This is a genomic window from Streptomyces sp. NPDC111656, from assembly GCF_055656965.1.
The window spans coordinates 985,196-1,041,321 of record NZ_JBVKCA010000001.1 but is presented as its reverse complement, the minus strand read 5'-3'; the positions used below and the strand labels follow the sequence as shown (position 1 = coordinate 1,041,321).

General features: G+C 69.5%; 50 protein-coding genes and 5 pseudogenes (2 of these 55 running past the window's edge). 32 read left to right on the top strand and 23 right to left on the bottom strand.

Annotated features, from left to right (window positions below):
* The 5 genes from ACZ7M3_RS04815 to ACZ7M3_RS04795 all read left to right on the top strand — a co-directional run.
* A protein-coding gene (locus tag ACZ7M3_RS04815) for a LacI family DNA-binding transcriptional regulator (protein ID WP_472060734.1) crosses the window boundary here: on the top strand, nt 1-978 show its 3' portion. It extends 21 nt beyond the left edge of the window; the window shows 978 of its 999 coding nt (coding positions 22-999); its start codon lies off the left edge, out of view; its stop codon occupies nt 976-978.
* 212 nt (nt 979-1,190) lie between these two features.
* Entirely contained in the window at nt 1,191-2,489 is a 1,299-nt protein-coding gene (locus ACZ7M3_RS04810; protein ID WP_472060733.1) for an ABC transporter substrate-binding protein, read from the top strand.
* Between the two features lie 53 nt (nt 2,490-2,542).
* Nucleotides 2,543-3,427, top strand: coding sequence for a carbohydrate ABC transporter permease (locus ACZ7M3_RS04805; protein ID WP_472060731.1), 885 nt, complete (start codon nt 2,543-2,545; stop codon nt 3,425-3,427).
* A gap of 6 nt (nt 3,428-3,433) precedes the next feature.
* Nucleotides 3,434-4,330 carry a carbohydrate ABC transporter permease gene (locus ACZ7M3_RS04800; RefSeq protein WP_472060729.1) on the top strand — a complete coding sequence of 299 codons (897 nt, stop codon included), beginning with the start codon at nt 3,434-3,436 and terminating at the stop codon, nt 4,328-4,330.
* Nucleotides 4,327-6,942, top strand: a complete 2,616-nt coding sequence (locus ACZ7M3_RS04795) for a family 78 glycoside hydrolase catalytic domain (protein WP_472060727.1) — start codon at nt 4,327-4,329, stop codon at nt 6,940-6,942. The genes ACZ7M3_RS04800 and ACZ7M3_RS04795 overlap by 4 nt, the downstream gene beginning before the upstream one ends.
* A 364-nt stretch (nt 6,943-7,306) precedes the next feature.
* On the opposite strand, the gene ACZ7M3_RS04790 is transcribed toward ACZ7M3_RS04795, so the two are convergent.
* Nucleotides 7,307-8,158: an alpha/beta fold hydrolase gene (locus tag ACZ7M3_RS04790; RefSeq protein WP_472060725.1), complete on the bottom strand. Its 852-nt coding sequence runs from the start codon at nt 8,156-8,158 to the stop codon at nt 7,307-7,309.
* Nucleotides 8,159-8,729: 571 nt separating this feature from the next.
* Here ACZ7M3_RS04790 and ACZ7M3_RS04785 point away from each other — a divergent pair.
* The 3 genes from ACZ7M3_RS04785 to ACZ7M3_RS04775 all read left to right on the top strand — a co-directional run bounded on the left by ACZ7M3_RS04785 (nt 8,730) and on the right by ACZ7M3_RS04775 (nt 11,732).
* The gene (locus ACZ7M3_RS04785; RefSeq protein ID WP_472060723.1) at nt 8,730-9,332 is read left to right on the top strand and encodes a TetR family transcriptional regulator; all 603 of its coding nucleotides are present in this window, start codon (nt 8,730-8,732) and stop codon (nt 9,330-9,332) included.
* A gap of 403 nt (nt 9,333-9,735) precedes the next feature.
* Nucleotides 9,736-10,740: an NADP-dependent oxidoreductase gene (locus tag ACZ7M3_RS04780; protein ID WP_472060721.1), complete on the top strand. Its 1,005-nt coding sequence runs from the start codon at nt 9,736-9,738 to the stop codon at nt 10,738-10,740.
* A 119-nt stretch (nt 10,741-10,859) separates the two neighbouring features.
* Complete coding sequence (locus ACZ7M3_RS04775; RefSeq protein WP_472060719.1) at nt 10,860-11,732, top strand: alpha/beta fold hydrolase; 873 nt, start codon at nt 10,860-10,862, stop codon at nt 11,730-11,732.
* A 580-nt stretch (nt 11,733-12,312) separates the two neighbouring features.
* Here ACZ7M3_RS04775 and ACZ7M3_RS04770 read toward each other — a convergent pair.
* From ACZ7M3_RS04770 to ACZ7M3_RS04750, 5 genes and pseudogenes are all read right to left on the bottom strand, one after another.
* Nucleotides 12,313-12,881, bottom strand: a pseudogene (locus ACZ7M3_RS04770) (TetR/AcrR family transcriptional regulator).
* A gap of 805 nt (nt 12,882-13,686) precedes the next feature.
* Entirely contained in the window at nt 13,687-14,091 is a 405-nt protein-coding gene (locus ACZ7M3_RS04765) for a hypothetical protein (RefSeq protein ID WP_472060717.1), read from the bottom strand.
* 135 nt (nt 14,092-14,226) lie between these two features.
* Nucleotides 14,227-14,457, bottom strand: a complete 231-nt coding sequence (locus ACZ7M3_RS04760; RefSeq protein ID WP_472060715.1) for a carboxymuconolactone decarboxylase family protein — start codon at nt 14,455-14,457, stop codon at nt 14,227-14,229.
* 146 nt (nt 14,458-14,603) lie between these two features.
* Complete coding sequence (locus ACZ7M3_RS04755; protein WP_472060713.1) at nt 14,604-15,407, bottom strand: ABC transporter permease; 804 nt, start codon at nt 15,405-15,407, stop codon at nt 14,604-14,606.
* A complete protein-coding gene (locus ACZ7M3_RS04750) occupies nt 15,404-16,009 on the bottom strand; it encodes an ABC transporter ATP-binding protein (protein WP_472060711.1) in 606 nt (201 codons plus the stop codon). The genes ACZ7M3_RS04755 and ACZ7M3_RS04750 overlap by 4 nt, the downstream gene beginning before the upstream one ends.
* A 431-nt stretch (nt 16,010-16,440) precedes the next feature.
* Between ACZ7M3_RS04750 and ACZ7M3_RS04745 the strand changes: the two genes are divergently transcribed.
* From ACZ7M3_RS04745 to ACZ7M3_RS04725, 5 genes are read left to right on the top strand one after another with little or no spacing between them, the layout of a single operon-like run.
* A complete protein-coding gene (locus ACZ7M3_RS04745; protein WP_472060709.1) occupies nt 16,441-17,511 on the top strand; it encodes a polyprenyl synthetase family protein in 1,071 nt (356 codons plus the stop codon).
* 29 nt (nt 17,512-17,540) lie between these two features.
* Nucleotides 17,541-18,020 (top strand): NUDIX hydrolase, encoded by a 480-nt coding sequence (locus ACZ7M3_RS04740; protein WP_472060707.1) that lies wholly within the window; start codon nt 17,541-17,543, stop codon nt 18,018-18,020.
* A complete protein-coding gene (locus ACZ7M3_RS04735; protein WP_472060705.1) occupies nt 18,020-18,421 on the top strand; it encodes a hypothetical protein in 402 nt (133 codons plus the stop codon). Before ACZ7M3_RS04740 ends, ACZ7M3_RS04735 begins: the two co-directional genes overlap by 1 nt.
* Before the next feature lie 2 nt (nt 18,422-18,423).
* Complete coding sequence (locus tag ACZ7M3_RS04730) at nt 18,424-19,533, top strand: NAD(P)-dependent alcohol dehydrogenase (RefSeq protein WP_472060703.1); 1,110 nt, start codon at nt 18,424-18,426, stop codon at nt 19,531-19,533.
* A gap of 53 nt (nt 19,534-19,586) precedes the next feature.
* Nucleotides 19,587-21,098 carry an aldehyde dehydrogenase family protein gene (locus ACZ7M3_RS04725; RefSeq protein ID WP_472060701.1) on the top strand — a complete coding sequence of 504 codons (1,512 nt, stop codon included), beginning with the start codon at nt 19,587-19,589 and terminating at the stop codon, nt 21,096-21,098.
* Here the strand turns inward: ACZ7M3_RS04725 and ACZ7M3_RS04720 are convergent.
* The gene (locus ACZ7M3_RS04720) at nt 21,065-21,985 is read right to left on the bottom strand and encodes a terpene synthase family protein (RefSeq protein ID WP_472060699.1); all 921 of its coding nucleotides are present in this window, start codon (nt 21,983-21,985) and stop codon (nt 21,065-21,067) included. The genes ACZ7M3_RS04725 and ACZ7M3_RS04720 overlap by 34 nt on opposite strands.
* A 538-nt stretch (nt 21,986-22,523) precedes the next feature.
* Here ACZ7M3_RS04720 and ACZ7M3_RS04715 point away from each other — a divergent pair.
* Together ACZ7M3_RS04715 and ACZ7M3_RS04710 are read left to right on the top strand one after the other, a co-directional pair.
* A pseudogene (locus ACZ7M3_RS04715) lies at nt 22,524-22,985 on the top strand (transposase); the annotation flags it as partial.
* A 68-nt stretch (nt 22,986-23,053) separates the two neighbouring features.
* A pseudogene (locus tag ACZ7M3_RS04710) lies at nt 23,054-24,116 on the top strand (IS630 family transposase).
* 56 nt (nt 24,117-24,172) lie between these two features.
* On the opposite strand, the gene ACZ7M3_RS04705 reads toward ACZ7M3_RS04710, so the two are convergent.
* Both ACZ7M3_RS04705 and ACZ7M3_RS04700 read right to left on the bottom strand, forming a co-directional pair.
* Complete coding sequence (locus ACZ7M3_RS04705) at nt 24,173-24,766, bottom strand: short chain dehydrogenase (protein WP_472061037.1); 594 nt, start codon at nt 24,764-24,766, stop codon at nt 24,173-24,175.
* 14 nt (nt 24,767-24,780) lie between these two features.
* Complete coding sequence (locus ACZ7M3_RS04700) at nt 24,781-25,224, bottom strand: nuclear transport factor 2 family protein (RefSeq protein WP_472060697.1); 444 nt, start codon at nt 25,222-25,224, stop codon at nt 24,781-24,783.
* 106 nt (nt 25,225-25,330) lie between these two features.
* On the opposite strand from ACZ7M3_RS04700, the gene ACZ7M3_RS04695 reads away from it, so the two are divergent.
* The 4 genes and pseudogenes from ACZ7M3_RS04695 to ACZ7M3_RS04680 all read left to right on the top strand — a co-directional run bounded on the left by ACZ7M3_RS04695 (nt 25,331) and on the right by ACZ7M3_RS04680 (nt 29,370).
* Nucleotides 25,331-26,245 (top strand): LysR family transcriptional regulator, encoded by a 915-nt coding sequence (locus ACZ7M3_RS04695; RefSeq protein WP_472060696.1) that lies wholly within the window; start codon nt 25,331-25,333, stop codon nt 26,243-26,245.
* Between the two features lie 355 nt (nt 26,246-26,600).
* Nucleotides 26,601-26,798: pseudogene (locus ACZ7M3_RS04690) on the top strand (IS110 family transposase); the annotation flags it as partial.
* A gap of 196 nt (nt 26,799-26,994) precedes the next feature.
* Nucleotides 26,995-27,138 carry a DUF4240 domain-containing protein gene (locus tag ACZ7M3_RS04685; RefSeq protein WP_472060694.1) on the top strand — a complete coding sequence of 48 codons (144 nt, stop codon included), beginning with the start codon at nt 26,995-26,997 and terminating at the stop codon, nt 27,136-27,138.
* 1,068 nt (nt 27,139-28,206) lie between these two features.
* Nucleotides 28,207-29,370 carry a glycoside hydrolase family 64 protein gene (locus ACZ7M3_RS04680; RefSeq protein WP_472061035.1) on the top strand — a complete coding sequence of 388 codons (1,164 nt, stop codon included), beginning with the start codon at nt 28,207-28,209 and terminating at the stop codon, nt 29,368-29,370.
* 13 nt (nt 29,371-29,383) lie between these two features.
* Here ACZ7M3_RS04680 and ACZ7M3_RS04675 read toward each other — a convergent pair whose 3' ends face one another.
* Nucleotides 29,384-30,043 (bottom strand): TetR/AcrR family transcriptional regulator, encoded by a 660-nt coding sequence (locus ACZ7M3_RS04675; RefSeq protein ID WP_472060692.1) that lies wholly within the window; start codon nt 30,041-30,043, stop codon nt 29,384-29,386.
* Nucleotides 30,044-30,171: 128 nt separating this feature from the next.
* On the opposite strand from ACZ7M3_RS04675, the gene ACZ7M3_RS04670 reads away from it, so the two are divergent.
* The gene (locus ACZ7M3_RS04670; RefSeq protein ID WP_472060690.1) at nt 30,172-30,735 is read left to right on the top strand and encodes an NAD(P)H-dependent oxidoreductase; all 564 of its coding nucleotides are present in this window, start codon (nt 30,172-30,174) and stop codon (nt 30,733-30,735) included.
* A 134-nt stretch (nt 30,736-30,869) separates the two neighbouring features.
* Nucleotides 30,870-31,547, top strand: coding sequence for an AIM24 family protein (locus ACZ7M3_RS04665; RefSeq protein ID WP_095856519.1), 678 nt, complete (start codon nt 30,870-30,872; stop codon nt 31,545-31,547).
* Between the two features lie 99 nt (nt 31,548-31,646).
* On the opposite strand, the gene ACZ7M3_RS04660 is transcribed toward ACZ7M3_RS04665, so the two are convergent.
* The 3 genes from ACZ7M3_RS04660 to ACZ7M3_RS04650 all read right to left on the bottom strand — a co-directional run bounded on the left by ACZ7M3_RS04660 (nt 31,647) and on the right by ACZ7M3_RS04650 (nt 35,735).
* Nucleotides 31,647-33,422 carry a M4 family metallopeptidase gene (locus tag ACZ7M3_RS04660; RefSeq protein ID WP_472060688.1) on the bottom strand — a complete coding sequence of 592 codons (1,776 nt, stop codon included), beginning with the start codon at nt 33,420-33,422 and terminating at the stop codon, nt 31,647-31,649.
* 202 nt (nt 33,423-33,624) lie between these two features.
* Nucleotides 33,625-34,680 (bottom strand): polyprenyl synthetase family protein, encoded by a 1,056-nt coding sequence (locus tag ACZ7M3_RS04655; protein ID WP_472060686.1) that lies wholly within the window; start codon nt 34,678-34,680, stop codon nt 33,625-33,627.
* Nucleotides 34,677-35,735, bottom strand: a complete 1,059-nt coding sequence (locus tag ACZ7M3_RS04650; protein ID WP_472060684.1) for a tetratricopeptide repeat protein — start codon at nt 35,733-35,735, stop codon at nt 34,677-34,679. Before ACZ7M3_RS04650 ends, ACZ7M3_RS04655 begins: the two co-directional genes overlap by 4 nt.
* 286 nt (nt 35,736-36,021) lie before the next feature.
* Here ACZ7M3_RS04650 and ACZ7M3_RS04645 point away from each other — a divergent pair, with 286 nt between their 5' ends.
* On the top strand, nt 36,022-36,909 hold the full coding sequence (locus ACZ7M3_RS04645) for an aminoglycoside phosphotransferase family protein (protein ID WP_472060682.1): 888 nt from the start codon (nt 36,022-36,024) through the stop codon (nt 36,907-36,909).
* Nucleotides 36,910-36,953: 44 nt separating this feature from the next.
* Entirely contained in the window at nt 36,954-37,580 is a 627-nt protein-coding gene (locus ACZ7M3_RS04640) for an alpha-ketoglutarate-dependent dioxygenase AlkB (protein ID WP_472060680.1), read from the top strand.
* Nucleotides 37,581-37,619: 39 nt separating this feature from the next.
* Here the strand turns inward: ACZ7M3_RS04640 and ACZ7M3_RS04635 are convergent, their stop codons facing one another.
* The 3 genes from ACZ7M3_RS04635 to ACZ7M3_RS04625 are packed head-to-tail and all read right to left on the bottom strand — an operon-like array spanning nt 37,620 to nt 40,127.
* A complete protein-coding gene (locus ACZ7M3_RS04635) occupies nt 37,620-38,219 on the bottom strand; it encodes a TetR/AcrR family transcriptional regulator (protein ID WP_472061033.1) in 600 nt (199 codons plus the stop codon).
* Nucleotides 38,216-39,661 (bottom strand): MFS transporter, encoded by a 1,446-nt coding sequence (locus tag ACZ7M3_RS04630; protein ID WP_472060678.1) that lies wholly within the window; start codon nt 39,659-39,661, stop codon nt 38,216-38,218. Before ACZ7M3_RS04630 ends, ACZ7M3_RS04635 begins: the two co-directional genes overlap by 4 nt.
* Nucleotides 39,645-40,127 (bottom strand): hypothetical protein, encoded by a 483-nt coding sequence (locus ACZ7M3_RS04625; RefSeq protein WP_472060677.1) that lies wholly within the window; start codon nt 40,125-40,127, stop codon nt 39,645-39,647. The genes ACZ7M3_RS04630 and ACZ7M3_RS04625 overlap by 17 nt, the downstream gene beginning before the upstream one ends.
* A 30-nt stretch (nt 40,128-40,157) precedes the next feature.
* Here ACZ7M3_RS04625 and melC1 point away from each other — a divergent pair, with 30 nt between their 5' ends.
* Nucleotides 40,158-40,541: an apotyrosinase chaperone MelC1 gene (gene melC1, locus ACZ7M3_RS04620; protein WP_095856511.1), complete on the top strand. Its 384-nt coding sequence runs from the start codon at nt 40,158-40,160 to the stop codon at nt 40,539-40,541.
* 34 nt (nt 40,542-40,575) lie between these two features.
* A complete protein-coding gene (melC2, locus tag ACZ7M3_RS04615) occupies nt 40,576-41,400 on the top strand; it encodes a tyrosinase MelC2 (protein WP_388532492.1) in 825 nt (274 codons plus the stop codon).
* A 73-nt stretch (nt 41,401-41,473) separates the two neighbouring features.
* Here the strand turns inward: melC2 and ACZ7M3_RS04610 are convergent, their stop codons facing one another.
* The 5 genes from ACZ7M3_RS04610 to ACZ7M3_RS04590 all read right to left on the bottom strand — a co-directional run bounded on the left by ACZ7M3_RS04610 (nt 41,474) and on the right by ACZ7M3_RS04590 (nt 47,449).
* A complete protein-coding gene (locus ACZ7M3_RS04610) occupies nt 41,474-42,436 on the bottom strand; it encodes a hypothetical protein (RefSeq protein ID WP_472060675.1) in 963 nt (320 codons plus the stop codon).
* Between the two features lie 51 nt (nt 42,437-42,487).
* A complete protein-coding gene (locus ACZ7M3_RS04605; protein WP_472060673.1) occupies nt 42,488-44,560 on the bottom strand; it encodes an outer membrane protein assembly factor BamB family protein in 2,073 nt (690 codons plus the stop codon).
* Between the two features lie 159 nt (nt 44,561-44,719).
* Nucleotides 44,720-45,439 (bottom strand): ribonuclease H family protein, encoded by a 720-nt coding sequence (locus ACZ7M3_RS04600; protein WP_351311624.1) that lies wholly within the window; start codon nt 45,437-45,439, stop codon nt 44,720-44,722.
* Nucleotides 45,420-46,475: an ArsR/SmtB family transcription factor gene (locus tag ACZ7M3_RS04595; protein WP_472060671.1), complete on the bottom strand. Its 1,056-nt coding sequence runs from the start codon at nt 46,473-46,475 to the stop codon at nt 45,420-45,422. Before ACZ7M3_RS04595 ends, ACZ7M3_RS04600 begins: the two co-directional genes overlap by 20 nt.
* 176 nt (nt 46,476-46,651) lie before the next feature.
* On the bottom strand, nt 46,652-47,449 hold the full coding sequence (locus ACZ7M3_RS04590) for a VOC family protein (RefSeq protein ID WP_097226789.1): 798 nt from the start codon (nt 47,447-47,449) through the stop codon (nt 46,652-46,654).
* 160 nt (nt 47,450-47,609) lie between these two features.
* On the opposite strand from ACZ7M3_RS04590, the gene ACZ7M3_RS04585 reads away from it, so the two are divergent.
* From ACZ7M3_RS04585 to ACZ7M3_RS04575, 3 genes are all read left to right on the top strand, one after another.
* Entirely contained in the window at nt 47,610-48,626 is a 1,017-nt protein-coding gene (locus tag ACZ7M3_RS04585; RefSeq protein ID WP_472061031.1) for a zinc-binding alcohol dehydrogenase family protein, read from the top strand.
* A 64-nt stretch (nt 48,627-48,690) separates the two neighbouring features.
* Complete coding sequence (locus ACZ7M3_RS04580) at nt 48,691-49,917, top strand: PP2C family protein-serine/threonine phosphatase (RefSeq protein WP_472060669.1); 1,227 nt, start codon at nt 48,691-48,693, stop codon at nt 49,915-49,917.
* Nucleotides 49,918-50,013: 96 nt separating this feature from the next.
* Nucleotides 50,014-50,937, top strand: a complete 924-nt coding sequence (locus ACZ7M3_RS04575) for an SGNH/GDSL hydrolase family protein (RefSeq protein WP_472060667.1) — start codon at nt 50,014-50,016, stop codon at nt 50,935-50,937.
* Between the two features lie 155 nt (nt 50,938-51,092).
* On the opposite strand, the gene ACZ7M3_RS04570 is transcribed toward ACZ7M3_RS04575, so the two are convergent.
* Nucleotides 51,093-52,607 (bottom strand): MFS transporter, encoded by a 1,515-nt coding sequence (locus ACZ7M3_RS04570; protein WP_472060666.1) that lies wholly within the window; start codon nt 52,605-52,607, stop codon nt 51,093-51,095.
* A 384-nt stretch (nt 52,608-52,991) separates the two neighbouring features.
* Complete coding sequence (locus ACZ7M3_RS04565; RefSeq protein WP_075025909.1) at nt 52,992-53,387, bottom strand: nitroreductase/quinone reductase family protein; 396 nt, start codon at nt 53,385-53,387, stop codon at nt 52,992-52,994.
* On the opposite strand from ACZ7M3_RS04565, the pseudogene ACZ7M3_RS04560 reads away from it, so the two are divergent.
* The 4 genes and pseudogenes from ACZ7M3_RS04560 to ACZ7M3_RS04545 all read left to right on the top strand — a co-directional run.
* Nucleotides 53,388-53,917: pseudogene (locus tag ACZ7M3_RS04560) on the top strand (lantibiotic dehydratase). It abuts the gene before it with no gap.
* Between the two features lie 29 nt (nt 53,918-53,946).
* Nucleotides 53,947-54,126, top strand: coding sequence for a hypothetical protein (locus ACZ7M3_RS04555; protein ID WP_472060663.1), 180 nt, complete (start codon nt 53,947-53,949; stop codon nt 54,124-54,126).
* Nucleotides 54,127-54,543: 417 nt separating this feature from the next.
* Nucleotides 54,544-55,014, top strand: a complete 471-nt coding sequence (locus ACZ7M3_RS04550) for an NUDIX domain-containing protein (protein ID WP_472060662.1) — start codon at nt 54,544-54,546, stop codon at nt 55,012-55,014.
* Nucleotides 55,011-56,126: the 5' portion of an ABC transporter ATP-binding protein gene (locus tag ACZ7M3_RS04545; protein WP_472060660.1), read on the top strand. Its footprint extends 876 nt past the window's final position; the window shows 1,116 of its 1,992 coding nt (coding positions 1-1,116); it begins with the start codon at nt 55,011-55,013; its stop codon lies beyond the right edge, outside the window. Before ACZ7M3_RS04550 ends, ACZ7M3_RS04545 begins: the two co-directional genes overlap by 4 nt.

The following is a 56,126-nucleotide window of genomic DNA, read 5'->3' as shown; positions in this document are numbered from 1 at the left end:
GCGGGCGTCTCGCTCGGCACCGTTTCCAACGTGCTGAACCATCCGGCCAAGGTCAGTCCCGTGACGGCGCAACGTGTCCGCGAAGCCATCGCACGGCTGGGTTTCGTGCGCAACGACGCCGCCCGGTCGCTGGCTTCCGGATCGAACGACAGTGTCGGCATGGTGCTCGCGGACATCGAGAACTCGCTGTTCATCGACATGGCGCACGGCGCTCAGGAAGCAGCCCGGGCGGCCGGCCTCAACCTGCTGCTCGCGAACACCACGTGCGACATGGGGCTCCAGGACGAGTATCTGGACCTTTTCGACCAGGCCCGGGTGACCGGCGTTCTGCTGGCCCCGATGGAGGACTCCACCGCAGGCATCGCCCGGATGCGCTCGCACGGACGCCAGATCGTGCTCCTCAACTTCTCGCCGAAACCGGGCACGTGCTGCTCGGTGCTCACCAACAACGAGCACGTGGGGTATCTCGCGACCCGCCACCTCATCGACACCGGACGCACCAGGCTCGCGTACGTCGTCGCGCACGACGACTACCAGCCCGTGCGCGACCGGCGCAGAGGAGTGCGCGCGGCGGTCGAGGAGGCCGGCGCCGGCGTGACGCTGGAGGAGATCGACAGCGTCGGCCTCACCACGGCGCACGGGCACCTGGTCGGGAAGGACCTCGCCGGACGGGGGCCCGGGGACCTGCCCGACGGCCTCGTCGTCGTCGCGGACGAGCTGGCCAACGGCATCATCCACGAACTGCACACGGTGGCGGGAATCGGCGTACCCGACCAGGTCGCGGTCGTCGGGTGCGAGAACAACCGCACGGCCGGTTCGGCGGCGGTGCCCCTGACCGCGGTGGACCTGCCCGGGCGGGCCATGGGGCAGGAAGCGATGCGACTGCTGATGGACGAGGTGGCCTCGGGCGAGCAGCACCGCCATGCCACCGTCGTGCTTGAGCCCGAGCTGGTCATCCGCGCCAGCGCGCCGCGCTGAAGACGTAGCCCGCACCGGTCTCCACACGCGTGGCCCACACCGGTCTCCAAGTCAGGGGCCCGGTCTCCCGCATGCCCGATTGCTGTCGTGGTGCACACATTGCGGTTCGGAAATATCGACGAATCATCCTTGACATGGCCGCGTAGTGGCCCGTAGGTTCCGGGGCAACATTGAAGCGCTTCAATGCGCTGTGCACCGCGAGGAGCAACCCCGTGCACCAGACCCTCAGGCCCCGCAGCCTCGCCATCCTGGCGACCGCTGCCACCGCCGGCCTTGTGCTGAGCGGCTGCGGAGGTACGAACGCGTCGAGCGGCGGCGCCAAGGACTACTCCCTCACCATCAACGACGACAACCACATCGTGCAGCAGGAACTCAAGTCCCTGAGCACCGACGCGTGCAAGACGCAGAACGCGGCTCTGCCGCTGAAGATCCAGACGCTGCCGATCAGCAACGTCGACCAGAAGGTGCAGCTTCTCGCCGGGCAGGACGCGCTGCCGGTGCAGTTCGCCGCGGGAGGCACTCCGGCGCTCACCAAGACGCTGGACAAGGCCGGGCAGGTCCTCGACCTGGAAAAGACGCTGAAGGACCTCGGGGTGTGGGACGACATCCAGCCGGCCGCGGTCAAGACCGTGCAGAACCTGTACGGCAAGTTCAACGTGATGCCCTACCAGTTCAACATCGAGGGCATCTGGTACAACAAGCAGCTCTTCGCCGCCCACCACATCGCCGTTCCGACGACGTACGACGAACTGGTCGCGGCAGCGGCGAAGTTGAAGGGCGCGGGGGTCATCCCCTTCTCCGCGGCGGGCAAGGAGGGGTGGCCCCTCACCCGTCTCGTCAGCGGTTACCTCTACCGGGAGCTGGGTCCGGACGCACTGCGGGCAGTCGCGGACGGCAAGGCGAAGCTGACCGACCCCGCGTACGTCAAGGCGGCGCAGGCCATCGCCGAGCTGGGCACGGCGGGTTACTTCGGCAAGGGTGTCGGATCGATCGACTACGACACCGGGGTACAGCAGTTCCTGACCGGCAAGGCCGCGATGTTCTACATGGGCAGCTGGGAGCTGGGCGACTTCAACGACAAGACCAAGAACAAGGTAGGCGCATCCAACATCGGCTTCATGCCCTTCCCGACCGTGCCCGGTGGCAAGGGGTCCGCCGACCAGATTCCGGCCAACGTCGGTCTCCCGGTCGCCGTCTCCGCGAAGGCGTACGACTCCAAGGTCGGCGACTGGCTCTCCTGCACCGCCAAGAACTACGGTGCCGCCTCACTGAAGGACCAGGGCACGATCTCCGGGTTCAAGCCCAAGGGCGACACGGGCACGCTGCCGCCGCTCACGCAGCAGGTGCAGGACACCATCTCCAAGACCACGACCAGCACCCTGTGGTTCGAGGCGCTGTTCAACACGAAGGCGACCGAGACCAGTCAGACGAACGCCGCGCCGCTGGTCACCGGATCCCTCTCCGCGCAGGACTTCATGAAGAAGATCCAGGCGGACCTGGACAACGGCTGACCCGTCCGCCGCCACCCGCGAACCGCTTTCGAACCCTTCGTGAAAGAGCCGACATGCGTTCAGTTCTGGGAGACCGCCGTGCCCTCGCCATCCTGCTGGGTCCGGCACTGCTCGTGTACACACTGGTGATGCTGGTGCCGATGGGCTGGTCCCTGGGGTACACCTTCTTCAAGGGGAACGTCATCGAGGGGTTCACCTTCGACGGGTTCGGCAACTTCGAAAAGCTGTGGCATGACCCGCAGGCGCATGCGGCGCTGTGGTTCACCTTCAAGTACGGGGTCGTCGTCAGCGTCGGGCAGGTGCTCTGCGGGTACCTGCTCGCGCTGCTCTACGTGTTCGTACTGCGCAAGTCGTCCGCGCTCATCCGTACGCTGGTGTTCTTCCCGGTGATCCTTCCGACGGTCGCCGTGGCCCTGATGTTCCAGAAACTCTTCGCTGTCGCGCCGCAGAACGGCCTGGCCAACACCGCCATCGAAGCGCTGGGCATCCACCACGGGGACTGGTTCGCCAGCGGCGGCGGGGCCTTCCTCGTCCTGGTCGTGATGGATGTGTGGCGCTCCATGGGCTTCTACGGCGTGCTCATCTACGCGGGACTGCTCGACATCCCCGAGGAGACGATCGAGTCGGCGCGGATGGACGGCGCGACGGGACTGCGACTGGTCCGGCACATCGTCCTGCCGCTGTCCTGGCCGGTGGTGCTGTCGTCGGCCGTGTTCAGCATCAACGGCACGCTCAAGGTGTTCGACTCGGTCCTGGCCCTGACCAACGGCGGCCCGGGCAGCGACACAACTCCCCTGACGCTGTACATGTTCCGCACCGCGTTCTCCTACGGTGACTACGGCTACGGCAGCACCATCGCATCGCTGCTCACCGTCGTCTGCCTGGGTGTCTCCCTCATCATCTTCCGCTTCTCGCGACGCGACCTCACCAAGGGCTGAACTCCCATGACCGACACCCTCACGGCACCACCGCGGGAACCCCTCACCCACCCGCCGACGGCGGCCCCTCGACCGGGCCGGTCCGCCCGGCGTCTGATGCGGAACGCACTCGTCGCCCTGCTGCTGGTGATCGAGGTGGCACCGCTGCTGTGGCTACTGCTGAGCTCCTTCAAGACCCAGTCCGAGTTCGTCAACGACCCCGCCTGGTCGCTTCCGAAGAACTGGGGCTTCCACAACTACACCGAAGCCTGGACGACGGGGCACGTCGCGCAGTACATCCGCAACAGCCTCCTGGCCACCGCACCTTCGCTCGCACTCATCATCTTGCTCGGCGTCGCCGCGGGCTTCGCCCTGGAGGTGATGGTCTGGCGCGGACGCCACAAGGTCCTGCTCGTCTTCCTCGTCGGCATCATGGTGCCGAGCCAGATGATCCTGCTGCCGCTGTTCCGGGTGTACTTCCAGGCCGGGCTGTCGGGGACACTGTGGCCACTGATCATCACCTACACCGCGGCCGGTCTCCCGTTGACCGTCTTCATGATGGCCACCTTCTTCCGCTCGATCCCGCGCGAGGTGTTCGAAGCCGCCACCCTCGACGGGGCGAGCATCCTCGTCGCCTTCTGGCGGATCGCGTTCCCCATGGTCCGCAACGCCGTCTTCACCGTGGGGCTGGTGCAGTTCTTCTTCATCTGGAACGACCTGCTCATCTCACTCACCTTCACCACCGACGACGACCTGCGCACCATCCAGGTGGGACTGCTCAACTTCACCGGGCAGTACGGCGAGACAACCTACGGTCCGCTGTTCGCCGCGATCAGCATCAACGTGGTCGGCGCCCTGGTCCTGTACCTCCTCATCAACCAGCGCATCATCAAGGGCCTGACCGCCGGCGCGGTGAAGGGATGACCCACCAGCCCATGGCAGCGGTCGCCACGCCGACCGCGGAACATCACCGGGAGCCGTTCGGCATCGGTGAGTCAGAGCCCCGGATCTCCTGGAAGACGACGGCACCGGCCGGCTGGACGCAGCAGGCGTACCAGATCGAGATCACCCGCGCCGACGGGACGCACCGCACGGACTGGGTGGTCTCAGAGGACTCCGTGCTCGTCGACTGGCCGCTGCGGCCACTGGGGTCACGGGAGCGCTCCGGGATACGCGTCCGGGTCCGCGGTGCCGACGGAACGGCCAGCCGCTGGAGCCCGGCCCTGCGACTGGAGACGGGGCTGCTGGAGTCGGCTGACTGGACGGCGCGCGCGATCTCGCCGCGGTCGCAGGACAGCGGCCGACGTCCACCGCTGCTGCGCAAGGAGTTCCACATCGGCGCAGACGTGGAGAGAGCGCGGTTGTACGTCACCGCCCACGGACTGTACGAAGTCGAGATCAACGGTCGAAGGGTCGGCGACCACGCTCTCGCGCCCGGCTGGACCAGCTACGACCACCGACTGCGCTACCAGACCCACGACGTCACGGAACATCTGCGCGCCGGCGGCAACACGGTCGGCGCATGGCTGGCCGACGGCTGGTACCGCGGGCGGCTGGGCTTCCACGGCGGCCACGCCAACCTCTACGGCGACCGGCTCGCCCTCATCGCCCAACTCGAAATCGTCCACCGCGACGGAACCCGCACCACCATCGGCACAGACGCCTCCTGGCGAGCCGCCCACGGCCCGATCGTGTCCTCGGGCCTGCTCGACGGCGAGACCTACGACGCCCGGGACGAACGGCCGGGCTGGTCCAGTCCCGGATTCGACGACAGCGGCTGGTCACCGGTCGACATCGTCACCCGGGATCCGGCGACACAGGTCGCCCCCACCGGACCACCGGTGCGCTGCACCGAGGAGATCACCCCGGCCCGGGTAACCACTCTCGGCGCCGGCCGTCTCCTGGTGGACTTCGGGCAGAACCTCGTCGGCAGAGTCCGCATCACCATGACCGGCCCGGCCGGACACACGGTCGTCATCCGTCACGCCGAGGTGCTCCAGGACGGAGAACTGTGCGTCCGTCCCCTGCGCGAGGCCATCTCCACCGACCGGTACGTGCTGCGCGGCGGCGCCCCCGAGACCTGGGAGCCACGCTTCACCATCCACGGATTCCGGTACGCCGAGATCACCGGCTGGCGCGGCGGCGATCCCCACACCCACATCACCGCCCGCGTCCACCACACCGACATGGCTCGGACCGGCTGGTTCGAATGCTCCGACGAGCAGGTGAACCGTCTGCATCAGAACGTCGTGTGGAGCCTGCGCGGCAACTTCGTCGACCTGCCCACCGACTGCCCGCAGCGCGACGAACGGCTCGGCTGGACCGGCGACATCCAGGTCTTCGCGCCCACCGCCGCCTTCCTGTACGACTGCCACGGCATGCTCGCGTCCTGGCTGAGGGACGTCGCCGTCGAGCAGCACGCCGACGGAACGGTGCCCTGGTACGTGCCCACTATTCCCGGCGGCCCGCAGTGGACACCGGCCAGACCCGGTGCAGGCTGGGGCGACGTCGTGACGCTGACCCCGTGGGCGCTGTACCAGGATTCCGGTGACACCGGACTGCTGGCGGCCCAGTACGACAGCGCACGCCGCTGGGTCGACCTCATCACCGCGCTCGCGGACCCGTCCGGCCTGTGGAACCACGGCTACCAGCTCGGCGACTGGCTCGACCCGTCCGCACCTCCGGAGGACCCCGGTGCCGGCCGCACCGACCGCCACCTCATCGCCACCGCCTACTACGCCTGGTCCGCGCGGCACGTGGCGTGGACCGCCGGCGTCCTGGGGCTCGACAAGGACCGGGCAACGTACGAGGAGCTCGCGCACCGGGTACGCCAGGCGTTCATCGACGCCTACGTGCGCCCTTCCGGGCTGATGACCAGCGACACCCAGACCGCGTACGCCGTCGCCCTCCAGTTCGACCTGCTTCCCGACCCGGCATCCCGGACCACCGCGGGAGACCGTCTGGCCGAACTGGTCGCCTCGGGCGGGCACACCATCCAGACCGGCTTCATCGGCACACCGCTCGTGACACCCGCGCTCAGCGCCACCCACCACGTCGACACCGCGTACGCCCTGCTCCTCCAACAGGAGTGCCCCTCCTGGCTGTACGCGCTGAAGCACGACGCCACCACCCTCTGGGAACGCTGGGACAGCATGCTGCCCGACGGCACCGTGAACCCGGGCGAGATGACCTCCTTCAACCACTACGCCCTCGGCGCGGTCGCGCAGTGGCTGCACACCACCGTCGCGGGGCTGACCGCGGCCTCACCCGGCTACCGCGACATCGTCTTCCGCCCACGACCGGGCGGCGGCATCACCTGGGCCGGCGCCGCCCACGATTCACCGTACGGCCGCGTGGCAATCAGGTGGGAGCTGCATGCCTCGGGCATCGAGGTGCACACGACGGTGCCCACCGGCACAAACGCGCGGATCGAGTGGCCCGATGGAAGCGTGACCACCCTGGCGGCCGGTACCACCACGACATGGCGATCAGAGCGCCACACCGAACGGCCACCACTGCCCACTCGCCCTGACTGAGCCGGGTCAGTGCGGGGAGGGAACTTGCCGCAGCCGTGGCCGTGTTCACGGCCCGAGGGCACGACGGCAGCCGCCCGGCCCGCTGGGCAACACCGCCCGGTGTCCGCCTGGGCCCGGTCCCCGCTGACACCTGGTCATCCCGCCGATGGTGAACCCGCCATGTGCGCCGCCGGCGGAGAGGAGGGAACACTCGATGCCCTGTCTGCCCGTGCACAGCACTCGGCAACGGGACCAAACCCTCGTGGTGGTGACGTTCCACCATCGTGTCGGCGCCGCCTCACACTGCTGTGAGGCGGCGCCGACCTCACCGCCGCCCCCGCCCGACGCCCTGGTTCCCGTGGGGGCGGCGGTGGGGTCGGCGTGGTCAGGCTGCGAGGAAGTCGGCCACCTGCTTGGTGAAGGCCTTGGCGTACTGGAAGAGGAAGGCATGGCCGGCGCCGGTGTAGAGCACGAGGGTGGCGTTGTCGAGGTGCTGGACCGCGACGTAGGAGTTGTGGGCGGGGATCATCACATCGTTCAGGCCGTTGGCGTAGAGGACGGGCTGCTTGATGGCCTCCAGCTCCGCCTGCACCTCATCGAAGGGGGCCACCAGGAGAGCGCCCGCCGCAGCGAGCATGCCCTGCGCCGCCTCCTCGGAGACAGGGGGGCCACCTGCGGCGAGCCGGGTCGAGACATGGTCGAAGTGCTCGTGCCCAGCGGCGCGGGCCGTGTCCGTCTCGGGGTAGAACAGGTACAGCATGTCCTCCAGGTCGGCATCGGGCTTGGCCATGATGCCCAGGACCTTCTCGCTGAAGTCCGGAGCGCCCGGCACCCAGCCGGCCGGTCCGCTGCCCGCCACGACGAGCTTGCGTACCAGCTCGGGGCGTCGCAGAGCCACACGCTGGGCCACGATGCCACCCAGGGACCAGCCGAGCAGGTCGGCCTGCGTGAGGCCGAGTGCGTCGATGAACTCGATGGCTCCCTGGGCGAATCCTTCGAGGGAGTCGCGCGGCTCGCCGTCGGTGTAGCCGACGCCGACGTTGTCGAACACGATCACGTCGTGGTCGGCGGCCAGGTAGTCCAGGAACTCCGGGTCCCACCAGTCGATGGTGCCGCGGAAGCGGTTCAGCAGGACGAGCGGAACGCCGCCCTTCGAACCCATCCGCCGGTAGGTGAACCGCGCGGAGGGACCCTCGACGGTGAGGTCCTCGGCCTTGTCTGCCAGATACGTGCTCATGTTGTCCTTCTCTTGTTGGCGGGTGTTCGTGACATCTCGCGGGTCTGCTTACGCAACGCACCGGAGACACACTGGGCGACGCGACGGAGTTCTCTTCGCCAGGCGTCCGACGCGCTGAGCCGGCGGCGGCCAGGTCATGGATGCACCCCGAGTTGACCGATCATCTGCTCGACCACGTTGCTGACGTGCGAGTCTGTCGCAACGAGCGCGATCGAGGCGGATCAGCCGCCGCTATGAGTCCCCCCATGCCTTCCGACTCGTCCCGATCACTACGGATCCGCCTTGCCGAGCGCAAGGGCGGCACCGTCCGGGCGGAGCAATTAAATTACGCTCATAATGCTAAGCATGGGAGGCGACGGAACGCAAGCGGGTCCTCGCGATCACAGCACTCCGCAGGGCGCCACAGAACGAGCCCGAGCAGGTAATGGCACAAGGGTCACCCGACATGACACCCCCATCGCCGACGGGGCGGCCTGTGACTACCCGAAACCATTGAATTACGTTCACACTACAATGTAGCGAGGGCCCCATGAAGGACAGGCCGCCCCTCGGACGAACGAAGGAGAGTGCCGTGCGATACAGGAAAGAGCACAAGCAGGCGACGAGGCAGCGGATCATCGAGGCGGCCGGCCGCCGGTTCAAGCGGGACGGCATCGACAGCTCGGGCATCACGACACTCATGAAGGACGCGGGGCTGACCAACGGCGCGTTCTACACTCACTTCACGTCAAAGGACGAGCTCGTGGCCACCGCGGTCGCCGACCAGCTGCAGACACAGAATGCGAACATCGTCGCGCAGGCGGCACCCGGCCGCGCCGGACTTGAGCAGATCGTGCGGTGGTACCTGTCCGCCCAGCACCGCGACAGCCCGGACGACGGCTGCCCCTCCGCCGCCCTGCTCGACGAAATCCGACGCTGCGCAGACCCGACCAAGCAGGCTTACACCGACGGCGTACTGGTTGTCATTGACGGCATCGCCGCCCGCCTGGAACCCGACGACCCACTCTCGGTCCGCACCAAGGCGCTCAGCGCCTACGCCATGATGGCCGGGACGCTACAGCTGGCCCGAGCCCTCGCCGACAGGCAACTCGCCGACGAACTCCTCGAGCAAGGCATCCACAACGCCCTCGCCCTACTGGGCTTCGAGCATCAGCACGCCAGGACCTTGAACTGAAGCACCCGCACAACGCCCGTCCGCACCACACGTCACCCGCTCACATCTGGACGGCGCGGCACGGCGACACCGAGAGCAACGGGCCCACTTGCGATTCACTGACCGGCCACATACAATTACGGTCGTAATTTAACGACTCTGACCCGCACCCGCCACGCGGACCGGCGGCAGCGCCCTTCCCCCTCGACAGGGCACCCCGGAAAGCTCTGGCGAACGAGGTGAACGTCGGGCACGACACCCGGCATGCCCCACACGCGCCCATCACCGCGGGCGTTCAGCTCTCCACCGACAGCCCTGGCCATAGTCCCCGCCTCGCACCACACCCTTTACATCTGCCACCACCCGGGGAAGCCCGGACTGAACAGCACCCCCGTCCGCACGCGGACGAGACATGGAGACAACGATGAGGGCCTTCACGGTAGAGCGCTACGGCGACAAGGCCGGTGTGCGTGCCGGCGAGGTGCCGGACCCGGAGGTGGGCGCGGACGATGTGCTGGTCCGGATCCAGGCAGCGAGCGTCAATCCCCTCGACCGCATGATCCGGGACGGGGAGATGAAGGCGATCCTGCCGTACCGGGTCCCGTTCGTCCTGGGCAACGACCTGGCCGGAGTAGTGGTCGAAGTCGGTACGGCCGTCACGCAGTACGCGGTGGGCGACGAGGTCTTCGCGCGGCCCGACAAGGACCGGATCGGTACGTTCGCCGAACTCATCGCGGTGCACCAGGACGACGTGGCGATCAAGCCGGCCACGCTCACCATGGAGGAGGCGGCGTCTCTGCCCCTGGTCGCCCTGACCTCGTGGCAGGCGCTGGTCGAGCGGGCACGCATTCAGCCGGGCCAGAAGGTCCTCATCCACGCGGGCTCCGGCGGCCTGGGCACCATCGCCATCCAGCTGGCGAAGCAGCTGGGCGCGCACGTGGCGACCACCACGAGCACGGCCAACGTCGACCTGGTGAGGCGTCTGGGCGCGGACGTCGTCGTCGACTACAAGAAGCAGGCGTTCGAGACAGTGCTGCACGACTATGACTTCGTCCTGGACTCACTCGGTGGCGAGACACTCAAGAAGTCCCTGGACGTGCTCAAGCCCGGCGGCCAAGTCATCAGTGTCGCGGGCCCTCCCGACGCCGCATTCGCCCGGGAACTGGGAGCCAATCCGCTCATCCGGCTGGTGATGTCCGCGCTGAGTTTCCGGATCCGACGACGCGCCCGGCGCCGTAACGTGACGTACTCGTTCCTGTTCATGAAGGCCAGCGGGGACCAACTGCGCGAGCTCACCCCCCTCATCGAGGCCGGCAGGATCCGACCCGTCGTCGACACCGTCTTCCCGTTCGAGTCGGCGCGGGAAGCACTGGAGTACCTCGAAGCGGGGCGCGCGAAGGCCGGCAAGGTCGTCGTCAAGATGACCTGAGGAATCAGTTCCGCCGGTCGATCAGGCCCTCCGCGAGAGCCAACGACACCGCCCGCGGCAACGAGAAGTGCGCTGAACCCGCTGATGTGCCCTCAAACCCACTGCAGAAGGAACCGGACATGACCACCGCGCCGCGGAACTCCCCGTCCCCCTCGACATCGTCGTACGAGAACGCGCCGACGCGTACCGTGTCCGTTCGCGGCGAGGACTTCGCCTATCGAGAACTCGGCCCGGAGGACGGCGTGCCGCTGATCCTCTTGATTCACCTGGCCGGTGTCCTGGACAACTGGGACCCGCGCGTCGTCGACGGACTCGCCGCACGACGTCGGGTCATCGCCTTCGACAACCGCGGAGTGGGCGGATCGAGCGGCTCCACACCGGACACGATCGAGGCGATGGCTCGCGACGCGGTGCTGTTCGTCCGAGCCCTCGGGTTCGACCAGGTCGATCTGCTCGGCCTGTCGATGGGCGGCTTCATCGCACAGGTCATCGCGGAACAGGAACCGCGCCTCGTCCGCAAGGTCATCCTCGCGGGCACGGGCCCCGCCGGGGGCCCCGGCATCGACAAGGTCCCGGCACTCACCATCCAGGCCACACTCAAAGGCGCCCTGACCCGCCAGGACCCCAAACTCTCCCTCTTCTTCACCGAGACTCGCGGCGGCCGACGGGCCGGACGCGCTTTCCTGGAACGGCTGAAGGAGCGCACGCACAACCGGGACAAGGACATTTCGCTGCCGTCGTTCCGCGCCCAGCTGAAGGCCATCAAACGATGGGGCCGCCAGGCGCCGTCGGACCTGTCGAACATCCGCCAACCCGTCCTCGTGGCAAACGGTGAGAGCGACCGGATGGTCCCCAGCCAGAACACCCTCGACCTGGCCGCCCGCCTACCCCGGAGCGAGCTCGTCCCCCTCTACCCGGATGCCGGACACGGGGGAATCTTCCAGCACCATGACGAATTCGTGAGCAGGGCGCTCGCATTCCTCGAGTCCTGAGCCCGAGCGACCGTCGTTGGACCGGGTCTCTCGGCTGCCGAGCCGATGCCTGGGGACCGGCAATGCGAGGGGCCCTCCGGCGCGCCGGATGCCCTGCCGTCATGCCTACCTCCAGCACATGCTCGCGCCCGCCGGCCTGCCTCTCGCGCCTGCCGCAGAGTCCGACGTGGTCAAAGAGCGTTGGAGTACAACCGCTGGCCGGAGTACGAGTTGTGCATGGCCGCCGGCCCGGTGGGCCCGCCAGGAAGACGGGGAACTCGACATTCTCGCCTACGTCACGCGCAACCACCATCACGACACCGCCGACTTCCGCTCCCGCGTCGCCGACGCGGAGAACGCCACGATGTGTCAGAGCCAGGCCCTCAAGCCGAAGTGCAAGATCCGGCCACTGCCTGGCCACCTGCCCCGCCGCGGATGACGCCCTCAGCCTCTGCCGCGACGACCGCAGACAGTTCATGACCACGGTGCTGCGCCTCTGCGGGACAAGGCCAAGAGCAAGTAAGTCCTCCCGGACACGGACGCTCAGCGCTGTACCGCCCGACGGCAGTCAAGCCGTCGGGTGCGGACAGGGCACGTCGCGTCAGTGCAGACCCGCCGCGTAGAGCAGCGTGTTGAGGGTGGGCGCGACGGGCCCCGTCAGATCGTCGGCTTTGGTGCCCGCGCGGGCGCTGGCGCCGTCGAATACCAGACTCAACTGCCTGGCCAGCAGGCCGGGGTCGTTCGCCCCGCCTCGTGCGGCTTCGGAGTAGAAGAAGGCCATCAGGTTCTCCTTCACCCGTCGCGCGACCCGGCGTGCCGGATGCCCCTCGTCCTTGACTCAATCTGGGCAGCGAGGTACGGACAGCCGCGGTACTCGGGCAGAGCCGCCTGCGACTCGACCTGCTCGAAGACGTACAGGATCCGCTGGCGCGGCGAACGCTCGTCGTCCGGCCCGGGCAGGAAAGGGGCCGCGAAGTCTGCGGTGCGCTGCTCCAGGCCCGCCGCCAGCAGTTCGTCCTTGCTCTCGAAGAGCTGGTACATGGAGTGCTTGGACACGCCCGCCGCCTTGCACAGTGCTTCGACACCGAAGCTCACTCCGTGGCGAAAGGCCAGCGTGGCCGCCGCGTCCAGCAGCCGCTCTCGAGGGCTTGGCCGCACCTGTGTGGTCATACGCAGAGGTTAACGCCGTTCCCACCGAATGAAAACCGATCGGTTTCCCCTGTTGGGGACCGATCGGTTTACCAGCGGGGCGGGCAAAGGCGAACACGGCCGGACGAAGAGCTTGACGCCGCCGTCCGCTCGGGAGAGACCCGCCGAGCCCTCAACGGCATACATCTCCCGCCCATACGGGGTGACGCACACGGGGGCCACGAGGGGGGTGCCCGTGCCCAGCCGAAGTATTCAGGCGGCCCGCGTCCTGCAGCGGTTGGACGCCCAAGGACGGTCCACGAAGCAGTAGCGGACATGGCCGTCACTCCTTCGTGACCAGCCCCTCCCTCGACGCCGATCAGCGCGCCGAACCCACACCGGCTGCGCCGTCCGTCCAGACTGTCCCGCCTGTGTCGCCGATCATGGTGACCACGACGCCATCCTCCACGAATTCCTCGCCGCACACAGCGACTGGGCCAGGTGGCCGGCCTTCGCCGATGGCACTACCCACGTCATCCACGACTCACGGATGCTGGATGCTGCACATCCAGCCCGCCATGAACCCACCTGCCCGAGGAAGCCTGAACCGTCGCCGCCTACGACACACCCGTCTTCGATCGGCCCTGACACCTCACCCTGACCGTGCCCCCAAGCCCCTCTGCTGAAGAACCTGCTCATCGCCCTTCGTACACCTTGGGACCATTCCCCGCGTGTGCGGATACGGTCCACTGTTCGGGGCCGGTGACAAGGTCAAGGTGAGTTGCCCGGTGGATCGGATCTGATCTGTTTGAACCCGTTGCCGTGACGCTGACCTTGGTGATCAAGGTCAGGAGGAAGGGGTGTTGACCCGCGTCGAAGACTCGGCAGAGATCCGCAGACTGCACCGAGCCGAGCAGATGCCGATCAGGGCGATCGCCCGGCACCCGCCCGTGGCCATCGGTCGCATGGTGACGATGCTCTGCGAACCGAGGACGTCATCGTGCTGCTCCAGGGCGGGTAGATCGTCGCCCGGCATCCGCACTGCTGGGCCCGCCGTCAGGCGCTCACCGATCCCCAGCACGCTGCCCTGGGCGACGTGCTGCGCCGCCACGTGCACCGCCCACGCCATGCCGTCGCAGCGGCGGATGTGGTCGAGGGCGAGCAGCGCGAGCTGAGCAGCTATGACCGGGTGTTCACCATCATTGACGACGGCGACACGAAGCCGGTCGGTTGACGGCTGCCAGCACCACAACAGCCGACGCCACCCCGCCCGAAGACACCTCCCCGGCTGAGCTGGAGCAGCCGCGCCGTGACGGGCCTTGTCGACTGGGGAGGGGGTTTCCGGCCGTAGCGGGTTGGGCCCACCGGTGGCCCAACCCGCTACGGCTCAGCTTTGGGTGTGCAATTGCTGAGTCGCGTTCGTCTCGGCCTGCTCGAAGAACTTCATGGCTATGAAGCCCTGTGCCCAACTGCCGCCCGCGCGAAGTGCCGCCGCGATCATGGTGGTCTCCGCCAGCTCCTCCTGAGTCGCGCCCGCAGAGCGCACGGCCTTGGTGTGCGCCTCGACGCAGTACGCGCACTGCGTGGTCAGCGCCAGCCCGCACGCTGTTTGGTCCACCGCTTCCAGGCCCGGTACGCAAGCACCATCGACTCGGTCGACACGGACAGGAACGGACGCGTCGGCCCTCGGCAGGCCAGACGCGGCCCCTGAGTGTTTCCGAACGGATCAGGCCGATGCCGCCCCGGTGCTCGGCGATCATGTGATCATCCGGTGCCCGTCCCCCCTCCGCGCCATGGAGATGGCCTCGGAGGCAAGGCACTGCGAGTGCGGTGTTGGAAGGCAAGCAGGCAGGCGAGGGCAGCCCCGGTGAACCACGCGAGCTGGATGCCGAGGTCCCGGAGCGGGGCAGAGGTGGAGAATCCGGCCGCGGCGCCGGCCTGCATGGCTCCATAGGAGGGCAAGTAGCGCACCACTGCGCTGTTGGCTCCGGAGCTCATGATGGGGTTTTGAAGTGCAAGGTCGATGATGCTGATCATCACGATGGCGAACATGCCCTCGACCTCGCGGTGCAGGACGGATCCGAGAGCGACGCCAAGGACGCCGTACGTCATGGCGGCACAGAAGAACGCGGCGGCGAGCAGGAGAGGCTGTCTGGGCGTCCATGTCAGGCAGATGACTGCGGTGGCGTACGCGGCGGTCACTGCTGAGGCCGCGGCGAGGGCGGCTACTTTGGCGAGGACGAGGTGGATACGGGGGTAGCCGGCCAAGGCCAGACGCCTGTCGAAGCCGCTGCCGGCAAAGGTCGCGGCGAACAACAGGAACCCGGTGATCAGCGTGACCGCGTTGAGGGCGCCGCTGGTCGCGGTGAGTTCGTTGCCCCGGGGGGCCAGCCACTGGCCGGTGGCCCGAAGGTGCACCCGTGCCGGGGTGTCGGGCATCGCCATGTACGTCAGGGTTGTCCAGGCCGGGAGGAACAGGGCGACCAGCACCATGGCGAACCGGTTGCGGGCATGCTCGATCGCCGTGTACCGAGTGGCGGTGGCGAAGAGGATCAGGTGATGCCTCATCCTTCACCCGCCGCGTGTGAACAAAGCATCCCGCCCTCCAGGCTCCACAGCTCGTCCAGGCGCTCGGTGTCGTAGGCCAGGTGCGAGACGATCAGGACCGAACGTCCGGCATCGCGCAGCCGGGCGGCGAGGTCCCAGAATCGCTGGTAGGTGTCCCAGTCGAAGCCCTGGTATGGCTCGTCGAGCAGCAGCACTTGGGGAGCGTGCATGAGGGCCAGAGTGAGGTTCAGCTTCTGCCGGGTCCCGCCACTCAGCATCCCGGCCTTGTCGTCCGCGTGCGCGCGTAATCCCAGGAGTTCCACGAGCTCCTCTGCGTAGCGCACGTCGGGGAGGCCGAAGGCCGACTGGAAAAATCCAAGGTGCTGACGAATGGTCAGCGCGTTGTTGAGCATGGGCGTTTGCGGGCAGTAGCCGAAACGACCGCTGTGACGGACCGTGCCATGGCCGGGGCGCAGCTCACCGGCGAGAATCTTCAAGAGGGTGGACTTGCCGGCTCCGTTTTCCCCGACGATTCCAGCAAGCACTCCGCCCCGCAACCGTATGTCGATGCCTCGCAAGACCACACGTCGACCGTAGGCATGACGCACACCCTCGACCTCCACCGGACGCCTCCTCAGGCGGATCTGGACCCCATGCTGACTTGCTCTCCAGGGAGCATCCGCCGGCTTGAGCTTCCCGCAGCACCGTGGACGATGCGTCAGCCGACCCAGCGTGTGGAGGCGTCCGCCCCGCGCGTGGGAGTCGTACAGCCGCTGCCGGCGCACAACCGCTGTGCCTCCGCGGCGCATGGACGAGAGTGCGCCGCTGCGCTTTCCGCGATGGTCGACGGGGCGGGCGGTGAAAGTCGATGGTTGCGCGCCACATACTCACACCAGCGCACGCCGGTTGATTATCTGTTTGTTCGGCCTTTCTGTTTGTGAGGCGGCCCGTTGCCGCATGTCATCTGTCGGATGACCCGGCTGCCGGGCTTCCTGGTCCGCAGAGTGTCTCCTCTCATGCGCCCGGGGCCCGGTCTTGAGCAAGGGAGTGATATATGGCCGCACAGACCGCGGCTTCCCGGCAGTTCGACGTTCTCGAGATCCGATGTGCGGTGGAAGCCACTCTCGTCGACTTCCTCGCCGGCAAGGCGCAGGGCCCGGACGGCCCCTTCATCGGAACTCTGCTCGACGTACTGCAGCATTTTCTGGACGGGCGGGGTAAACGAGTCCGGCCGTTGTACTGCCTGCTGGGTTGGTGTGCGGTCGGCAACGCGCCCTTGAGCGACGAAGCACTGCGGGCGGCCGCGGGGCTGGAACTGTTCCACACCTTCGCTCTGGTGCACGACGATTTGATCGACAGATCCGACAGTCGGCACAACCGCCCCACCGCGCACCGCGCGTTCGCCGCGCGTCATGCCCACTCGCGTGCCGCGTGGTTCGGGGAGAGCGCGGCCGTCCTGCTGGGCGATCTGTGCGAAGTATGGTCCGCTGAACTCCTGGGGGACCTGGGCGAGGGGCCGGAGCGGGCAGTGACCAGGCAGATGGTGGACCGTATGCGTGGCGAACTGGTGACCGGGCAGTTCCTCGACCTGCTCGCTTCGGGAGAAAGCACGGGCAGTGTGGAGGACGCGCTGCGGGTGATCCATTACAAGACCACGAAGTACACCGTGGAGCGCCCGCTGCAGATCGGCGCCGCGCTGGCCGGCGGGGGCCGCAAGGTCCTGGACGCGTGTGCCGCCTATGCCCGGCCGCTGGGAGAGGCCTTCCAGATGTACGACGATCTGGAGGACGTCGTCGTAGACGGTGCCGAGCCGGGCACTGACGGCGGCGACCTGCGAGAAGGCAAGCGCACCGTGGTATTGGCGCTGGCGCTGCAGTGTGCCGCGCCCGACCAGGAAGAACGACTGCGCAGCCTCGTCGGGGACCCGGCCCTGGGAGCGGACGGCCTGGCTGAGGTACGGCGTCTGATCGCTGCGACCGGGGCACCGGGCACAGTCAGGCAGATGGTGATGGAACGGCGCCGGGAAGCCCTGGCCGTCCTTGACCTGGCGCCGTTCCACCCGGCGGCCAAGGAAGGCCTGAGACAGCTGACGGATCTGGCCATGCCAGGAGTCAAGGGCTGGTAGCGGCGGCAGTGAGGGAGTTCGGCGAGCAAGTGGAGCATGTCGACGCCTGCGATCGCGTCCTGCGGATCGTGCAGCGCGACGACGCCGTACGCGAGGGCTGGTTGCACCGCGTGGCCGGGGTGGTGTGCCGGGACACGGACGGGCGTGTGCTGGTCAACCGGCGGTCGATGGACGTGCCGTGGTTCGCGGGCAGATACGCCCCGCTCATCGCCGGAGCGGTCCGGCCGGGAGAGAGCTACGAGCAGGCCGCGGGCCGGGAGCTGAGCGAGGAACTCGGTGTGCGCGCGGAGGTGCGGCACCTTTTCAAGTTCATCTGCCCCGGCGCCGTCGGCCCGTACTGGTTCGGGATCCACGAGGCGGTGTTGACCGACGACGTCATGCCGGATCGTTGCGAGATCGCGTGGTCCGGCTGGCTCACCCTCTCCGAGTTCCGCGGCGCTGCGGCCCGCTGGCCGCTCGTGCCGGACGCCGGGGAGGCATTCGAGCGGTACCTCAGGAGGTGTCAGTGATGGCGTACTTCGACGATGCGAGCGAGGTCTACCAATACCTGGGCGGGGTCTTCCGTGTGGCGGACGCTCACCCGGAGGCAGGGCCCCGGCTGCGGGCCTCCGGGCTCACCTTCCGGATCGACTACTCACATCCGGCCGCGGTCCTGACCGTCCGGATGCGGTCTGAAGGGATCGAGGTCATCGAAGGCGCAACAGCCGTACGCCCGGACGTACGGCTTGCCATGTCCGCGGACAACGGTAACCGCTTCTGGCGCGGTGAGTACAACGCGGCGGTCGGCCTCGCCACGGGTGAGGTCCGTGCCCGCGGCCCCGTCAGCAAGCTCCTCCGCCTCCTGCCGCTGGCCAAACCGGTCTTCCCGCTCTACCGGCAGATGATCGAAGCCAAGGACGGGAGGATCTGACCATGAAGGCGACCGTGGCCCTGCAGCATGCGGCGGGCAGCCCTTTCGCCCTCGAACCCGTGGAACTCGGCCGACCGACCGCCGAGGAGGTCGTGGTCCGGATGGCCGGAGTGGGAGTGTGTCATACCGACTGGACGGCAGCGGCCGGCACGGTGCCACTGCCCATGCCCATCGTCCTCGGGCACGAGGGCGCCGGGACCGTGATCGCGGTGGGGCCGGGCGTGAGCTCCTTGGCCGTCGGGGACCAGGTGGCCCTGAGTTTCGACGCCTGCCGGACGTGCCCGCAGTGCACGGCCGGCCACCCCGCCTACTGTGTGCTGTCCGCAGCCCTGAACTACAGCGGAACGCGAGCGGACGGTACGACGACGATGAGTCAGGACGGCCGTCCCGTGCACGGCAGTTGGTTCGGTCAGTCGTCCTTCGGCACGCATGCCGTCGCGAGCACCCGCAACGCCGTCAAGATCCCCTCCCTCCCGGACGGCCTGCCCCTGGACATCCTCGGCCCCCTCGGCTGCGGACTGCTGACCGGCGCCGGCACCGTCTTCCACGTGCTGCGGCCACGGCCCGGACAGAGCATCGTGGTGTTCGGGCTCGGCACGGTCGGGCTGAGCGCCGTAATGGCCGCCGTGGTGGCAGGATGCCGTCCGCTCATCGGGATCGACCCCAACCCACAACGCCGCCGCATCGGCGGCGACCTGGGGTGTACCCACACCATCGACCCCGACGCGGCCGACGATCTCGACTGGGCCCTGGCGGAACTCACCGGTGCGGGAGCGGATTTCGCCGTCGATACGGTCGGCTCCGGCATGGTCGTCCGACAAGCCCTGCAAACACTGCGGACCCCCGGTATCTGCGCAACGCTCGGCCTGCAGTCCATGGAAAACAACGTCACGATCGACCAGGGCCACCTCCTGATGGGCCGCACCCTGACCGGGGTGATCGAAGGGGACGCCGACCCACACACCCTCATCCCCCGCCTCATCGATCTATGGCAGCAGGGACGCTTCCCGTTCGACCGGCTCGTGCGGCGATATCCCTTCCACCGGATCGATGACGCAGTGGAGGCAGCCCGCACCGGCACGGTCGTCAAGCCCGTCCTCGTCTTCGACTGAAGCCACGGGCCCGCTCCCCTGGTTGCGCCACCGACCCCGACAGGAGACCCATCATGCCGGCCGTCCCCCACGCCTTGATGTACATCGACGGCACGTGGACCGACAGCGAAGAGCACTTCGAAATCCGCAATCCGGCAACCGACGAACTCGTGGCGACCCTCGCCAAGGGCAGCACCGAACACGCAGACCAGGCGGTCGCCGCCGCGAAAGCGGCGTTCGACGAGGGGACGTGGCGTGACACACCCCCCTCCGAGCGGGCGGCCGTCCTGCGCCGGGCGGCCGACCGCCTGGCACGGCGCTCGGAGGAACTGGTCCAGCTGCAGGTCCAGGAGAACGGTGCTCCGGTGCGCCTCGCCGAGGCACTGCACATCGGGACTTCCCTCGCCCATCTGCGCTACCAGGCCGAACTGGCGCAGAGATACCGCTTCGAGCGGCCCAGTGAGATGCTCGCGCCCGTCCTGGCGGCCGCGTTGGTCCGCCGTGAGCCCATCGGTGTCTGCGCCGCCATCGTGCCGTGGAACTTTCCACTCGTGCACGCCGCATGGAAGATCGCGCCGGCGCTGGCCGCCGGCAACACCGTCGTGATCAAACCCGACGAGCGTGCCCCGCTCACCGTGGTGGAGATCGTCCGCGAGTTCGAGGCGGCAGGCATCCCGCCGGGCGTCCTCAACCTCGTCACGGGCGACGGGCCCGAAGTCGGGGGACGACTCGTCGAACATCCGCACGTCCGGAAGATCAGTTTCACCGGTTCCACCCGGGTCGGCCATGACGTACTGCGCCGCTCGTCAGGCGATTTCCGGTACCTCACCCTCGAACTCGGAGGCAAGTCCGCCAACATCGTCCTCGAAGACGCGGACGTGAAGACCGCCGTGGACGGAGCCCTCTTCGCCTGCATGGCCTACTCCGGACAGATCTGCGCCGCGGGGACCCGGCTCCTTCTTCCCGACTCCCTGCACGATGAGTTCGTCGAGCGGCTGATCGCCCGGGTCAGGACACTGCGGATCTCCGACCCGCTCGACCCCCTGACCGACATCGGGCCGCTCATCTCGCGCGAGAAGCGCGACCACGTCCTCGCATGCGTCTCCAAGGCCCGTGATCAAGGCGCCCGCATCGCCTGCGGCGGCGGCATCCCATCCGGCGCACGGTTCTCCCGCGGACAATGGGTGGAACCGACCGTCATCACCGACGTCACACCCGACATGCAGATCGCCCACGAGGAGGTCTTCGGCCCCGTCCTGGCCGTGCTGCGATACCGCACTGTCGAGGAGGCCGTCGAGATCGCCAACGGCACGCAATACGGTCTGGCGGCCGGTGTCTGGAGCCGCGACAACCAAGCCGCCCTCGACGTCGCCGCCCGCCTGGAGGCCGGAGCTGTGTGGATCAACGACTGGTACGCGCTCCCGCCCCACTTTCCCCTCGGCGGCTGCAAGCAGAGCGGGATCGGCCGTGAAAGCGGCGATCACGCCCTGGACGAGTACACCGAGGAGAAGGCCGTTTCCATCGACCTGTCCGGCGGCTTGGAGGGAAAGCTCTATTCGCTCGTCCTCGGAACCGACTCTCCATGAGTCCGTCCCGACTGGTCCCACCACCAGGAGACGCTGGGGCAGTCAAGAGGGCTGGTGTCCGTGCTCGACGGAGCATCAGCCCAGCATGAGGCCGGCACAAGGGCTTCCTCCGCGGACGCCGCGACGACCTTCGCCGCTGCTGCATGGCGCGGAGCCGTCAGTCCCCATTCCACGTGGCCGCGCAGAGCCTGCCCCAACTGGACCAGCAGGTAACGCAGTGGCCGCGGGGCTGACACCAGGAGTTCTTCCCTGAGCCGCAGGAACAATTGCATGACGCGGTCACGCACCACCATCGTCTCGTCGACGGCCCGCTGCAGGGAGAGACCGCGGGTCTCACGCAAAACATTGATCAGGTTCAGGTCATGAACGGATTCCTTGCGATAGGAGAACAGGTCATTGTCGAGAGCGCCGATCATTCCGGCGCTCTCAAGACACGCCAACACCACCGGTGACTGCCAGACATCGTCGGCAAGCGGCTCGGCCCCGCACATCTCGATGATCACAACGGTGAGATGGCCCGCGACGTCGTCGAGCCGGATGGACAGGTACTGGTCCTCGGTGAACCTTCCCAGCTGCTGAACCACGTTGATGCCACGGATGGCGCCCGCGAAACAACGCCTCATCTCATGGGTCAGCCTGCCGACTCTGGCGGGTGAACTCTCGGCCCTCATCCGGCCCATCACATCGACCAGAGCCCGCTCATAGGGGTCGTCCGTGGCGCTCGCCCGGTAGCCGGGTGATTCCATGACACGCATGACCCTACCGGCCTGTTCGATGATCCCCGACAGCCCACCCGCAGCGGGCGAGGAGTCGAAAAGCAAGTCCTCGGCCAGCAGCACCAGATTGGCGAAACAGGTCAGCGTGAGAAATACCTCCTCGTTTTCCACCCGAGGGACCATCAAGCCCAACAGCCGGTGCACCTGGGCATCCCGAATCCGGCCTCGTGTCTCCGGGGCATCGCAGAACCCATAAGAGGCCATCCACTCGAGGGCGTGGGCGCCCGCGGCATCCGTGAGCGGACTGCACCCCCCTGCCAGCGGGCAGTAGAAAGGGGGCAGGATGAATTCACGAGACGACTGCATAAGGATCAGTTTCCACAACCCTCGCGAACCCCAACAGGGCGCACCGGAGCAGTGAGCACCAGAACACAACGAGCTTGCTTCAGAATCCCTCCTCTGCCCAGATTTCGATGTTTGAGCAACCCGGAGGCAGTTATGACCGCTAAAGCCTGCCCCATCTTCATTCAGCTGCGGACCATCCGCGCACGCCAGCTGACCGGTTCCCCCACCACGGCCGACTGAGATCGGCACCTGACGCCCGCACCGGCCGAACTCGGCGTACGTATCGAGGAGGAAGCCGTCCTCCAGGACCTGCTCAGCGACCACGAACCCCGCACATGAGGCACACGCCTCAGACGGAGATACACGACCGTGCGGCATCACGGCGGAGGCCGACAGGCTGCGCGATGCCTTCCGCGCCGAGTGGGCCCACCAGCCGCTGCTCGTCAAGGACGCCCTTGGCAAGCAGATGCTCTCCCTGCTCAACCAGTTGGACGCCGCCTGCACGGCCGCCGACGACCTCGCGAAGGCGGTGGAAGAGGCGTTCCCTCAGCACCCGGACGCCGAGATCCTGCTGAGCCTTCCCGGGCTCGGCATCCAGCTCGCCGCCCGGATCCTGGCTGAGATCGGGGACGACCGCGCCCGCTTCGCCGACGCCCGTGGCCTGAAGGCGTACGCGGGCTCCTCGCCCGTCACCAGGGCCTCCGGCAAGGAGTCGTCCATCACGAGGCGCTGGGTGAAGAACGCCCAGCTCAACCAGGCCGGCTACCTAATGGGATGTGAAGGGCGGACCGTCAACCCTGGTTCCACCCGGTGCCGTGAGCACTACTCAAATTGATTGGGTGATGTCGGGCTGTTCGCCTGACAGTGTCTGGGGCGAGTCGGTGGTTGTGGGTCGTGAGATACGCGCAGGGCGGTGGTTTGACCGACGCCAAGAGGGCTGCGAGGGAGCGGGTGCGGCTGGAGGCAGTCGGTCGCTTCGAGTGTGGTGCGAGGAGCAGGGATGTCGCGGCCGCGCTGAGGGTGAGTGAGCGGTCGGTGGAACGCTGGCGTCGGCAGTGGCGGGAGCAGGGCAAGGAGGGTGTCCGGTCGAAGGGTTCGCCCGGGCGTCCGAGGCTGTCGGGTGTGCAGATCGCCAGGCTGGAAAGGGAGTTGAAGCGTGGTCCGCTCGCCCATGGCTGGAATGACCAGCGGTGGACCCTGGCGCGGGCGAAGACGCTGATCGGGAGATTGTTCCACGTCAGCTACACGGTTCAGGGGACATGGCGACTGCTCAAGCGCCATGGCTGGTCCTGGCAGCAGCCGGCTCGCCGGGCGATCGAACGCGACGACGAGGCAGTGGAGCTGTGGAAGGCGGAGGTGTGGCCGCAGGTAAAAGCGCGGCGGCGGCCCGCGGAGCCTGGATCGTTTGCGAGGACGAGGCCAGTCAGTCGCTCAGGCCGCCACGCGCGAGAACCTGGGGCCAGGTCGGCCGTACTCCGGTTGTCCGCGTCCGGGGCCGGGGTTCGGGACGCGCTTCGATGGCAGGGATGTCCTGCTTCCTTCCAGGAGAGCGGTCTCGGCTCATCTACAGCTTCCGCGTCCACCGGGGGCACAAGGGCGAACCCAAGGGTTTTACTTGGCAGGACTACCGCGATCTCATCGTACGAGCACACCGCCAGCTCAAAGGCCCCTCGTCCTGGTCTGGGACAACCTGCGCACTCACCTCATGCCGCAAATGAAGGAGTTCATCGCCGCGAACGAGGAGTGGCTGACCGTCTTCCACTTTCCCGTCTACGCACCCGATCTCAACCCGCAGGAAGGCATCTGGTCACTGGTGAAACGGACCATCGGCAATCTCGCCGCCGCGAACCTCGACCATCTCGCCACCGCAGTGAAGCGCAGCCTCAAGAAGACTCAGTACTGTCCGCACCTCATCGACGGCTGCCTTGCGGGCACCGGCCTGACCATGGACGGCTGACGCCGACCAAGCCGGTTCAGTAGCGGCGTCCCGCTCGTTTGCCGACGCTCCGGCTGTCAGCGGAGGAGAGGGGTCAAGGTCTGTCCCTGCATCTCTCCTGTGACAACTTCGATGTAGGTGTGGGCGACGTCGCTCAACGGCGTGCCTCCACCGTTGTCCATACCGAGCTTTTCGAGCGTCTCCTTCACCCACCCTGGGCTGACGACGTTCACCCTTACCCCGCGGGGCATTTCGATGGCTGCCGCCCGGACGAACGCCTCCAGTCCGGCATTGACCAGAGCGCCGAACGAGCTGCCTGGCGTGGGCTCTTGGAAGATGCCGCTGGTGAGCGTGATGGACCCGCCGTCCCGCACGTGGTCCAGGGCCCGGCGTAGCAGCTTCACCTGTCCCAGCAGCTTGCCTTTCAGACCGAGAGTGAACTCGTCGTCGGAAGGGGATGTGAGCGGAGTCAGCTGACCGCTGGCCGCGCAGCAGATGACCGCGTCCACCTTGCCGACGGTGTCGAAAAGGGCGTCGATGGAGGCCGGTATCTCCAGGTCGACCCGTGGGCTGCTGTCGCGTGAAGCCCGTATCACCTCATGCTCGGTCTCCAGCGCGTCTGCGACCGCACGGCCGATGGTGCCGGTTGCTCCGATCACAATGATTTTCATGCTGTTTCCTTCTGTCATCGGGCGAGGCGGGCTGGAAGGGGTGCCAGCGGGAAGTTGGCCCAGACGTAGTTGTCCATCTGGTGCTGGTCGCCGCTGAGGTTGACCACTCGATCGACCTGGCCGTCGGCGTCGAAGTGCCATACCAGTGCCCACATCGTGTCGACCTGGCCCACGCCCTGAGTCGTCCAGCCTCGGTGGATGTCGACGACGTACTCGCCGTTGCTGCCGAGAAACACGGGTTCGGCCTGGAAGCCCGCCTTGCCGAGCTGGTCGAAGAAGCTGACCACTTCGTCGAGTCCGTGCTTGGTGCCCGACAGAGGGTGGTGGCCCGGGATGGTCCACTCGATGTCCGGAGCCAGGACCACGCTCATCGCTTTGACGTCGTTGGCGGCGTAGGCGGAGAAGAAGTGGTTGATGGCCTCGACCTTGGGGTCGGACACGGCTTCACTCGTCGTCATCTGGATGCTCCCCGGCGGGTTCGGTACCGGGCTGTCCCGGTCGCGTGATCAACGATCTCGCCAGGCCGCTGTAGTCGTCCAATACCTGCTTCCATAACCTGGCGGCATGGATATCGACACCCGTCAGTTGAGGTACTTCGCCGCGGTGGTCGAGGAAGGCAACCTCACGCGGGCTGCCGAGCGTCTGTACATCTCGCAGCCCGCGCTGACGAAGCAGATACGGCAGCTGGAAGCCCAGCTGGGAGTGGACCTGTTCGTCCGTTCCCGCGCCGGGATGGCCCCCACCGAGGCCGGTGAGGCTCTGGCCGCCCACGCCGGCGCCGTGCTGACCGCTTGGGAGCGTGCGCTGCGAGTCACCCGGGGCGCCACGACCCGGGCCGCACGCACGCTACGGGTCGGCTTCGTGGCCAGCGCCGCCAATGAGCGCACCCAGCTGATCATCGCCGACTTCGCCCGGCGGCGCCCCGGCTGGCGGGTCCAGATGCGGCAGACCGAATGGACCGACCCCACCGCCGGGTTGGCCACCGGTGAAGTCGACGTGGCGCTGCTGCGCCTGCCAGTGCCCGCGCAGAGCGACTTCGACGTCGAGGTGCTGCTGACCGAGCCACGCTGGGTCGCCCTGCCTGCGGGGCATCGCCTCGCAGGGGAGGACCGGATCCGGTTCCAGGATCTGTACGACGAACCGTTCGTGGCGACCCCCGCCGAGTCAGGGGAGTGGCGCGACTACTGGCTCGCGGCCGATGAGCGCAAGGGTCACCCGGTGCGCATCGGCGCGGTCGCGCACCACCCCGATGAATGGCTCAACGCGATCGCCCACGGCCAGGGCATCAGCCTCACTCCCGAGGCGACCGCCCGCTTCTACCAGCGCCCAGACGTCGTCTACCGGCCCGTGACGGGCGTCAGTCCCAGCCAGATCGGTGTCGCCCGACCGCACACCCAACTGGTTGACGACGCCGTCGACGCCTTCATCCTTAGCTGCCGTGCCGTGTGCAGCGACACTGCCTCGCAGGCACTGGCCTGACCATGGACAGATGACCACGACCAAGCCGACATCACGCATTCAAGTTCAGTAGCAATCGAGCGGGATCGGGTCGCCCCGCCGGTCACAGGACTGAGGCCTACCGGCTACACCTGGGCCTTCGCCTCCCTGCGGGGCTCGACGGAGGCCAGAGGCCACTACGACCGCCGCCGGGAGGCAGGAGACAGGCATGTCGCCGCCCTCCGCAACCTCTTCAATCGGTTCCTCGGGATGCTGTTCTTCTGCCTGCACCACGGAGTGCCCTACGACCCGGTGAAAGCCTTCCCGAACCGGCCGACGCCGGAGATCCTTTCGGCTGTCGCTTGACGCCTTAACGCAGTGGGATGTCTCTGGGCCTTCACTCCGGGCGTCCGCCGGGGCCGACGCCCACTACCGGCGACGACGCGAACACGGTGACTGGCACGCGGCCGCCCGGCGCAACCTCTTCAACCGCATGGTCGGCCAGCTCTACCACTGCCTCCAGCACCGCAAGCTGTTCGACGGGCACACCGCGTTCCCCGCCTCAGGCCAGGAGAAAGAGACAGTGGCAGCGTGACCTCCGATGAGCGGGAACCGTGCGCTGTCGGTGTCTGGTGGCATGTTCTGCCACCATGAAAAAACAGCAGTTCTGGCAGCTCATCGCGGCAGCACGCAACCAGGCGATCGACCCGAACGAGAGCGAAACGGTCGCTCGCTAGACGACATCGCTGCTGGCCACCCGCCCTGCCGAGGAGATCGTCGCTGCCCAACAGGTGTTGTGGGGCCTGATGGCCGACTCCTACACGAACCCCTTGTGGGCCGCTGCCTACGTCATCAACGGCGGCTGCTCCGACGACGGCTTCGACTACTTCCGCGGCTGGCTGATCACGCAGGGACGCGAGGTCTTCGAACCATAGTCGCTGATCCTGATGCCCTCGCAGAACTGCCCATCGTGCAAGCCTCGGCGGCCGACGGCCTGGACCTGGCCGGACTTCGACGACCGAGGGGAGATGGCTCACCGACTGCCGCGCTTGGCCGCTCTCCATCCGGAGTAAGTCGCTTGGTCGGTGCTCTACGTCATCGACCGATGCATCGCTGGTTCTACACCCCAAACGGTGTTCGAAAGTCTTTCATCGCGCTGACTTGACGCGTTAGCAACGTGAGGTGTCTGGGCTCTCTGCTCGCGCTGTGCCTGGTCGCCGTCCTCGGCGGAGCAACGCCCCTGGCCGCCGATACCGACTCCGACCTGCGCAAATCACTCGGACCGGCCTCCAGCACACCGAACGCCTCCACGCTGGGGCGACTCCTGTCCTGCCTGGACGGCGATGCCCTGGACGACGCCGTGGGCGCTTGGCTCGCCCGGTACGCCGCCGACCCGGTTGACGAACCCGGCGACAGGCTGGTCTCCTGCCCGAACCGATCACCACGAGACGCACCCCCGCCCCCTGGGCGCCCCCTGCCCAGGGGGGGGCGGCAACCACGCCTCGCGGATACCCGCTCCAGGAACGCGACCGCGGGGCGACTCACCCGGCCCCGCGGCTTCAACCGCACTGGCGGGAGTTCGGAGCGGGCAGCGGAGCTCCGTTGCAACCCCCGCGCACTTCCTCGATGCGAGTCCCCTTCAGGCAGCCCTTCCAGCCATCTCCGATGCCCCGTCAGGAACGCCCCATACCGTTGACGACGATGGCCGCGCGGCCATCGAGCAGCAGCTCAGCGCGCTCCCACCGGTATGGGCGACCACTCCCGCCGGCCACCCGCCGGATCCGCCGTGGACATCCCCATGTGCCGCCACCCCAGGCCGAGTTGGACCAGACCAATCCTGTCCGAATCGTTGACATGCACGTCACCCACCGCAATTCTGAGAGCGCTCTCAACGAGAACCGGACGGCTCCACTCCGCCGGAATCCACCTCGTTGGAATCCCCCCACCCAAGGAGAGAGCGAGTGCCCAGAAGGCTCAGGAGTCTCAAATGGCATGCCCTGGCGGTGGCTGCGGCCACCGTCACCACGGCGCTTCTCACGTTCGGCGCCCCCTCCGACGCGAACGCGGCCGTCCCGGCGACGATCCCGCTGAAGTTCACGAACAACTCCGGCCGCAGCGAACCCGTTTACATCTACGACCTCGGAACACTCCTCTCGACGGGCCAGCAGGGCTGGGCCGACGCGAACGGCACGTTCCACGCCTGGCCCGCCGGAGGCAATCCGCCGACGCCCGCGCCCGACGCCTCGATCACAGGACCGGCCAACGGCCAGTCGATGACGATCCGGATGCCCAAGTTCTCCGGCCGGATCTACTTCTCCTACGGCCAGAAACTCGACTTCCGCCTGACCACCGGCGGTCTGGTGCAGCCGGCCGTGCAGAACCCGAGCGACCCCAACCGCAACATCCTCTTCAACTGGTCCGAGTACACGCTCAACGACTCCGGGCTGTGGATCAACAGCACCCAGGTCGACATGTTCTCGGCCCCGTACGCCGTCGGGGTCCAACTCGCCGACGGGAGCACCAAGAACACCGGCCACCTCAAGACGGGGGGCTACACCGGGTTCTTCAACGCCCTGCGCGGTCAGCCGGGCGGCTGGGCCAATCTGATCCAGACCCGGTCCGACGGCACCGTCCTGCGGGCGCTGGCTCCCGGCCACGGCATCGAGGCGGGCGCGCTGCCAGGCACCGTCATGGACGACTACGTCAACCGCGTGTGGCAGAAGTACAGTTCGTCGACGCTGACGGTGACGCCGTTCACCGATCACCCGAACACGAAGTACTTCGGGCGGGTCTCCGGTGACGTCATGAACTTCACCAACAGCGCCGGAGCGGTCGTCACCAGCTTCCAGAAGCCCGACTCGGACAGCATCTTCGGTTGCTACAAGCGGCTGGACGCCCCCAACGACCTGGTACGCGGCCCCATTTCACGGACCCTGTGCGCGGGATTCAACCGCTCGACCCTTCTCACCAACCCCAACCAGCCGGACACGAGCTCGGCGAACTTCTACCAGGACACGGTGACCAACCAGTACGCCCGCAAGATCCACGCGCAGATGGCCGACGGCAAGGCCTACGCGTTCGCCTTCGACGACGTCGGCAACTACGAGTCCCTCGTCCACGACGGCAACCCCCAACAGGCGTACGTCACGCTGGACCCGTTCAGCTGACGGACTCCGCAAGCTAGTCGGACACCGGGCAGGTGGTCCGCTTCACGAGGTCGTGCCAGCCGGACTCCAGGCGCTCGAGCGGCATCCCGCACTGGCGCGTCAAGTGGTGGATCAGGGCGGGTTCCAGGTAGCCCATGAGGGTCTGGGCGAGGAGAACACCGTCCGCGCCGGGCACGGCCTCGCGCAGGAGCATGGCGACGTGGGTGAAGCGGACGCGGTACGGGGCGGAGCTGAAGCGGCGGGAGGCGTCCGGCTCGGCGGCGATGTACAGGTCGAGCCGGTCGTGGATCTCGCGCAGGACCCGGCAGCCGAAGGCGTGCAGGCGGTCCGCCGGGGACGCGCCGGGGCCGAGAGGTGGCGGGCCGCTGAGGAAAGCGGCCTGGAACTGCTGCTCCGTGTGGTCGAGCAGGGCCATCAGCAGGCCGGTGCGGTCACCGAAGCGCCGGAAGACGGTTCCCTTGCCCACCGAGGCCGCGACGGCGACGGCCTCCATGGTCACATTGGCGACCCCGTGCTCCTCCACCAGGCGGGTGGCGGCCTCCAGCAGCCGGGCGCGGTTGCGTGCGGCATCGGCGCGGAGCTGCGGCGCGGCGGGCCCGACGGTCAGCTCCAGCGGGACCGGGGCTCCCGAGGGTTCCTGCCCCCTCGGGAAGGGCGGAAGTGGGGTGGACATGAACACAGCGTAACGGCAGACGGGGGCAACTGGACCCTGGTCCGTTTAGCTGCTACAACATTAAACAGACCAGCAAGCGGACCTCGGTCCGTTTTATTGCCGCAATGTTTCGTCCCCGGGAGTTCCCCATGTCCGTACGCATCCTCGCGCTCGTCGGCAGCCTTCGCGCCGGCTCCCACAACCGTCAGCTCGCGGAGGCGGCTGTCAAGCTCGCCCCCGAGGGCGCGGAGATCGAGCTGTTCGAGGGGCTCGCCGAGGTCCCGTTCTACAACGAGGACCTCGACGTCGAGGGCAAGGTGCCGGCCGCCGCCATCGCCCTGCGCGAGGCCGCGGGCCGCGCCGACGCCTTTCTGCTCTTCTCGCCCGAGTACAACGGCACGATCACGGCCGTCCTGAAGAACGCCATCGACTGGCTGTCGCGTCCGTACGGCGCCAGCGCCTTCACCGGTAAGCCCGCCGCCGTGGTCGGCACCGCGTACGGTCAATTCGGTGGCGTCTGGGCCCAGGACGAGGCCCGTAAGGCCCTCGGGATCGCGGGTGCCGCCGTCCTGGAGGACCTCAAGCTCTCCGTTCCCGGCTCCGTGGTCCGCTTCGCCGAGACCCACCCGGTCGACGACGCCGAGGTCGCCGCCCAGCTCACCGAGGTCGTCGCCCGCCTGCACAGCCAGGTCGGCACCGCCAGCGCCTCCTGACGACTCCCCCCAGGGCCGGTCCGGTACCACCGGACCGGCCCTTCGCGCGTTCCCGGCAGTCGCCGACCGCCCCCAACGGTCCCGGGATGTCGGCGATCTTGGCGGAACCAAACCCTCCGGGCCAAGATGCCCGCATGAAGGGTGATCTCTTTTCCAGTGACCACATGGTGCAGCCCGCCGTCACGCCGGGCATGACCATCCAGAACGCCAAGTCGATCAAGTACGCCGTCAACGGCGACATGCTCGCGCGCCAGGGGGCGATGATCGCCTACCGGGGAAATCTGCAGTTCGAGCGCAAGGGCCAGGGCGTGGGCGGCATGCTCAAGCGGGCGGTCACCGGTGAGGGTCTGCCGCTGATGACGGTGCGCGGACAGGGCGAGGCCTGGTTCGCGCACGAGGCGCAGAACTGTTTCATCATCGACATCGAGCCGGGCGACCTGTTCACCGTGAACGGGCGCAACGTCCTGTGCTTCGACTCCACGCTGTCGTACGACATAAAGACCGTGAAGGGCGCGGGCGTCACCGGCGGCGGCATCTTCAACAGCGTCTTCAGCGGTCACGGCAGACTGGGGCTGATCTGCGAGGGCAACCCGCTGGTGATACCCGTCTCGCCGCAGCAGCCGGTGTACGTCGACACGGACGCGGTCGTCGGCTGGACCGCGCAGCTCCACACCTCGCTGCACCGCTCGCAGTCGATCGGTTCGATGATCCGCGGCGGCTCGGGCGAGGCCGTGCAGCTGAAGCTGGAGGGCGACGGCCTGGTCGTCGTACGGCCGAGTGAGGCGACTCCGCAGAAGGCACAGCAGCACTGACGCCGGGGGGACGGCGAAAGGGGCCCCGCCCGATGGCGGGGCCCCTTCTTCTGGCGCCTTCGCGCCGTCCTGCTCGTGCCGTCCTTCTCGTCCCGTCCGTCAGCGTCCGGCGGCCGGAGTGTTGGCGGTGGTGACATTGACGGCGGCCCACGCCGCGTCCACCGCCCGGTACTCGGCGCTGGTCGCCCCGTACATGTCGGCGGCGGCCTTGAGGGTCGCGGTCCGCGCGTCGTGGAAGTCGGTCGTGGAGACCATGTAGCGGGTCAGCGCGCGGTAGAAGATCGCGGTCGCCTTGGCGCGTCCGATGCCGGTCACCCGCGAGCCGTCGTACGTCGGCGAGTCGTACTTCACACCGCCGATCGTCTTGCGGCCACTGCCCTCGGCGAGCAGGTAGTACGCGTGCGAGGAGACGCCGGAACCGGCGTGCACCTCGGTGTCGTACGCCGCGGGCGACCAGTAGTCGATGGTGCCCTCCAGCTTGTCCAGGGAGGGGTGGTCGAGGCGGCGCAGGAACTTCTGGGCGAGGCCCAGCTTCTCGCCCATGAGGTAGTTGGGCGGGTTCTTCGGGTTGTTGGCGGAGAACTCGACGTTGGACCCGAAGATGTCGGCGAGTGACTCGTTGAGTGCGCCCGGCTCGCCGTACTGGTTGCCGTCCGCGTCCACCCGGGTGGGCTCGAGGGCGGCGGTGGCGTCGACGACGCCGTGGGTCAGCTCGTGGCCGGTGACGTCCAGGACGACCAGCGGCTTCTTGAACATGTCGCCGTCACCGTCGCCGTAGAGCATGCAGCCGCACGTCGAGTCCCAGAAGGCGTTGCCGACCTTGCGGCCGAAGTGGACCATCGCGCGGGCGCCGGTGCTGTTGTTCTTGATGCCCTTGCGGCCGAAGGTCTTCTTGTAGAAGTCCAGCGTCTGGGTGATGCCGTACTGAGCGTCGACCGCGGTGGTGGTCCGGTTGGCGGTGGTGCCGGTGCCCCACTTGTTGGTGGTGCTGGTGAACTTCGTGCCGCGCGAGAAGGCTTCCAGTTCCGCGCCCTTGGCGTCCCGGGTCTCGGTGTTCCACCGGGTGGGGTCCTTGAGGAGGAAGCTGGTGCGCGCGGTCCGGGTCGTGGTCAGCGTCACCTTGCCGGCGAAGAGGGAGGTGCCGCTGCCGGTGGCCTTGACCGGGTAGCGGGCGGCCGCCGTCGCGCCGAGGAGGCCGGCCGGCTGGGTGGCCACGCCCGTCACCGGGCTCGCCGTCTCGCCCTTCTCGCGCAGCGTCTTCTCCAGGTGCGGCGAGATGAACTCGTCGCTGTCGGGGGTGTTGCTGCGGATCCGGCCGCTCTGCGCGTCCACGACGACCGTGCGGGAGGCACCGGCCTCGGTGGTGTCGCTGTCCGTCACGCGCACCTGGTAGGCGAGGGCGGCGGCGCCGTCGCGGGCGTCGACGACGAGTTCGGCGCTGCCCGCGTCGCCCTGGGCGACCGCGGCGGCCTTCTGTTCGGCCTGCTGGGGCGTCAGCTTCGCCTCGGTGGTGGACGGCTTGACGGCGTGGTCAGCGGCCCGGGTCACGCCCAGGTAGGCGGACTGCTTGCCGAGGTGGACGACGAGGTCGCCGCCGAGCACCGGGAGCCCCTGGTGGCTGCGGACGAAGCGGACGTGCTGCTTACCGTCCGGGTCCGTCATGACGTCCGTGGCCCGCAGGGTGTCACCCGGGCCGACACCGGTGGCCGGGGCGTGGGCGTACGCGGCGGCCCGGGCGGCCTCCACCGGTGAGGAGGCCGAAGTCGCGGCACGGGCGGGCGAGTCGGGCGCCGCGAGGGCGGGGCCCGCCGGAAGCGTGGCCGCCGTCGTGACCGCGACGGCGATCGCCACGCGGCGTATGTGGGGTCTACGCACTGAGTTCCTTCGAACGGGGGCGGCCAGCGTCGCCAACCGCCCTGAGGCACGACGCTGTTGAACGCCGTGGAGGCTGTCGGGCCCTCCCGACAGATGCGACGAGGGGGGCGGTGGTTGCCCGACGAGGTCCACCAACCCGCACATGTGATCGAGGTCGCAGCGCCTCCGGCCCGCAGCGGGGGGAGCCGGAGGCGCGCAGGTGTCAGATCGCGCGGTGGGCGAGGGAGGAGAGGAGCGTCCGCAGGTCCGCGGCGGGGCGCGGGGCCAGGGAGGCTCCCGCCAGCAGGGTGTCCGCCGCGGTGAGATGCCGGCGCGCCGCGCCCAGGGCCGCCGTGCGCCCGCCGGCCCGCTCGACCAGGGTCGCCGCCCGGCGTACGGCGCCGTCGTCGAGGACGGCGGTGGAGGCGAGGAGTTCGGCGAGCGGGGAGCGGCCCGGCGCGGCCAGGGCGGCGAGAACGGGGAGGGTCTTCTTCCCGTGCCGCAGATCACCGTGCACGGGCTTCCCGGTGACGGCCGGATCGCCCCAGATGCCGAGCAGGTCGTCGGCGATCTGGAAGGCCACCCCGAGATGCCGTCCGGCGCGGTCCAGGGCGGCGGCGGTCTCCCGCGGCGCGCCCGCCAGCCCGGCCCCGAGGGCCAGCGCGCAGCCGAGCAAGGCACCGGTCTTGTGCTCGGCCATCGCCTCGTACTCCCCCGCACTCACCGCGTCGGGGCCGGTCCAGGGGCGGTGGGCGAACAGCAGGTCGTCGGCCTGTCCGCGGACCAGATCGCGCGAGGCCCTCGTCAACCGCCGTACGGCCGCCGGGGCGTGGGAGGTCGCGGGCGCCGTGGTGAGCGTCTCGACGGCCAGGGCGAAGAGCGCGTCGCCCGTGAGGACGGCGGGGCCGGTGCCGTACGCCTTCCACACGGCGGGGCGGCCGCGGCGCAGCGCGTCGCCGTCCATGATGTCGTCGTGCAGGAGCGAGAAGGTGTGCAGCAGTTCCACCGCGACCGCGCCCGGCACGCCCGCCTCGGCGGAGCCTCCGGCCGCCTCGGCCCCGAGCACGGCGAGTGCCTGTCGTACGCCCTTGCCCTGGCGGTGGGTCGCGGGGGCGCCGCCTACCTCGCAGCGGCCCAGCGCGTAGCCGGCCATCTCCGCCACCCAGGGGTGCAGCCCGTCGATCGCCTCCGCGAGGGCCGGGGCGACCAGTTCGCGGCAGCGCGCCAGGATCTCCGGGGCGGCGGGCGGCGCCGTCAGGACCGTACGGGGAGAGGTCATCGGGCTGCCTCCGTGTCCGCGCCCTCCGCCGGAGTGAGGCCGAGTTCCGTCCGCGCCCGTTCGACCATCTCCTGGGCGTGTCGCAGCCCGATGCCCTCCAACACGCGGGCCAGTTCGGTGAGTTCGGCGGCGGTCTCGGCCCGGTCGCGACCGAGCCTGGCCAGGGACTTGACCAGCCCGAGCCGGGACAGCGCCCGCCCGCGCGGCTCGCTCATCGCCTCGAACTCCGCCAGTGCCTGCACGTAGAGGTCCCGGGCCCGCTCATAACGCCCGGCCCGGTAGAGGACGTTGCCGCGCATCTTGTGGTTGTAGGCGAGTGCCCCGGACAGGTTCATCGCCCGGCAGGACACCTCCGCCTCGCTCAGCAGTGCCAGCGCGCGGTCCGGGTCCCGGTCGCGTACGGAGACGATGTCCGCGAGGCCGCGCAAAGCCCAGGCGTGGCCGCGCCGGTCCTCGGCGCGCGCGGCGATCTCGGCCGCTTCCTCGAACATGGCGTACGCGGTGTCGTAGGCACCGGTGTTGCGGTGTATCTGCGCGATGCCCTCCAGGGCCCACACGGTGTGGCGGGCCTCGCCGCGCTTGCGGGCCTCGGCCAGCAGTTGTTCGTGCAAAGCGGTCACGGCGGCGTAGTCGCCCTGGATGCGGCCGGTCTCCGCCATGCCCGCCAGGGAGTAGCCGCGTACGACGACGTCCCCGGACTGCTTGCCGAGTTCGGCGGCCAGTCGCAGCAGCCGCCAGGCCAGCGGGAACGCCCCGCGCTGGCGGGCCAGGGTGCCGCCGCTCCACAGCGCCCACGCCATCGCGCCGGTGTCCCGGGCCTCGCGGGCGGTGCGGTAGCTCGCCTTCCATGCCCGGTCGGCGTCGGCCACCTGCCCGAGCCTGCGGTGCGCCTCGGCGACCGCCAGGCCCGAACGGGCCGCCTCGGCACGGGCGCCCACACGCTCGGCGGCGCGCAGTTGCTCGGTACCCGCCGCCAGGACATCGGTCAGCGAGGAGTTCACGGACAGGGTGGTCAAAGCGCCCTGGTACTCGGGGGCGAAGGCCTTGCCGTACATGGATCCCTTTCGATCGGCTGACTTTCACGGATCGGCGGCACCCGACGACTCGACCCTCACGTATACACACTTTGTATACACGGAGCGTATAGTGTGCTGGATTTCCACTCGTGAATCCATGCCGTACCGCGGTTGTCGCGCCGCCCATCCGTTGTCGATCAAGACGGCGACGGCGTGCGCCAGGTTGCCTGTCGCGAAAAAGAAGCGCGAACCTCCCTCGCTCCAGGCATAGTTGAGCCCCGTGTCAGACAGAGAACCAGAAGCGCAAACGATCCCCGAGGGCCCGATGCGTCCCGGCGAGTTCCCGATCGACACCTCGCTCGTGCGACGGCTGCTGGCCGCACAGTTCCCACGCTGGGCCGAGCTGCCCCTGAAGCACTTCCCGTCGGCGGGTACCGTCAACGCCCTGTACCGGCTCGGCGACGACCTGGCCGTACGCCTCCCCCGGATCGAAGGGGGCGCCGAGGACGTGACCAAGGAAGCGCACTGGGTGCCCCGCCTCGCCCCGCTGCTCCCGGCCGCCGTCCCCGAGATCCTCGCCACCGGCACACCCGGCGAGGGCTACCCGTGGCCCTGGATGGTGCAGCGCTGGCTCGACGGCGAACCCCCGCACGCAGGCCGTCTCACCGATCCGCTGCCCCTGGCCGCCGACCTCGGCGCCTTCGTGGCCGCGCTGCGCCGGGTCCGGCTGCCCGACGGGCCGACCGCCTATCGGGGTGTGCCCCTGTCCACCGCCGATGCCATGACGCGCTCCGCGCTCGACGAGCTGCGCGGCACGATCGACACCTCCGCCGCCACCGCCGCCTGGGAGGCGGCGCTCGCCGCGCCCGCGTGGACCGGTCCGCCCCTATGGGTCCACTCCGACCTGATGCCCGGCAATCTGCTCACCCACGGAAGCCGGCTCGACGCCGTGCTGGACTTCGGCACCGTCGGCGTCGGCGACCCGGCCTGCGATCTCATCCCGGCCTGGAACCTGCTCCCCACCGAGGCGCGGGACACCTTCCGGCAGGCGGCGGGCGCCGACGACGCCACCTGGGCACGGGGGCGCGGCTGGGCCCTGTCCATGGCGCTCATCCAGCTCCCGTACTACCGCGTCACCAATCCGGTGATCGCCGCCAACGCCGAGCACGTCATCCACGCGGTCCTCACGGAGGCCGACGCCAGGCTGCCCTGAGACATCAATGGAACGTATATTCGAATACGGAGTAGGCTGGAGGCATGTCCACGCACCTCCAGGGCTCGCTGTTCGACCAGACCGACGAGCTCCACCTCAGTCAGTTGAACGCGACGCGCCGGACGGTCCTGGGCGACGGGGCCTGGATCGACCTGTTGCCCGGATGGCTCGGCGGCGCCGACGCCCTGTTCGCACGGCTCGTCGACGAGGTGCCGTGGCGGGCGGAGCGGCGGCAGATGTACGAGCACGTGGTGGACGTACCGAGGCTGCTCGCGTACTACCGGGCGGGCGACGCGCTGCCGCACCCGATCCTCGACGAGGCGCGACAGGCGCTGTCCGCGCACTACACCCGTGAGCTGGGCGAACCGTTCACCACCGCGGGCCTGTGCTACTACCGGGACGGCCGCGACAGCGTGGCCTGGCACGGGGACCGGATCGGGCGGGGCGCACGGGAGGACACCATGGTCGCGATCCTCTCCGTGGGCGCTCCCCGCGACCTGTTGCTGCGCCCGCGGCGCGGCGGGGAGACCGTACGGCGCCCGCTCGGACACGGCGACCTGATCGTGATGGGCGGCTCCTGCCAGCGCACCTGGGAGCACGCCATTCCCAAGACGGCGCGGGCTGCGGGGCCGCGGATCAGCGTCCAGTTCCGTCCGAACGGCGTGAACTGAGACGGGGGCGGGTGTTCCCGTCCGGCAGCGTCCTTCGCCTCACGGCGTCAGGAGTGCCTGGACCGTGGGGCCGTACCGGTCGACGATGTCCTCGATCGCGGTGGCGCGCAGCCGGGTGCCGCGTGCGATGCCGTACATCGCGCCGAGCCCGAGCAGTGTGCCGACGGCGAGTTCGGCGCGCAGGCCCGCGTCGGGGCCGCTCAGCCGCAGGGCGAGGCGGTCACTGACCTGGGTGCGGAAGTTGGCGCGCATGATGTCGCCCTGGTCGCCCTGGCGCGGGGCGAAGATGATCCGCAGGACGGGGTCGGCTCCGCGCTCGGTCTGGCCGACGAGCACCTGGCGGACCATGTGGGGGCCGAGTTGGTCCAGGGGTGCGTCCAGGAGGGCGGCGGCATCCGCCTCGAAGGACATCACGCGCCCGAAGAGCGCGTCCTTGTTCCCGAAGTACTTGAGGATCAGCGGAGCGCTCACCCCCGCGCGGTCGGCGATCGCCTTGAGCGTGATGTCCGCGTGGGCGTGCCGGGCCATCAGATGGCGGGCCGCGCGGAGGATGGCGGCCTTCGTGGCCTCGGCGTCCCGGCGCGGTGGGGCGATCGGGGTCGCGCTGAGGCCGGGGGGCGGAGTGGACACGGTGCTCAGGCTCCTTCGAATGCCTCGTCCCGAGGTGCGTCCGCACTGCTGGAGGCCCGTCGGGTGTCGCTGAGGGTGGGGTCGGCGGGTATGACGAGGGCGGCGACACAGGCCACCAGTGCGACCGTACCCGCCATGGCGAAGGCCAGCAGATAGCCGTGCAGCGTGGGGATCGGGGCACCGCCGACGAGGCTGGTGTGGTGGACCAGGATGGCGGCGACGGCGGCGCTGCTCACGGCCTGGCCGACGGTGCGCATCAGCACGTTGACGCCGTTCGCGGACGCGGTCTGCCCGGCGGGCACCGCACGCAGGATGAGGGTGGGCAGCGCCGAGTAGGAGAACGCGGTGCCCATCGCGCAGACCGCGGAGCCCAGCAGGATCACCAGCAGGCTGTGGCTGTTGATGATGCGTATGCCGTAGCCGGCGGCGATGACCAGGGTGCCGAGGGCCAGCGTCACCCGGGCGCCGCGGGCCGCCGAGATGCGCGCCGAGACCGGCGAGAGCAGCAGCATGATCACCCCGCCGGGCAGCAGGACCAGGCCCGTCGCCACGATGGACAGCTCGAGGCCGTAGCCGGTCGCCTTGGGCGCCTGCACCAGCTGCGCCGTCACCAGGGAGTTGGCGTAGAAGGCGAAGCCGGTCAGGAGCGCCGCGACATGAGGCAGGGCGACGCGGGGGCTGGTCGCCAGTTTCAGGTCCACCAGGGGGCGTGCGGTACGGAGTTGCTGCGCCCACCACAGGCCGAGGACGCAGACGCTCCCGACGAACAGACCGAGGATCCGGGGGCTGGACCAGCCCCACTGGCCGCCCTGTGACACCCCCAGCAGCAGACACGAGAGCCCCAGGGCCAGGCCCAGCGCGCCGGTCATGTCGAAGCGGCCCGGCTCGCGGACGGGCGACTCGCGCACCGCCCACCAGGCCAGCGCCGTCCCGAGGGCGCCGACCGCCGTCGTCCCCCAGAACATGACGTGCCAGCTGGCGTACTGAACCACCATCGCGGCGATCGGCAGGCCGAGGGCGGCGCCGATCCCGACGGTGGAGCTCATCAGCGCCACCGCGGAACCCGTGCGCTCGGGCGGCAGTTCGTCCCGCAGAAGACTGATCGACAACGGTACGACGGCGGCCGCGGCCCCTTGCAGGGCTCGGGCCGCGATGAGTATGCGGATGTCGGACGTGAGGGCGCACATGAGCGAGCCGACCGTCATCATCCCGAGGGCGATCAGCAGCACCTTCTTCTTGCCGTACATGTCGCCGGCGCGGCCCAGCACCGGGTTGAGCACCGCTCCGGTCAGCAGCGTCGCCGTCACCATCCAGGACACGGCTCCCGCCGACGCACCCGTCAGCCGCGGCAGGTCGGGCAGCAGCGGCACCACCACCACCTGCATCACGGCCATGAGGCTCCCGCCGAGCGCGAGGACCGGGACCGTCAGTCGGTCACGCAGTGCCACCATGAACTCTCCAGAAGTCGGCGCGAAGAAGGTTGGTGAATGGCAATTCACCATAGCTGGTGAATTGCCATTCACCCAAGGGGAGCCGCACTTCAGGGGGAGCTACCGGCGCGAGCGGGCCTGCACCGTGCGCGCCACGCGCGGACCCAGCCGCCGCTTGAACCCCGATGTACAGGTTGCGTCCCAGCGTGATGTCACCGCCGAAGCGGTCGACAGGCGCGACCCCCGCGGTTCGCGCCAGCTTGCGGGCGTGAGCCGCGCCACCCGCCATCGGCCGACCCGGGAAGATCATCGGCGGAACGTCCACCGGCCGGAGGAATTCCACCTTCCGGTCGATCACGGACACCCGTACAGCAAGATCATCTTCGTTCAACCTTGCACGACATTTACTTAATTGTCCTGATCGCGGCCAACCGACATTCGGCGATTTCTCCCACTCTCCGACGAACCGATAGGCATATCGGGTCATCGACCGAGCTTGATCGCAGGAGGTCTCCGCATGCCGGAACTCACCCGTCGCCGTGCCCTCGGGGCCGCGGCCGCCCTCGCCGCCGCGGCCGGCGCCCAGACCGTCGCCGTGGCCAGGGCCGCGGACACCGGACACCACGGCGGGCCCGAGGCCTTCGACGAGGTCTACCGGGGTCGTCGCATCACGGGCCGCGCCGCCGGCGGAGGCGGTCACCATCACGAACACGGCGCCGGGTACGCCGTGTTCATCGACGGGGTCGAGCTGCACGTGATGCAGAACGCCGACGGCAGCTGGATCAGCGTCGTCAGCCACTACGACCCGGTGCCCACCCCGCGCGCCGCCGCCCGCGCCGCGGTCGTGGAACTCCAGGGGGCACCGCTCGTCCCCCTCGGCATGCCCATGCCCCAGCAGTGACCCAGCCCCGTCAGCACACCGTGGAGTCCCGCACATGACCGTACGCAAGAACCAGGCGAACCTGACCGCCGACGAGAAGCGGCGTTTCGTCGACGCGCTCCTCCAGCTGAAGCGCAGTGGCCGGTACGACGCCTTCGTCACCACGCACAACGCGTTCATCCTCGGCGACACGGACAACGGCGAACGGACGGGGCACCGTTCGCCCTCCTTCCTGCCCTGGCACCGCAGATTCCTGCTGGAGTTCGAGCGTGCCCTGCAGTCCGTGGACGCCTCCGTCGCCCTGCCGTACTGGGACTGGAGCACCGACCGTTCGCCCCGTTCCACCCTGTGGGCTCCCGACTTCCTCGGCGGCACCGGGCGCAGCCTGGACGGCCGGGTGATGGACGGCCCCTTCGCGGCCTCCGCGGGCAACTGGCCGATCAGCGTGCGCGTCGACGGGCGTACGTATCTGCGGCGTTCACTCGGCAGCGGTGTCCGTGAGCTGCCGACCCGCGCCGAGGTGGACTCCGTGCTCGGCATGGCGACGTACGACATGGCGCCCTGGAACAGTTCCTCGGACGGTTTCCGCAATCACCTCGAAGGGTGGCGCGGCGTCAACCTCCACAACCGGGTGCACGTCTGGGTCGGTGGCCAGATGGCCACCGGTGTCTCCCCCAACGACCCCGTCTTCTGGCTGCACCACGCCTACATAGACAAGCTCTGGGCCGACTGGCAGCGCCGCCATCCCGCCTCCGGCTATCTGCCGCTCTCCGGCACCCCCGACGTCGTGGACCTCGGCGAGACCATGAAGCCGTGGAACGACGTGAAGCCGGCGGACCTGCTGGATCACACCGCGTTCTACACCTTCGACACCGTCTGACCGCGCGTTCACAGGTCCGGCCCCCGTCGCCCCTCCTCACCGGGAGGGGCGACCGGGGCCCCACGCCGCTCGTCTAGACGTCCTCCACCTGCCAGCCGTCCGCGTACCCGATCCGTACGTGCGGCGCGGTGGTGTCCGTCCCGTCCTGGTGCAGCAGGACGACGGGGCGCTCGGTGAGGACGACGGCGTCCTCCAGCGGCCACCAGGCGCCCACCTGGTACAGGGCCTCCTGCAGGGCTTCCAGGGCGGGCGAGCCGGGCATCCCGGCGGCGGCGAGCATGCAGCGCCAGTGGATCAACTCCCCTGCGGCGGACCAGCTGTCCAGCCTGCCGCCGAACTCCTGCCGGAAGTAGATCTCCTCCCGGCTCGGCGGCGGTGGCGGGGTGATGACGTCCATGACGCGGACGGGCCGAACGATGTGCTCCGGCACCGGACCGCGGAGCCTGTCCTGAAGGCGGCGCCGCACCAGCCCGCCGAAACGCCCCGGCGCGGGGTCCGTCGACCGGGAAAGGACACGGCTCATCTCCTCCTCCAGTTCGTAGGCGCCGGACTCGCCGCGTTCCCAGTGCAGGCCGAGCATGTCGTAGAGGGGCTCGCCCAGGGCCCGTACCAGTCGTGTCCTCGCTTCGGAGGTGTCCCAGAAGGTGCCGGTCAGCGGTCTTCTGGCGCGACCGGCCCGCGGCCGGTCGGCTCCCGCCGAGAGTTGCCCGCGCATCCGTTCCTCCGCCCGCCGCGCGAACTGCGGCGAGAGCCGCAGCGGCGGACCGGCGGCGAGGTCGGTGAACAGTGTCCCGTCGAGCCGGTCCTCGCACCCGTGGCGCAGTGCCCAGGACGCCGGTGCGCCGCCCAGCGGGGAGTCCATCCATACGACGGTCCGCGGGACCGGCAGACCATGGGCGCGGTACACGGCGGCGACCGATGCCTCGGCCCTCGGCCGGTCGCAGGGCTCGGTACTCAGCCCCGCCCGCAGCCATCGGTCGGCTTCGGCCAGCACGCGGGCCTCGATGTCCGCGGTCAGTAGTTCTTCGTGCCCCATTTCGTCCCCATCCCCCATCCCCGGCCCCCCAGCGCCCACCCGAATCCGTCGCTACCGTGTCACCGCGTGCAGATAGCCGTCCTCGCTGCCGACGTACACCACCCCGTCGGACACGGCGGGCGTGGAGTACACGGCCCCGCCGGTGGCGAACTTCCACCGCTGTTTGCCCGTCGGGCCGTTCACCGCGTACAGGTGGCGGTCGCCACCGCCGACGTACACCACCCCGTCGAAGACGGTCGGCGAGGAGAGCGTGCGTTTGCCGATGGGAAACCTCCATCGTCGCTTGCCCGTGGCGGCCTCCACCGCGTACAGGTTGCCGTCGGCACTGCCGGCGTAGACGACTCCGTCGGACACGGTCAGCGACGAGGACACGACACCGCCGACCGCTGTCTTCCATCGTTGCTCGCCCGTCACGGCGTCCACCGCGAGGAGGGTGCCGACCTCGGAGCCGACGTAGACCACTCCGTCGACCACGGCGGGCCGGGTGAACACGCTGGCGTCGGTGGTGGCCTTCCACCGCTGCTCACCGGTGGCCGCGTCCACCGCGAACAGGCTGTGGAAACTGCCGAAGTAGACCACCGCCTCTGCCACGGTCGGGGACGAGGACACCCCGCCGCCGGCGAAGAAGTGCCACTTTTCGCTGCCGTCGGCGATGTCCACGGCGTGCAGGTTGCCGTTCTCACCGCCGGCATAGACGATCCCACCGACCTCGGTCGGCGACTGGGAACCGACGCTGCCGAGGTGGAACTTCCACTGTTCCTTGCCGGTGGCACCGTCCAGTGCGTACAGGTTCTCGTCGACGCTGCTGAGGAGGACGGTCCCCCGGACGGCGACCGGTGACGAATACCCGACACCGGTTCTGGGGCGCTTCCAGCGCTGTTCGCCGGTGGAGGCGTCCACCGCGCACAGGTTGCGGCTGCTGCTGATGTACACCAGACCGTCCGCCACGGCCGGCGACGCGTACACGAGGCCGCCGACCTGGAACCGCCAGCGCTGCTCGCCGGGCCCGGCCTCGCGTCTTCGGGTGGCGGAGGACCTGTTGTCGTAGATGCTCCAGCCGCCGAACCCGAGCCCCGCGACACCGGCGCCCACGCCGAGCAGGGCCCGTCTGCGCGACGGCCCCGCCGGGGCACCGGCGGCATCGACGGACGGCGGCCGGTCACCGGCGGGCCACTCCCCCGTCCGGGGCGGCGCCATCCACGCCGACGGTTCGGGCGAGGGCTGCGTGGCGGTACGGGTGTGCACGGCGGCGGCCACCGGCTCGGGCAGCCAACCAGCGTGCGACGGAGTGGAGTTGACGGCCGGTGCGCCGCCGGTCGCTCGGGCCAGCCGGTCCAGCAACGTGGGCACGGTGGGCCGTCCGTCGGGCTCCTTGTCGAGGCACTCCGCCACCAAGTCCCGTACGGCGGGCGGGAGTCGGCGCAGGTCGGGTTCCTCGTAGACGACACGGAAGCTCAGGGCGTGCGCCGAACCGGTCCCGAACGGCCCGGCCCCGGTGGCGGTGAAGGCCAGGACCGCGCCCAGGGAGAAGACATCACTGGCCGGCCCGACCGGCTTGCCGGTCAGCTGCTCGGGAGACATGAACCCCGGCGTGCCCACCACCACGCCGGTGCGGGTCAGCGCGCTGGCCTCCCCGGTCACCGAGATCCCGAAGTCGATCACCCGCGGTCCGTCCGGGGCGAGCAGGATGTTCGACGGCTTGAGGTCCCGGTGGACCACCTCGGCCGCGTGGATCGCCTCCAGTGCCTCGGCAAGTCCCGCGCCGAGCGCCAGCACCGGGCCCTCGGGCCAGGGCCCGTGCGCCGTCACGGCATCGCCCAACGGGACCCCGGGCACGTACGCGGTCGCCAGCCACGCGGGCGACCCGTCCGGATCGGCGTCGACCACACCCGCGGTGAACACGCCGTTCACCCGTCGGGCCGCGGCGACCTCCCGGGCGAACCGGCGCCGGAAGTCACCGTCGTCCGCCAGTTCCGGGCGCACCACTTTGACCGCGACCGCCCGCCCTCCTGGCGACCGCCCCAGATAGACGCGCCCCATCCCGCCCGCACCGAGCCTCGCCACGATCCGGTAGCGCCCCACCTGGCGAGGGTCCCCCGCCTCCAGCGCCTCGAACGCCTCCACGCCACCCCCTGCAAGGCCCCACGCCCCCGGCAGGTGCCGAAGAACCCACATCCTCCCCGACGCGCCCCACCTTCGCACTGATGTCCGCCACGCACTTCGGGGGCTGTCCGCCGAGCGTTCGGCGGACAGCCCCCGAAGGAGACCGCGGCAGGGTGGGTACTAGGCGTTGCTGGGCTCGGCCGTACGGCAGTCGGGGTGCCCCCAGCCCTGGCCGTTCTTGGCGATGGGCTCGCCCGCCGCGTAGGAGCGGCCGCAGACGCATCGGCCCGGGAACTTGGCCTTGATCGTACGGGCCGACGTGCCCTGCCGGGGTGTCTTGGCGGAGGCGGTGGCCGTAGTGCGGCGGCGGCCGGCGCCGGAGGGGGCCGGGGTGTCGGGGGACGGCGGGGGCTCCGGGGAGCCCAGGTCGCTGCCGGCGGGCTGCTGGACGATGGCGGCCTGGCTCGCGGCGCGGTCGGCGAAGTCGTTCAGCCGGTCGCCGTCGACCTGGTGGGCCGGGACATAGCGGAACTCCACGGTGCGGCCGTCGAGGAGTTCGTCGATGCGCGCGACCAGTTCCTGGTTGGCGACCGGCTTTCCGGAGGCCGTCTTCCAGCCCTTGCGCTTCCAACCGGGCAGCCAGGTCGTGACGGCCTTCATCGCGTACTGGGAGTCCATCCGGATCTCCAGCGGGACGTCCGGCGCGATCGCCGTCAACAGGCGTTCCAGCGCGGTGAGTTCGGCGACGTTGTTCGTCGCCGTGCCCAGCGCTCCCGCCTCCCAGCGGGTCGGTGTCTCCGCGCCGTCGGCCACGACCCACGCCCATCCGGCCGGTCCCGGGTTTCCCTTCGAAGCCCCGTCACAGGCGGCCACCACACGTTCAAGCATGTCCCCGATCATGCCACGGTCCGGCGGCGGCTCCCCGCACGGGCCGGAGCACGCTCTCGCGCGTCCGGGGACTGGTGCCGAGCAGCCGCAGACCCAGCAGCGTCGCCGTGTGCAGGACGTACTTGCCGTCACGGTGGCTGGCGACCAGTCCCCCGTCGCGCAGCACGCCGATCTGGTAGCTGGCGCTGGGCAGCGCGATCCCCACGGCCTCGGCCACCTCGGAGGTGGTGCGGGCACTCTGCCCGGCCACCTCGGTCAGTACGGCGGCCCTGGTGCGGCCGAGCAGGCGCTCGACCCCGCCGTCCGTACCGGCCGCGACGGCGAGCGGAGTCTTCGCCACCGGGTACACGAGCACGGGATCCAGACCGGGATCCGCCAGCGCGGTCGGTCTGCGCCAGCAGAAGTAGGAGGGCACCAGGAGAAGTCCGCGGCCCTCCAGATACAGGTCGCGCTGGACGGGATAGTCCACTTCGAGCACCGGGGCACTCCAGCGCGCGACCGGGCGCAGGCTCTCCAGCAGTGCCTGGGTGCCGCCGTCGAGGAGGGCTCGGGCGCGCACCCCGACATCGTTGCCCACCGCCGTACGGATGTGCGGCCAGTGCGGTTCCAGGAGACCGCGGAAGTAGATGCCCAGGGAGCTCGCCAGCACCTTGAGCGCGTCGCTGCCCGGTCTGCCCAGCGAGGCGGCCCAGCTCGGGACCGGGCGCGACTCGGCCAGCCGCGACAGTTCGCGGACCATTTGCACACGCGGTGTGCGCAGCAGTTGGTCGAGTCCGGCGGAAAGACCGCCGCCGGTGACCGGCGGGGTGAGGAAGTCCGGAATATAGCCGGTGGCGGGGATCAGGGCGCGCAGTGGGCGCAGCGCGCGGCCCAGGTTCGAGTCGCCGGAGAATCGTTGCCGCGCCGAGCGACGCCAATGTCCGAATTCCAGCGGTCCCTGGCCGGTTTCCAGACGGCAGACACTGCACATCAGTTCCCACAGGGGATCAGGCTGCCGGGCCACTCGAATGTTTTGCAGGTCGTCCGAAGTGAAGTGAATGCGGAGCATGAGGTCTCTTTCGCTCGCAATCCTTGTGGGGGGTTCGGCCGTTCGAACGTGCCGCAACCACAAGAGAGGACGAGTACCGCATGCGCATGGTTGCCCCGGAGGCAAAGGGCCCGGTCCGCCCCGGAGGAATTCCGCCATTCTCCGGGGGGCCGGTCCGTGGGGGATCCGTGGTCCGTTCAGGAGACCTCGGTCGCCTTGGGCATCGCGCCCTCGGTCGTCTTGACGTCGATCACGGAGAATGCCGCGCCCTGCGGGTCGCTCAGCGCGGCGAAGCGGCCGAACGGGCTGCTCATCGGCCCGAAGCGGAGAATGGCGCCCCGTTCGGTGGCCTTCGCGACCGCGGCGTCGCAGTCCTCGACGGTGAAGTACACGTTGAAGTACGACGGGACCTCGGGCGGGAAGTCGTCCGTCATCCGCATCCGGCCGAGGACCGGATCCTCGCCGAGGTCGTACAGCCTGAAGTCGACGGCGTCGTCGTCCAGCTGCTTCATGCGGTACCCGAAGACGGCCGAGAAGAAGGTGTCCGACTTCTCGGGCTCACGGGTGAAGACCTCGGCCCAGCAGTACGCGCCGGGCACGCCCCGCGCCTCGAAGCCCTCGTGCCGGCCGGGCTGCCAGACGCCGAAGACGACCCCGCTCGGGTCCCGGGCGATCGCCATCGTGCCGAAGTCGCCGACCTGCATCGGCTCCATCAGCACCTCGCCGCCGTCGGCCCGGATCTTCTGGGCGGTGGCGGCGGCGTCGGGCGACGCGAGATACAGACACCAGGCGGACTGGCCCTCCTGGCCGGGCATCGGCGGGACGACGGCGGCCACCGCCTTGCCGTTCGCGTAGGCCTGGGTGTAGTTGCCGTACTCCGAGGACGACTCGCCGAACGTCCAGCCGAGCACGTCACCGTAGAAACTCTTCGCTCCCTCGACGTCGCTGAACATCGCGTCCGCCCAGCAGGGCGTTCCCTCGGGCTGTACTGCCATGGCGTTCCACTCTTCCCGGTTCGTTACGGTTGATTTCGTTACGGTTCATTCCGGTTTCACGCTAACCAGCCTCCGTGCGGGCCGCGCGCCGAGCGGGACGCCCTGGACGACACTGGAGAGAGGGCTCGGGTGGTCGTCGACGGGACGGGGACACGGGATGATGCACACGTGGGAAGTGGCCCGGCCCGGGCCCATCGAGGGAGAACCGCTGCGTTTCGTCGAGCGGCCGATCCCGGTGCCGGGGGCCGACGAGTTGCTCGTCCATGTGCGCGCGTGCGGGGTGTGCCGCACCGACCTGCACGTCAGCGAGGGAGACCTGCCGGTGCGCCGGCCCCGGGTGACGCCCGGCCACGAGGTCGTCGGCGTGGTCGCGGCGACGGGCGAGGACGTGCGCGACCACGTGGTCGGCGACCGGGTGGGCGTCGCCTGGCTGCGTCGTACGGACGGCACGTGCGGGTACTGCGCGCGCGGGTCCGAGAACCTCTGCCCGGCCTCCGAGTACACGGGCTGGGACGCCGACGGCGGCTACGCGGAGTACACGACCGTCCCGGCGGCCTTCGCCTACCGGCTGCCCGGCGAGGTGGACGACGTCGCGCTGGCGCCGCTGCTGTGCGCGGGCATCATCGGCTACCGCGCGCTGCTGCGGGCCGCGCTGCCGGACGCCGGGCGGCTCGGCCTGTACGGGTTCGGCGGCAGCGCCCATCTGTGCGCGCAGCTGGCCTTCGCACAGGGCGCCACCGTGCACGTACTGACGCGCGACCCGGCCGCGCGGCGGCTCGCGCTGGAACTCGGGGCCGCGTCCGCCCGGGGCGCGTACGACGAGCCGCCCGAGCCGCTGGACAGCGCGATCCTGTTCGCTCCGGTCGGCGACCTGGTCCCGGTCGCGTTGCGGGCCCTCGACCGGGGCGGGATCCTGTCGGTCGCCGGGATCCATCTGAGCGACACCCCGCCGCTGCACTACGAGAGCGACTTGTTCTACGAGAAGGAGCTGCGCAGCGTCACCTCCAACACGCGCCGGGACGGGCGGGACTTCCTGGCGCTGGCTGCCCGCCACGGCGTGCGTGCCACGACGCACACCTACCCGCTGTCCGAGGCGCTGCGGGCCCTGCGGGACCTCAAGGCCGGCCGTTTCGACGGGGCGGCCGTGCTGATGAACGACTTTCCGGCGCGCACCTGAGCATGCGCGCCCGCGACGCGCGTGCGTGGATGGAACCAGACGTGCGTGCGACGGTGGAGGTGGCATGACGAGCCGAGGCGGTGACGACGCTACGGGGGCAGGGGCGCCGTTCGCCGCGATGGAGGACGCCGTCGAGACGATCGGCACCACCCTCGACGAGCGGATCACCTGCGAGGAGCTCGCGGAGTTCGTGTGCCGGGAGGTGTGCGACGCCGCCGCGGTGGATCTGCTGCCCACGGACGTCCCGGCCGCACAGCACTCGCACGAGCCGAACCTGACCCGTGTCGCCACGGGCGGCCGGACCGACCTGCTCACCCCCTGGACCCCGCAGGGCGCCCGCCCGCTGTCCGTCCAGGCGCTCGACGAGGGGCTTGCGATCACGGCGTCGCTCGACCTGTCCGGCACGGTCCCCCGGGAGGTCATGACGGTGCCGCTGCTGGCACACGGCCACCTGTACGGAGTGCTGCTGGCCGTCCGGCAGGGGCGGGCCTTCAGCGACCGGGGCACCGCCGTCATGCACTACGCGGCACGGCTCGCGGCCGTCCACCTCGGCCACTCACGGCAGCACGACGCCGTCCGCGACACCGTGCTCTCCCTGCAGCGGGCGCTGCTGTCCGAACCGGGCCGTCCGCATCCCAACCTCGACCTCGCCACCCGCTATCTCCCGTCGGGCAGCAGCGTCCTGGTGGGCGGGGACTGGTTCGAGACCGTCCGGCTGCACTTCGGGCGCACCCTGCTGGTGGTGGGCGACGTCATGGGGCACGGGCTGGACGCCGCGGTGGACATGAACGCGTACCGCTCGATGCTGCGCTATGTCGCCTCCACCGATCTGCCGCCGCACCGCGTGCTGCGCCGCCTGGACGCGGCCGTGTCCGAGGACAGCGCCCGGCGTCCGGCGACCGCTCTGCTCGTCCAGGTCGACCCGGCCCGGGGCACGGCCATGCTGGCCAGCGCCGGGCATCTGCCGCCGGTCGTGTTCGCCGGGGACGGCACCGGGGAACTCCTGCAGCTGGCGGTCGGCCCGCCGCTGGGCACCGGCGTGGGCGGCTACGAGGCGGTTTCGCGCGCGCTCGCTCCCGACGACACCCTGATGATGTTCACCGACGGTCTGGTGGAGCGGCGCGGCGAGGACATCGACGCCTCGCTGGCCCGGCTGGCCGGGCTGCGGCTGCCTTCCGGGACCAGTGTCGACGCGGCCCTCGACCGGGTCCTCGCAGGGCTCGACGCCCGGCACGCGGAGGACGACGTGGCGCTGCTGGCAGCCCGCATCCGCCACCGTCCCCCGGTCTGAGACCCGACGCGGCCGTGACCGACGTACGTCTTCCCCCTGCTGCCGCGCTGTGCTTGCCTGGGGACCCCTTTCGGCGGGCGGGGCGGGAGTTGCTTCATGCGGAGGCCGTGGATCGTGGGGGTGCTGTTGGCCGGGCTGCTGCTCGGCGCGTGCGGGGATCCCGCGTCGGGGCCGGAGCCGTCGCCGCCGGATCCCGCGTTGCCCACGGCCGCTCCGTCACTGACCACGACCACCCGCCAGCGCCCCGCCGCCTCGCCCACGACAGCTGACGCGGCGGCGAAGGCGCCCACCGTTCTCTACCTCGGGGACTCGCTCGCCATGGAGGGCCAGAAGGTGCTCGGGCAGTCGCTCCGGGAGCAGGTGGACGCCCGTTACACGAGCGCCCCCTACTCCGGCACCACCCTCTGCGACTACCTGGAGGGGACCGGGGAGCGATCCCTCGTACCGCCCGCGGACAAGGCCGCCGCGCTGGTGCGCTCGCTGCGGCCGGACTTCGTGGTGCTCCAGTTCTGGGGCAACTCCTGGGGCTACACGCCCTGCATGGACGGCATCACGTACGACAAGGAACCGGCCACCTACTTCAAGCGGTACGCGGCGGACATGCGGCGGCTGACCGAGCAGATCGCGGACGCGGGCGGCGCCCGACGGCCCCGGATCGTCTGGGTGTCGCAGGGTCCGGACCCGATCACCCCCGAGCGGATCCGGACCGTGAACGCGCTCTACGCGGCACGGGCCGCGGCCTCCCACGACCTGGTCGCCGACGCCGGGAGGACGGTGAGCCCGGCGACGGCCCGCTACACGTGGGCGCAGTACCTGCCGTGCACCGCGTACGAGCACGACCACGCGTCGTACTGCACCGAGTCGGGCCGCGACCGCACCGCCCTGCACCGCGACGACGACTATCTGCACTTCTGCCTGGCGCCGACCACGTCCACGCCGAAGCCCTGCCCGGTCCGCTCCCCCGGCATCGCGCGGATCACGCGCGAGATCACCCGGGTGATAGCGGACCACGTCGGCTGACGGTCCTCAGGGCTGCCCTGCCAGGGTCTTGTGGCGAGGTCGGTCGGGGTGCGGCGGCAGGTGTTCCTCGGCCCGGACCGCCAGGGCGGCGAGCGGGATGAGGAAGGCGTTGCCGTGCGGGGTGAGGGCGACGGGGGTCCCCCCGCTGGTGGGCGTCAGCCCATGTGGACCGGGGCGGCGCCTTCGGTGTGCTGCTGCCTGCCCGCGTTGATGGCGAACCCGGTGACGAGCAGACCGGCCAGGAACATGGCCGCGGCGGCGACGAAGGCCATCGTGTAGCCGTGGGTCACCGCGTCCCCCGCCTTCGCCACCAGGGCGAAGTCCTTGGTGGCCAGGCCCCGGTAGAGGGAGCCGGCCGCCTCGGGCAGCTTGTCGTCGGCCGCGGAGGTGGAGATCGTCGACAGGATGGCGAGGCCGAGCGCGCCGCCGATCTGCTGGGCGGTGTTGAGCAGTGCGGAGGCGACGCCGGTGTCCTGGTGGGAGACGCCACTGACCGCGCCGAGTGTCATCGGGACGAAACTCATGCCCAGGCCCAGGGCGGTCACGAACATCGCCGGCATCAGATGCGCGGTGTAGGAGGAGTCCGGCTCCAGGGTGGCGAACCACAACATGCCCACGGCCGCGACCAGCAGGCCGGGGCCGGCGATCAGGCGCGGCGCGAGGTGCGTGACCAGCTTGGAGCTGATGCCCGCGGCCATCGCCATGCCGAAGCTGAACGGCAGGTAGGCGAAGCCGGTCCTGACGGGGCTGTAGCCGAGGATCAGCTGCATGTAGAGCGTCAGGAAGTAGAACGTGGCGAACATGCCCGCGCCGATGAACAGCATCGTGGCGTAACTGCCCGACCGGGTGCGGTCCTTGAAGAGGCGCAGCGGCATCATCGGGTCGGCGGTGCGGGCCTGGAGGTACAGGAACGCGGCCAGGAGTACGGCCGCGGCGGCGAAGGAGACGAGGGTGACACCGCCCGTCCAGCCGTGCTCGCCGCCCCGGGTGATGCCGTAGACCAGGGCGATCAGGCCGCCGGTGCCGGTGATCGCGCCGGGGACGTCGAGGCGTCCGGGGTGGCGCTCCGCCTCGACCAGGGTGCGGGTGCCCGCCAGGACGGCCAGGCCGATGGGGATGTTGACGAAGAACACCCAGCGCCAGTCCAGGACGTCGGTGAGTGTGCCGCCGAGCAGCAGGCCGACGGTGGCGCCGACACCGCCCATCGCCGCGTACACGCCCATCGCGGTGTTGCGCGACTTTCCGGCCGGGAACGTCGTGGTGATCAGTGCCAGGGCGCTGGGTGCGGCGAGTGCGGCACCGACGCCCTGCAGGACGCGCGCGCCGATCAACAGGCTCTCGTTCGGGGCCAGTCCGCCCAGCAGGGAGGCGAGGGTGAAGACGGCTGTGCCGACCTGGAACATCCTCCGCCGGCCGAAGAGGTCACCCGCCTTCCCGCCGAGCAGGAGCAGGCCACCGAAGGCCAGCGCGTAGGAGTTGACGATCCAGGCGAGGTTCGCGTCGGACACGCCCAGGTCGGTCTGGATGGCGGGCAGGGCGATGTTCGTGATCGTGGCGTCCAGGACGACCATCAACTGGGCCGCGGCGATCACGAAAAGAGCCAGGCCGAGATGTCGGCCTCCGGACGAGGAGCCGGACGTATCCGGCCCCGCGGGGGCAACAGCGGTCACGCTCTCAGCAGACATGAATCGAGTACTCCAGGGAGTGCGCAGGAAACAGTGCTCCCCGACCACGCCACAGACATGAAATGCCGGTGTCTCGATCGGGGAAAAGAAAGAGTGAACGGAGTCTGATGAAACGGAACACTCGCTATGCAATCCGAGGCCAGGGTGCCGATACGGCACGCGATCCGGACTCGGGACGAGGCTCAACCGTAGCATTCATTCGGCACCACACCGGGCGCGTTCGATCCCTTTGAATGTTGTCAATCTCGCGCTTGACGAAACGCCCTGGAGTGTGGGCACGGAAAGGGCACACAAGCGCGTGCCCACACTTTTCCGGAAAAGGCAAATGCGAATTCCACGTCCGACGCGCAATTCCCCGTGCGCCGGGGATCAGTCCGTGAGATCGACGCGCACGGTCGTCAGACCGGCGCCCATCGCCCGCACCGCGGCGCTGTTGAACCGCGGCAGGGTCCTCAGTCGCGCGCGGGCGTCGTCCTCGGGCATCACATGGGCGGTCCCGGTGTACCAGCGGCCTCGGACGCGGACGCGGACCCGCGGGTCCGCCTGGATGTTGCGCACGTACTGCGAACGCCCGCCGTACTCGCTGACGAACCAGAACTCCCGCCCCACCAGCCGTCCGCCGACCGGGGTCCGGCGCGGCAGCCCCGACTTGCGTCCCGTGGTCTCCAGCAGGGTCTGGATCGGCAGGCGCTTCAGGAGTGGATTGCCGATCCACCGCTGGAACGAGGTGACGACGCGGTATTTCCGTTCGGGGTTGCGGGACATGTGGGGGTCCTCCTGTTCGATGCCGGGCACCATTGTGCGGGGCCCGGCGACCGTCTCACGACCGCTGTCCGCCCCCAGCTGGTGGAGATCGCCACGGGCGCGCGCCCGGAACTGCTCGCGCCGACCGCGATCAACTTCCTGTGGAACAACTACACCCCGCCGATGGCCCGGTTCCTCGGCGAGATCAGCCGGACCACCGCACCGCAGGTGACCTGGTTCGACCGGGGCGCCGCCTGGGCCCTGCCCTTCACCCCTGCGCTCACCTACCGGCGCACCATCCTCACCGCCGCCCGGTGGAAGGTCCGCAGCCGCGCCCTCCCCGCCCGCAGCGCGACGCTGCAGGAGTGGGCGGACCAACTCCACGCTGGCGGGCCCGGTTGCGGGTGCCGGAGCGGGTGCTGCTCGCCGAGGACGACCAGCAGCTCCCCCTCGACCTCACCAAAGACGTCGACCTGGATCTGCTGCGCGAGCAACGCAAGCCCTACGCCGCGCGCGAGGTCCTGCACCATCCCGCCACGCGCACCCCCTGAGCACCGACCGGGACGACGCCCTCAACGCGGTGATCACGGCAGCGGGGCTCGGGGCCGACGTCCTACCCGCTGGCCACCGGCAGTCGCTGTCCGATGCCGTCGCCCTCGCCCTCGCCCTCGCCGTCGCCCTCGCCGAACTGGGGCCGCTGCTGCAGGACGACAAGGCGGAGCCTGGCAATCCCCCGGAGGAGGTACCGCAACCCACATGAGTGATCGAACACAGCGTCACGGCACGCCGAGCTCGGCCACACACGGAGAGGGTCCGATATTCGAAATCGGGTTCTAGATTTAGCCCGCGCGCACCCGTGACGGCGACAGGAGACCCCCCGTTACCCGATCACCTGTCCGCATCCCACCCCGAGGAGTCCTCATGCATCCCGTACGCCGCTCTGCGCTCGTTCATCCTGCGTTCGAAAACACCGCCGTCTCCTCGGACACCACCGCCCACCCTGCTGCCGGCCGCGCCGCCCTCCTCGCCGACGGGTCACGACCGGATACGAGGTACCTGGCATGACGGACTCCAACCGCCTTCCGTTCCCCCTCATCTACGGCCCACGTCACGGCAACCCGCTCGTGACCGCCCGCGGCCGGCGCACCGTGGAGCGCCCGATGCAGGAGGGACGACGTTGAGCGACTCTCCTCACCTGCTGATCGCCGACGTGGCTCAGGTCCTGCTCCGGGCGAACGGCGCCGCCCTGTGTGTGCTCCGCAAACCCGACGCGGTCCTCGCACCGGGACAGCTCACCGTCGTGGGAGGCCATCTGGAGGCCGACGAACCGCTTGACCGCGCCGCGCGGCGCGAAGCGATGGAAGAGGCGGGGGTCCGCATCAGCGCCGAGCAGCAGGAGTTCTGCGGCCTCGTCCACCACCACGGACCCGGCGAAGGCATGGACCGGATCACCGCCGTGTTCGTCGCCCAGTCCTGGACCGGGGAGCCGCACAACGCCGAGCCGGACAAGCACGAAGGGCTGTTCTGGGTGCCGATGGAGAAACCCCCGCCGGCCTGCCACCCCTACACCGCCGCCATCTTCCACATGCTCACCCACGGCCCGTCGTACCGGGCACTGAACTGGCCCACCTCGGGAGGCACCCGGTGAAGAGGTTCTTCGGACCGGTGACGATGGCCGAGCCTCGGGTCTCCGACGCCGAACAAGAGCTGTTCGGCGGACCGCTGCGCTACGACATGGGCTGGTCTCAGCACGAGCACGCGGGCCTGGACCTGACCATGACATCCGCGCTGCGCTCCATGCCCGCGCTCGTCGGCGCCACCCTGCGCATGGCGTGGCAGGCCGACCGGCGCGCACTGCTGGCCGTGGTGGTCAGCGAGATGGGCCAGGGCATCGCCGCGGCCATCGGCCTGCTCGCCATCAACGTCGTCATGCACGCCCTGCTCGCCGGAAGCGGCAGCGCCGCCGAGAGACTGCACGCGCTGTTACCAGGCCTGCTGGCCGCCGCCGCCATCGGTGTCGTCAACTCCGCCCTCTCTGCCTGGTCCACCTCCCGCGCGGGGCGCCTGGAACCGAAGGTCGAACGGATCGCCACCACCCAGTACCTGGCCGCCGCCGCCAGTGTCGAGCTGGAAGCCATCGACGACCCTGACTTCCGGCGGCTTGTCGACATCGCCCAGCACGGCCCCGGCTCCGCCCGCCGCATGATCAGCGCCTGCGTCGCCGCCCTGAACGGCCTCATCTCGCTGATCACCACCGCCGGCGTCCTCGCCGTGCTCCACCCCGTCCTGCTGCCCATGCTGATCCTCATCGCCGCACCGCGCGGCTGGGGCGCCATGCGCGTAGCCCAGGAGCGGTACGTGTCGGTGATGAGCTGGATCGAGCACGTGCGGGCCAGCCGGCTCATCGGCAATCTGCTCACCGAGCGCACCGCGGCCCAGGAGGTCCGCCTCCACGCCGTCGGCAGCTTCCTCCTCAGCCGCTACCAGCGCATGGCCGAGAGCGCCGAAGCCGAACAGGAACGCCTCGCCTCCAGCAAGGCATTGACCGAATGGGTCGCCTCCGCGCTGTCCGGCCTGGCGATGGCCGCGACGTACGGGGCCATGTTCTGGCTGATCATGGCCGGGCACATGAGCCTCGCCATCGCAGGCACCGCCGTGATCGCGGTGCGGACCGGATCGGCGAGCCTGGGCGCGCTGGTGATGAACATCAACCAGCTGCACGAGGAGTCCCTCTATGTCCGCGACCACGGCCGGTTCCTG

Excerpts from the sequence above, each read along its gene's own strand:
- ACZ7M3_RS04610 (WP_472060675.1), bottom strand. The coding sequence starts at position 42,436 with ATGGGGCACGAAGAACTACTGACCGCGGACATCGAGGCCCGCGTGCTG.
- ACZ7M3_RS04755 (WP_472060713.1), bottom strand. The coding sequence starts at position 15,407 with ATGAGGCATCACCTGATCCTCTTCGCCACCGCCACTCGGTACACGGCG.
- ACZ7M3_RS04735 (WP_472060705.1), top strand. The coding sequence starts at position 18,020 with ATGGCGTACTTCGACGATGCGAGCGAGGTCTACCAATACCTGGGCGGG.
- ACZ7M3_RS04645 (WP_472060682.1), top strand. The coding sequence starts at position 36,022 with ATGCGTCCCGGCGAGTTCCCGATCGACACCTCGCTCGTGCGACGGCTG.
- ACZ7M3_RS04730 (WP_472060703.1), top strand. The coding sequence starts at position 18,424 with ATGAAGGCGACCGTGGCCCTGCAGCATGCGGCGGGCAGCCCTTTCGCC.
- ACZ7M3_RS04625 (WP_472060677.1), bottom strand. The coding sequence starts at position 40,127 with ATGACCCGATATGCCTATCGGTTCGTCGGAGAGTGGGAGAAATCGCCG.
- ACZ7M3_RS04590 (WP_097226789.1), bottom strand. The coding sequence starts at position 47,449 with ATGGCAGTACAGCCCGAGGGAACGCCCTGCTGGGCGGACGCGATGTTC.
- ACZ7M3_RS04695 (WP_472060696.1), top strand. The coding sequence starts at position 25,331 with ATGGATATCGACACCCGTCAGTTGAGGTACTTCGCCGCGGTGGTCGAG.
- ACZ7M3_RS04600 (WP_351311624.1), bottom strand. The coding sequence starts at position 45,439 with ATGATCGGGGACATGCTTGAACGTGTGGTGGCCGCCTGTGACGGGGCT.
- ACZ7M3_RS04780 (WP_472060721.1), top strand. The coding sequence starts at position 9,736 with ATGAGGGCCTTCACGGTAGAGCGCTACGGCGACAAGGCCGGTGTGCGT.
- melC2 (WP_388532492.1), top strand. The coding sequence starts at position 40,576 with ATGACCGTACGCAAGAACCAGGCGAACCTGACCGCCGACGAGAAGCGG.
- ACZ7M3_RS04595 (WP_472060671.1), bottom strand. The coding sequence starts at position 46,475 with ATGCTCCGCATTCACTTCACTTCGGACGACCTGCAAAACATTCGAGTG.
- ACZ7M3_RS04805 (WP_472060731.1), top strand. The coding sequence starts at position 2,543 with ATGCGTTCAGTTCTGGGAGACCGCCGTGCCCTCGCCATCCTGCTGGGT.
- ACZ7M3_RS04575 (WP_472060667.1), top strand. The coding sequence starts at position 50,014 with ATGCGGAGGCCGTGGATCGTGGGGGTGCTGTTGGCCGGGCTGCTGCTC.
- ACZ7M3_RS04725 (WP_472060701.1), top strand. The coding sequence starts at position 19,587 with ATGCCGGCCGTCCCCCACGCCTTGATGTACATCGACGGCACGTGGACC.
- ACZ7M3_RS04700 (WP_472060697.1), bottom strand. The coding sequence starts at position 25,224 with ATGACGACGAGTGAAGCCGTGTCCGACCCCAAGGTCGAGGCCATCAAC.
- ACZ7M3_RS04800 (WP_472060729.1), top strand. The coding sequence starts at position 3,434 with ATGACCGACACCCTCACGGCACCACCGCGGGAACCCCTCACCCACCCG.
- ACZ7M3_RS04675 (WP_472060692.1), bottom strand. The coding sequence starts at position 30,043 with ATGTCCACCCCACTTCCGCCCTTCCCGAGGGGGCAGGAACCCTCGGGA.
- ACZ7M3_RS04650 (WP_472060684.1), bottom strand. The coding sequence starts at position 35,735 with ATGTACGGCAAGGCCTTCGCCCCCGAGTACCAGGGCGCTTTGACCACC.
- ACZ7M3_RS04705 (WP_472061037.1), bottom strand. The coding sequence starts at position 24,766 with ATGAAAATCATTGTGATCGGAGCAACCGGCACCATCGGCCGTGCGGTC.
- ACZ7M3_RS04580 (WP_472060669.1), top strand. The coding sequence starts at position 48,691 with ATGACGAGCCGAGGCGGTGACGACGCTACGGGGGCAGGGGCGCCGTTC.
- ACZ7M3_RS04775 (WP_472060719.1), top strand. The coding sequence starts at position 10,860 with ATGACCACCGCGCCGCGGAACTCCCCGTCCCCCTCGACATCGTCGTAC.
- ACZ7M3_RS04565 (WP_075025909.1), bottom strand. The coding sequence starts at position 53,387 with ATGTCCCGCAACCCCGAACGGAAATACCGCGTCGTCACCTCGTTCCAG.
- ACZ7M3_RS04630 (WP_472060678.1), bottom strand. The coding sequence starts at position 39,661 with ATGGTGGCACTGCGTGACCGACTGACGGTCCCGGTCCTCGCGCTCGGC.
- ACZ7M3_RS04745 (WP_472060709.1), top strand. The coding sequence starts at position 16,441 with ATGGCCGCACAGACCGCGGCTTCCCGGCAGTTCGACGTTCTCGAGATC.
- ACZ7M3_RS04795 (WP_472060727.1), top strand. The coding sequence starts at position 4,327 with ATGACCCACCAGCCCATGGCAGCGGTCGCCACGCCGACCGCGGAACAT.
- ACZ7M3_RS04585 (WP_472061031.1), top strand. The coding sequence starts at position 47,610 with ATGCACACGTGGGAAGTGGCCCGGCCCGGGCCCATCGAGGGAGAACCG.
- ACZ7M3_RS04670 (WP_472060690.1), top strand. The coding sequence starts at position 30,172 with ATGTCCGTACGCATCCTCGCGCTCGTCGGCAGCCTTCGCGCCGGCTCC.
- melC1 (WP_095856511.1), top strand. The coding sequence starts at position 40,158 with ATGCCGGAACTCACCCGTCGCCGTGCCCTCGGGGCCGCGGCCGCCCTC.
- ACZ7M3_RS04665 (WP_095856519.1), top strand. The coding sequence starts at position 30,870 with ATGAAGGGTGATCTCTTTTCCAGTGACCACATGGTGCAGCCCGCCGTC.
- ACZ7M3_RS04640 (WP_472060680.1), top strand. The coding sequence starts at position 36,954 with ATGTCCACGCACCTCCAGGGCTCGCTGTTCGACCAGACCGACGAGCTC.
- ACZ7M3_RS04655 (WP_472060686.1), bottom strand. The coding sequence starts at position 34,680 with ATGACCTCTCCCCGTACGGTCCTGACGGCGCCGCCCGCCGCCCCGGAG.
- ACZ7M3_RS04790 (WP_472060725.1), bottom strand. The coding sequence starts at position 8,158 with ATGAGCACGTATCTGGCAGACAAGGCCGAGGACCTCACCGTCGAGGGT.